At 58.9% G+C, this 57,671-nt stretch carries 48 protein-coding genes and 2 pseudogenes (2 of these 50 cut by a window edge); 21 read left to right on the forward strand and 29 right to left on the reverse strand.

All coding sequences use genetic code 11. The features are described 5' to 3' along the window. Both B348_RS0127670 and msrB read right to left on the reverse strand, forming a co-directional pair. Positions 1-964 carry the 5' portion of a cytochrome c biogenesis protein DipZ gene (locus tag B348_RS0127670; protein WP_017739268.1) on the reverse strand. Its footprint begins 731 nt before the window's first position, so only the first 964 of its 1,695 coding nucleotides appear in the window; its start codon is at positions 962-964; its stop codon lies off the left edge, out of view. Positions 965-996: 32 nt separating this feature from the next. After that, the gene (msrB, locus tag B348_RS0127675; protein ID WP_017739269.1) at positions 997-1,497 is read right to left on the reverse strand and encodes a peptide-methionine (R)-S-oxide reductase MsrB; all 501 of its coding nucleotides are present in this window, start codon (positions 1,495-1,497) and stop codon (positions 997-999) included. Positions 1,498-1,756: 259 nt separating this feature from the next. Here msrB and B348_RS0127680 point away from each other — a divergent pair, with 259 nt between their 5' ends. Together B348_RS0127680 and B348_RS0127685 are read left to right on the forward strand one after the other, a co-directional pair. Beyond that, complete coding sequence (locus B348_RS0127680) at positions 1,757-2,467, forward strand: response regulator transcription factor (RefSeq protein WP_017739270.1); 711 nt, start codon at positions 1,757-1,759, stop codon at positions 2,465-2,467. Then, the gene (locus B348_RS0127685) at positions 2,464-3,930 is read left to right on the forward strand and encodes a HAMP domain-containing sensor histidine kinase (protein ID WP_017739271.1); all 1,467 of its coding nucleotides are present in this window, start codon (positions 2,464-2,466) and stop codon (positions 3,928-3,930) included. The genes B348_RS0127680 and B348_RS0127685 overlap by 4 nt, the downstream gene beginning before the upstream one ends. On the opposite strand, the gene B348_RS0127690 is transcribed toward B348_RS0127685, so the two are convergent. The 3 genes from B348_RS0127690 to B348_RS0127700 form a co-directional block, all read right to left on the reverse strand. After that, positions 3,893-4,825 (reverse strand): alpha/beta fold hydrolase, encoded by a 933-nt coding sequence (locus B348_RS0127690; protein ID WP_017739272.1) that lies wholly within the window; start codon positions 4,823-4,825, stop codon positions 3,893-3,895. The two genes, B348_RS0127685 and B348_RS0127690, sit on opposite strands and share 38 nt — an antisense overlap. 81 nt (positions 4,826-4,906) lie before the next feature. Beyond that, positions 4,907-7,162, reverse strand: a complete 2,256-nt coding sequence (locus tag B348_RS0127695; RefSeq protein ID WP_017739273.1) for an ATP-dependent DNA helicase — start codon at positions 7,160-7,162, stop codon at positions 4,907-4,909. After that, positions 7,159-8,802 (reverse strand): VRR-NUC domain-containing protein, encoded by a 1,644-nt coding sequence (locus tag B348_RS0127700; RefSeq protein ID WP_017739274.1) that lies wholly within the window; start codon positions 8,800-8,802, stop codon positions 7,159-7,161. Before B348_RS0127700 ends, B348_RS0127695 begins: the two co-directional genes overlap by 4 nt. Positions 8,803-8,990: 188 nt before the next feature. Between B348_RS0127700 and B348_RS0127705 the strand changes: the two genes are divergently transcribed. Next, positions 8,991-9,215, forward strand: a complete 225-nt coding sequence (locus B348_RS0127705) for a YgdI/YgdR family lipoprotein (RefSeq protein WP_017739275.1) — start codon at positions 8,991-8,993, stop codon at positions 9,213-9,215. Between the two features lie 150 nt (positions 9,216-9,365). Here the strand turns inward: B348_RS0127705 and B348_RS0127710 are convergent, their stop codons facing one another. The 8 genes from B348_RS0127710 to B348_RS0127745 form a co-directional block, all read right to left on the reverse strand. Beyond that, complete coding sequence (locus B348_RS0127710; protein WP_017739276.1) at positions 9,366-10,778, reverse strand: lipase; 1,413 nt, start codon at positions 10,776-10,778, stop codon at positions 9,366-9,368. Between the two features lie 40 nt (positions 10,779-10,818). Continuing rightward, positions 10,819-12,156 carry a TolC family outer membrane protein gene (locus B348_RS0127715; RefSeq protein WP_017739277.1) on the reverse strand — a complete coding sequence of 446 codons (1,338 nt, stop codon included), beginning with the start codon at positions 12,154-12,156 and terminating at the stop codon, positions 10,819-10,821. A gap of 2 nt (positions 12,157-12,158) precedes the next feature. Further along, complete coding sequence (locus B348_RS0127720) at positions 12,159-13,451, reverse strand: HlyD family type I secretion periplasmic adaptor subunit (protein WP_017739278.1); 1,293 nt, start codon at positions 13,449-13,451, stop codon at positions 12,159-12,161. Next, positions 13,448-15,148: a type I secretion system permease/ATPase gene (locus tag B348_RS0127725; protein WP_017739279.1), complete on the reverse strand. Its 1,701-nt coding sequence runs from the start codon at positions 15,146-15,148 to the stop codon at positions 13,448-13,450. Before B348_RS0127725 ends, B348_RS0127720 begins: the two co-directional genes overlap by 4 nt. Positions 15,149-15,252: 104 nt before the next feature. Then, positions 15,253-15,618 carry an AprI/Inh family metalloprotease inhibitor gene (locus B348_RS0127730; protein ID WP_017739280.1) on the reverse strand — a complete coding sequence of 122 codons (366 nt, stop codon included), beginning with the start codon at positions 15,616-15,618 and terminating at the stop codon, positions 15,253-15,255. Positions 15,619-15,666: 48 nt separating this feature from the next. After that, positions 15,667-17,100 (reverse strand): serralysin family metalloprotease, encoded by a 1,434-nt coding sequence (locus tag B348_RS0127735; RefSeq protein WP_017739281.1) that lies wholly within the window; start codon positions 17,098-17,100, stop codon positions 15,667-15,669. A 366-nt stretch (positions 17,101-17,466) separates the two neighbouring features. Then, entirely contained in the window at positions 17,467-18,570 is a 1,104-nt protein-coding gene (locus tag B348_RS0127740; protein ID WP_017739282.1) for a P1 family peptidase, read from the reverse strand. Between the two features lie 9 nt (positions 18,571-18,579). Continuing rightward, positions 18,580-19,944: an APC family permease gene (locus B348_RS0127745; protein WP_017739283.1), complete on the reverse strand. Its 1,365-nt coding sequence runs from the start codon at positions 19,942-19,944 to the stop codon at positions 18,580-18,582. Between the two features lie 199 nt (positions 19,945-20,143). Between B348_RS0127745 and B348_RS0127750 the strand changes: the two genes are divergently transcribed. Further along, positions 20,144-20,929: a helix-turn-helix transcriptional regulator gene (locus tag B348_RS0127750; protein WP_017739284.1), complete on the forward strand. Its 786-nt coding sequence runs from the start codon at positions 20,144-20,146 to the stop codon at positions 20,927-20,929. 657 nt (positions 20,930-21,586) lie between these two features. Here B348_RS0127750 and B348_RS0127760 read toward each other — a convergent pair. The 5 genes from B348_RS0127760 to B348_RS0127780 all read right to left on the reverse strand — a co-directional run bounded on the left by B348_RS0127760 (position 21,587) and on the right by B348_RS0127780 (position 26,132). Next, a complete protein-coding gene (locus B348_RS0127760) occupies positions 21,587-22,057 on the reverse strand; it encodes a M10 family metallopeptidase C-terminal domain-containing protein (protein ID WP_026137116.1) in 471 nt (156 codons plus the stop codon). A gap of 301 nt (positions 22,058-22,358) precedes the next feature. Next, a complete protein-coding gene (locus B348_RS0127765; RefSeq protein ID WP_017739287.1) occupies positions 22,359-23,438 on the reverse strand; it encodes a polyamine ABC transporter substrate-binding protein in 1,080 nt (359 codons plus the stop codon). Between the two features lie 60 nt (positions 23,439-23,498). Beyond that, positions 23,499-23,840, reverse strand: a complete 342-nt coding sequence (locus B348_RS0127770; RefSeq protein WP_017739288.1) for a cupin domain-containing protein — start codon at positions 23,838-23,840, stop codon at positions 23,499-23,501. 26 nt (positions 23,841-23,866) lie between these two features. Further along, positions 23,867-25,273 carry an FAD-binding oxidoreductase gene (locus B348_RS0127775; protein ID WP_026137117.1) on the reverse strand — a complete coding sequence of 469 codons (1,407 nt, stop codon included), beginning with the start codon at positions 25,271-25,273 and terminating at the stop codon, positions 23,867-23,869. Between the two features lie 49 nt (positions 25,274-25,322). Further along, positions 25,323-26,132, reverse strand: a complete 810-nt coding sequence (locus tag B348_RS0127780; RefSeq protein WP_017739290.1) for an AraC family transcriptional regulator — start codon at positions 26,130-26,132, stop codon at positions 25,323-25,325. 257 nt (positions 26,133-26,389) lie between these two features. On the opposite strand from B348_RS0127780, the gene B348_RS0127785 reads away from it, so the two are divergent. After that, entirely contained in the window at positions 26,390-26,662 is a 273-nt protein-coding gene (locus B348_RS0127785) for a DUF1652 domain-containing protein (RefSeq protein ID WP_017739291.1), read from the forward strand. Positions 26,663-26,800: 138 nt separating this feature from the next. Here the strand turns inward: B348_RS0127785 and B348_RS0127790 are convergent, their stop codons facing one another. Continuing rightward, positions 26,801-29,248, reverse strand: a complete 2,448-nt coding sequence (locus B348_RS0127790) for a UvrD-helicase domain-containing protein (RefSeq protein WP_017739292.1) — start codon at positions 29,246-29,248, stop codon at positions 26,801-26,803. A gap of 219 nt (positions 29,249-29,467) precedes the next feature. Here B348_RS0127790 and B348_RS0127795 point away from each other — a divergent pair, with 219 nt between their 5' ends. Beyond that, a complete protein-coding gene (locus B348_RS0127795) occupies positions 29,468-30,163 on the forward strand; it encodes a pirin family protein (RefSeq protein ID WP_017739293.1) in 696 nt (231 codons plus the stop codon). A 70-nt stretch (positions 30,164-30,233) separates the two neighbouring features. On the opposite strand, the gene pgm is transcribed toward B348_RS0127795, so the two are convergent. The 4 genes from pgm to B348_RS0127815 all read right to left on the reverse strand — a co-directional run bounded on the left by pgm (position 30,234) and on the right by B348_RS0127815 (position 36,597). After that, positions 30,234-31,877, reverse strand: a complete 1,644-nt coding sequence (gene pgm / locus B348_RS0127800; protein ID WP_017739294.1) for a phosphoglucomutase (alpha-D-glucose-1,6-bisphosphate-dependent) — start codon at positions 31,875-31,877, stop codon at positions 30,234-30,236. A gap of 113 nt (positions 31,878-31,990) precedes the next feature. Next, positions 31,991-33,397 carry a PLP-dependent aminotransferase family protein gene (locus tag B348_RS0127805; protein ID WP_017739295.1) on the reverse strand — a complete coding sequence of 469 codons (1,407 nt, stop codon included), beginning with the start codon at positions 33,395-33,397 and terminating at the stop codon, positions 31,991-31,993. Between the two features lie 35 nt (positions 33,398-33,432). Beyond that, complete coding sequence (locus B348_RS0127810) at positions 33,433-34,869, reverse strand: hypothetical protein (RefSeq protein ID WP_017739296.1); 1,437 nt, start codon at positions 34,867-34,869, stop codon at positions 33,433-33,435. A 705-nt stretch (positions 34,870-35,574) separates the two neighbouring features. After that, positions 35,575-36,597 carry a zinc-dependent alcohol dehydrogenase family protein gene (locus tag B348_RS0127815; protein ID WP_017739297.1) on the reverse strand — a complete coding sequence of 341 codons (1,023 nt, stop codon included), beginning with the start codon at positions 36,595-36,597 and terminating at the stop codon, positions 35,575-35,577. Positions 36,598-36,866: 269 nt separating this feature from the next. Here B348_RS0127815 and B348_RS0127820 point away from each other — a divergent pair, with 269 nt between their 5' ends. The 11 genes and pseudogenes from B348_RS0127820 to B348_RS0127865 all read left to right on the forward strand — a co-directional run bounded on the left by B348_RS0127820 (position 36,867) and on the right by B348_RS0127865 (position 45,452). Continuing rightward, entirely contained in the window at positions 36,867-37,781 is a 915-nt protein-coding gene (locus tag B348_RS0127820; RefSeq protein WP_017739298.1) for a LysR family transcriptional regulator, read from the forward strand. Between the two features lie 152 nt (positions 37,782-37,933). After that, positions 37,934-38,359, forward strand: a pseudogene (locus B348_RS0127825) (Arm DNA-binding domain-containing protein); the annotation flags it as partial. Positions 38,360-38,370: 11 nt separating this feature from the next. Next, positions 38,371-39,345: pseudogene (locus B348_RS0127830) on the forward strand (conjugative transfer ATPase); the annotation flags it as partial. A gap of 65 nt (positions 39,346-39,410) precedes the next feature. Then, positions 39,411-39,722 (forward strand): type II toxin-antitoxin system RelB/DinJ family antitoxin, encoded by a 312-nt coding sequence (locus tag B348_RS0127835; RefSeq protein WP_017739301.1) that lies wholly within the window; start codon positions 39,411-39,413, stop codon positions 39,720-39,722. Beyond that, complete coding sequence (locus tag B348_RS0127840; RefSeq protein WP_017739302.1) at positions 39,719-40,021, forward strand: type II toxin-antitoxin system mRNA interferase toxin, RelE/StbE family; 303 nt, start codon at positions 39,719-39,721, stop codon at positions 40,019-40,021. The genes B348_RS0127835 and B348_RS0127840 overlap by 4 nt, the downstream gene beginning before the upstream one ends. Positions 40,022-40,059: 38 nt before the next feature. Then, positions 40,060-40,341, forward strand: a complete 282-nt coding sequence (locus B348_RS1000000131310; protein WP_085986535.1) for a DUF1778 domain-containing protein — start codon at positions 40,060-40,062, stop codon at positions 40,339-40,341. Between the two features lie 505 nt (positions 40,342-40,846). Beyond that, positions 40,847-41,092 carry a DUF6124 family protein gene (locus B348_RS0127845; RefSeq protein WP_017739303.1) on the forward strand — a complete coding sequence of 82 codons (246 nt, stop codon included), beginning with the start codon at positions 40,847-40,849 and terminating at the stop codon, positions 41,090-41,092. Positions 41,093-41,336: 244 nt separating this feature from the next. Continuing rightward, positions 41,337-42,266 carry a TIGR03756 family integrating conjugative element protein gene (locus B348_RS0127850; RefSeq protein ID WP_026137118.1) on the forward strand — a complete coding sequence of 310 codons (930 nt, stop codon included), beginning with the start codon at positions 41,337-41,339 and terminating at the stop codon, positions 42,264-42,266. A gap of 3 nt (positions 42,267-42,269) precedes the next feature. Beyond that, positions 42,270-43,625: an integrating conjugative element protein gene (locus B348_RS0127855; RefSeq protein ID WP_017739305.1), complete on the forward strand. Its 1,356-nt coding sequence runs from the start codon at positions 42,270-42,272 to the stop codon at positions 43,623-43,625. Between the two features lies 1 nt (position 43,626). Beyond that, a complete protein-coding gene (locus B348_RS0127860) occupies positions 43,627-43,950 on the forward strand; it encodes a hypothetical protein (RefSeq protein WP_017739306.1) in 324 nt (107 codons plus the stop codon). Beyond that, on the forward strand, positions 43,947-45,452 hold the full coding sequence (locus B348_RS0127865) for a conjugal transfer protein TraG N-terminal domain-containing protein (RefSeq protein WP_017739307.1): 1,506 nt from the start codon (positions 43,947-43,949) through the stop codon (positions 45,450-45,452). The genes B348_RS0127860 and B348_RS0127865 overlap by 4 nt, the downstream gene beginning before the upstream one ends. A gap of 8 nt (positions 45,453-45,460) precedes the next feature. On the opposite strand, the gene B348_RS1000000130555 is transcribed toward B348_RS0127865, so the two are convergent. Next, positions 45,461-45,832: a DUF3742 family protein gene (locus B348_RS1000000130555; RefSeq protein WP_157356568.1), complete on the reverse strand. Its 372-nt coding sequence runs from the start codon at positions 45,830-45,832 to the stop codon at positions 45,461-45,463. A gap of 218 nt (positions 45,833-46,050) precedes the next feature. Here B348_RS1000000130555 and mobH point away from each other — a divergent pair, with 218 nt between their 5' ends. After that, positions 46,051-47,652: a MobH family relaxase gene (gene mobH / locus B348_RS0127875; RefSeq protein ID WP_026137120.1), complete on the forward strand. Its 1,602-nt coding sequence runs from the start codon at positions 46,051-46,053 to the stop codon at positions 47,650-47,652. A gap of 292 nt (positions 47,653-47,944) precedes the next feature. After that, positions 47,945-48,196 (forward strand): hypothetical protein, encoded by a 252-nt coding sequence (locus tag B348_RS0127880; RefSeq protein WP_017739310.1) that lies wholly within the window; start codon positions 47,945-47,947, stop codon positions 48,194-48,196. 19 nt (positions 48,197-48,215) lie between these two features. Here B348_RS0127880 and B348_RS0127885 read toward each other — a convergent pair whose 3' ends face one another. Both B348_RS0127885 and B348_RS0127890 read right to left on the reverse strand, forming a co-directional pair. Then, on the reverse strand, positions 48,216-49,142 hold the full coding sequence (locus B348_RS0127885) for an ADP-ribosylglycohydrolase family protein (protein WP_017739311.1): 927 nt from the start codon (positions 49,140-49,142) through the stop codon (positions 48,216-48,218). 134 nt (positions 49,143-49,276) lie between these two features. Further along, positions 49,277-49,609 carry a hypothetical protein gene (locus B348_RS0127890; RefSeq protein ID WP_017739312.1) on the reverse strand — a complete coding sequence of 111 codons (333 nt, stop codon included), beginning with the start codon at positions 49,607-49,609 and terminating at the stop codon, positions 49,277-49,279. Positions 49,610-50,157: 548 nt separating this feature from the next. On the opposite strand from B348_RS0127890, the gene B348_RS0127895 reads away from it, so the two are divergent. Next, on the forward strand, positions 50,158-50,988 hold the full coding sequence (locus B348_RS0127895; RefSeq protein ID WP_017739313.1) for a hypothetical protein: 831 nt from the start codon (positions 50,158-50,160) through the stop codon (positions 50,986-50,988). 157 nt (positions 50,989-51,145) lie between these two features. Here B348_RS0127895 and B348_RS0127900 read toward each other — a convergent pair whose 3' ends face one another. Both B348_RS0127900 and B348_RS0127905 read right to left on the reverse strand, forming a co-directional pair. Further along, on the reverse strand, positions 51,146-51,505 hold the full coding sequence (locus B348_RS0127900) for a TonB-dependent receptor (protein WP_017739314.1): 360 nt from the start codon (positions 51,503-51,505) through the stop codon (positions 51,146-51,148). A gap of 20 nt (positions 51,506-51,525) precedes the next feature. Next, the gene (locus B348_RS0127905; protein WP_017739315.1) at positions 51,526-52,263 is read right to left on the reverse strand and encodes a hypothetical protein; all 738 of its coding nucleotides are present in this window, start codon (positions 52,261-52,263) and stop codon (positions 51,526-51,528) included. 301 nt (positions 52,264-52,564) lie between these two features. On the opposite strand from B348_RS0127905, the gene B348_RS0127910 reads away from it, so the two are divergent. Further along, on the forward strand, positions 52,565-53,386 hold the full coding sequence (locus B348_RS0127910; protein WP_017739316.1) for a restriction endonuclease: 822 nt from the start codon (positions 52,565-52,567) through the stop codon (positions 53,384-53,386). Between the two features lie 418 nt (positions 53,387-53,804). On the opposite strand, the gene B348_RS0127915 is transcribed toward B348_RS0127910, so the two are convergent. Then, on the reverse strand, positions 53,805-57,671 hold the 3' portion of the coding sequence (locus B348_RS0127915) for a hypothetical protein (RefSeq protein WP_026137122.1). 150 nt of this gene lie beyond the right edge of the window; the window shows 3,867 of its 4,017 coding nt (coding positions 151-4,017); its start codon lies beyond the right edge, outside the window; it ends in the stop codon at positions 53,805-53,807.

Genomic DNA, 57,671 nt, shown 5'->3' on the forward strand with positions numbered 1-57,671 from the left:
TCACCACCAGGCCCTGGTCGCGGTATTTCTCGGCCCAGGCTTTCACGTACGGCAGCGTGCGCAGGCAGTTGATACACGAGTAGGTCCAGAAATCCACCAGCACCACCTTGCCCTTGAGCGCCTCGGCGCTCAGCGGCGGGCTGTTGAGCCATTGCACGGCGCCGTCCAACGGCGGCAGCGCGCCTTCTATTGGCAGCGTGTCGCTGTGGCTGGCCGCCATCATCATCGCGCCGCCCTGCGGTTTCGCGCTCAGGCGGTCCACCAGGCTTTGCTCCAGGCCACCGGTGGACGCCGTCGACAAGCGCGACAGCACGCCAGTGTCCAGACCCAGCGCAATCGCTGCGACACCCACCAACATCAGCGCACCCAGGCCGCGACGCAGCCACTCACCGGCGCCCAGGGACTTCTTCATCAAGCCAAAGACTTTACCGCCCACCAGCAACGCCAGCGCCAGGGACGTCGCCGCACCGGCGGCGTAGGCCAGCAACAGCAAGGTAGTGCCGATATTGGCGCCCTGCAGCGCGGCGCCGGTCAGCAGCAGGCCCAGGATCGGCCCGGCGCACGGCGCCCAGAGCAAGCCGGTGGCCACGCCGATGAGGAACGAAGCGCCCGCACGCGGCCTGGCGTCGGCCCCGGCGGCTTCCGACAAGCGACTGCCGGCGGCCACCAGCGGCCGCGTCAGGCGTTCCGACAGTTGTGGCAACAGCAGCGTGAGCCCAAACAGCGCCACGCAGAGCAACGCGAGCCAGCGCCCGTATTGATTGACTTGCACCACCCAGCCGCCGCCCACCGCAGCCAGTGTGGCTACCAGGGCAAATGTCACCGCCATCCCCGCCAACAGCGGCAAGCCACTGCGCAAAAACGGCTGCCCGGTGCGAGCGAAGACAAAAGGCAGGACCGGCAGGATGCACGGGCTGACGATGGTCAGCACGCCGCCCAGGTACGCGAGAAGCAGAAGCCACATGGGATAAGACCTTATAAGAAAGAGACATCGGCTTACGCCGCCGTGAACGTCATGGCCGCGCCATTCATGCAATAGCGCAGGCCGGTGGGTTGCGGGCCGTCGTCGAACACGTGCCCTTGGTGGCCGCCGCAACGGCGGCAGTGGATTTCGTTGCGTGCCATGCCGAAAGACCGATCGGTACGGCTGGCCACCGCGTTGTCCAGCGGCTGCCAGAAACTCGGCCAACCGGTATGGCTGTCGAACTTGGTGGTGGACGAAAACAGCGCCAGCGCGCAACCGGCACAGGCAAAGGTGCCGGCGCGGTGTTCGTCGTTGAGCGGGCTGCTGTAAGGGCGCTCGGTGCCCTCCTCGCGCAGCACGGCGTATTGCTCGGCGCTGAGCAAGCTGCGCCATTCGGCGTCGGTGTGGCTGACTTCGAAAGTCTCAGCCGCCTCGGCTTCGCTGACCAGGTTGAGCTGCCTGAGCAAGCCACCGGCGAGGACAGCGACCCCCAGGCCACCGCCGGCCAGCAGGATTTGTCTGCGTGAGTACATAGGTTTCTCCATTCATGGCCCTGTGGCGAGGGAGCTTGCTCCCGCTCGACAGCGCAGCTGGAGCCGGCTTTTGGGGAGCGCTACGCACTCCAGCGGGAGCAAGCTCCCTCGCCACATACAAGCCCTTCCCCAACTGCAATGACGCCATCCTGCCCCCCGGCCGGTCGCCAAATCCTCACGCAGAGTTAAACAATTCGTGATAACTACACTGAGGCAAAAGCCGCACAATGCGCCGACTACAAGCCAAGGTTTCGCTTACATGGATCAGCCCAAACGTGTCCTCGTGGTCGAGGACGATGCCCATATCGCCGACTTGATCTGCCTGCACCTGCGTGACGAGCAGTTTGTCGTGGTGCACAGCGCCGATGGCAACGAGGGCCTGCGCCTGCTGGAGCAAGGCGGCTGGGATGCGCTGATCCTCGACCTGATGCTCCCCGGCGTCGACGGCCTGGAGATCTGCCGGCGCGCCCGCGCCATGACGCGCTACACGCCGATCATCATCACCAGTGCGCGTTCCAGTGAGTTGCACCGCATCCTCGGCCTGGAGCTGGGCGCCGACGATTACCTGGCCAAGCCGTTCTCGATGCCGGAGCTGGTGGCGCGGGTCAAGGCGCTGCTGCGCCGGGTGGACGCCATGGCACGCAACCTGAAGATGGACGCCGGCAGCCTCGACCTCGGCCAGCTGTTTATCAACCCGCTGACCCGCGACGTGACCCTGCAAGGCCAGCGCCTGGACCTCACGCCGCGTGAGTTCGACCTGCTGTATTTCTTTGCGCGCCAGCCGGGCAAGGTGTTTTCGCGCATGGACTTGCTCAACGCCGTGTGGGGCTACAGCCATGAGGGCTATGAACACACGGTGAACACCCACATCAACCGCCTGCGCGCCAAGGTCGAAACCGACCCGGCCAACCCGGCGCGCATCCTCACGGTGTGGGGCCGTGGCTACAAGTTTGCCGAGAGCGCGCCATGAAGCTGACCCTGACCCAGCGCCTGTCGGTGGTGTTTGCCGTGTTGCTGCTGATCTGCAGCAGCACTTCGGCGTGGCTGCAAGTGCGCTCCAACCGCATGCACGAGCTGGAAGTGGTGCAGGGCCTGTCCCGCGACCTCGCCGCGCATATTGCCCGTGACACGCAACTGATGGACGCCGATGGCCTCAAGCCCGAGGCCGTGCGCACGCTGTTCAGCCAGTTGATGCTGGTGAACCCGAGCGTCGAGGTGTACCTGCTCGACATCGACGGCCGCGTGGTCGGCAACGCCGCGCCCAGCGGGCACTTGTTGCGTGACCGCGTTGACCTCGCGCCGGTACGACGCTTCCTCAGCGGCGCCATGCTGCCGATCCTCGGCGATGACCCGCGCAGCGTCGGGGGGCGCAAGGTGTTCAGCGCCGCGCCGCTCAAGGCCAACGGCAAGCAGACCGGTTTCCTGTATGTGGTGCTGCTGGGTGAGGCCCACGACGTGTTCGACGCCAAGGACGCGACCGGCATGGCGTTGAAGATCGCGCTGTGGTCCATCGGCCTGGTGGCGTTGCTGTGCCTGATGGCGGGCCTGATCGCCTTTGCCTGGATCACCCGCCCGTTGCGCCAATTGACCGACAAGGTCGCGCAATTCGATATCAACGGCGCGCCGAAAACCCCGGAGCCCGCCACCGAGCCACTGCACAGCGGTGACGAAATCGCCGTGCTCGACCACGCCTTCGTGCAGATGGAAAACCGCCTCGGTGAACAGTGGCGCGCCCTCACCCACCAGGACCAGGAACGCCGGGACATGGTCGCCAATATTTCCCATGACCTGCGCACCCCGCTGGCGTCGCTGCACGGCTACCTGGAAACCCTGTCCCTCAAGGATGCCAGCCTCAGCCCCGAAGAGCGCCGGCGCTACCTGGGCATCGCCCTGGACCAGAGCCGCAAGGTCGGCGGCCTCGCTCAATCCCTGCTGGAGCTGGTGCGCCTGGAGCACGGCTTTGTGCAGCCGGTGATCGAAGGATTTTCCCTGCCGGACCTGGTGCAGGACGTGTTCCAGAAATTCGAACTGAGCGCCGAAGCCCGTGCGATCAAGCTCACCGCCACCCTGCCGCCGCAGGTGCCGACGGTGCTGGCCGACCTCGGCTTGATCGAGCGCGTGCTCACCAACTTGCTGGACAACGCCCTGCGTCACACGCCGGTCAACGGCGAAGTCGAAGTGATCCTCGCGCCGGGCGCCGACGGTGTCGCGGTGACGGTCAGCGACAGCGGCCCGGGCATTGATCCCGAGTTGCGTGAAGGCTTGTTCCTGCGCGCCTTCACCATTGGCGGTGCGCGCCGCGATGGCGGCCTGGGGCTGCGCATCGTGCACCGCATCCTGCAATTGCACGGGCGCAGCATCCGCTTGGTGGAGCGCCCCGGGCACGGCGCGACGTTTACTTTCTCCCTAGAAAGGCAAGCATCAAGCCGTTGACCTGTGGCCCTTGCTCGTTCTGGATCCAGTGACCGCAGTTGGCCAACACGTGTTGCTCCAGATCGGGCACGGCGTCCGGCATGCGCTTGAGGGTATGGGCTTCAAACACCCCGACCGGATCGCGGTCGCCAATCAGGAAAAGCGTGGGTTGCAGCACCTGCTGGCCGGCCAGGGATTCGGTGCGCTGCCAGTTGCGCGGGAAATTGCGATACCAGTTCAGTGCACCACGAAAGCCCTGTTCGGCGAAGGTGTGCACGTACACATCGAGGTCCGCACGGGTGCACCACGATGGCAATGCGCCGGGGGTGGCAACGCCGTCCAGCAAGCGGGCGTTGGCGGGTTTCTTTTGCAGAAACACATCCTGGTCCTGCATGAACAGGCGCAGGGTGCGTTCGATATCCGCATCCAGCTCCCGCTCGGCAACGCCGGGTTCCTGGAAATACAGGATGTAATTGAAGCGGTCGGCATACAGCTCGCGCATGATTTCAATCACCGGCCGCCGCGCGCGCCCGGCGAACGGCACCGACAACGTGATCAGGCGCGTCACGCGCTCAGGCTCCAGCAACGCCAGGTGCCAGGCCACTACGGCGCCCCAGTCATGGCCGACCATCACCACCTGGGTGTGGCCGAAATGGTCCATGCCCTGCTGGATATCGGCGCACAGGGTCAGCAAGTCGTAATCAGCGATATCGGCGGGTGCACTGGATTGGCCATAACCGCGCATTTGCGGGACAAACACCCGATAACCCGCCGCCACCAGCGCCGGGACCTGAAAACGCCAGGAGTGCCAACACTCCGGGAAGCCGTGCAACAACCAGACCGGCTGCCCATGCTCGGGGCCGGCGATGTGCACGCTCAGCGTAATGCCGTTGACGGGGATCAGTTGCTGGCGCATGGGCGGGCCCTGTGTGAAGGTTTTTACCCAGCGTGGCGGATTGCCGGCGACGGCGCCAGCATCATTGATACCGGGAATGCCTCACTCCACCGCCCACCAGCGTGGCAGCAGTTGCCGCACTCGCGCCTCGCCGAAGCGGTCGTCGATCAACATCACCACGCCCTCGTCCAGCTGGCTGCGGATCACCCGCCCGGCGGCCTGCACGACTTTTTGCAGGCCCGGATACAGGTAGGTGTAGTCGTAGCCCGCGCCAAAGATCGCGGCCATGCGCAGCTTCATCTGCTCGTTGACCGGGTTCAGTTGCGGCAGGCCCAGGGTGGCAATGAACGCACCGATCAACCGCGCGCCGGGCAGGTCGATGCCTTCGCCAAAGGCGCCGCCGAGCACGGCAAAACCGATGCCTTGGCTGTGTTCGGTGAATTGGTCGAGAAACGCCTGGCGCTCGGCCTCGGCCATGCCCCGTGATTGTTGCCACAGCGGGATCTGCGGGTGGCGCTCGGCGAGCAATTGCGCCACCTGTTGCAGGTAATCGAAGCTGGAGAAAAACGCCAGGTAGTTGCCCGGCCGTTGCGCGAACTGAGCGGCGATGAGCGCGACGATGGGCTCCAGCGAGGCTTGGCGGTGCACGAAGCGGGTGGAGATTGCATCGACAATCCGCACCTGCAATTGCGCAGCCTGGAACGGCGATTCCACGTCGATCCACGCCGTGTCCGCCGGCAGCCCGAGCAAGTCGGCGTAGTAATGCCGTGGGCTGAGGGTCGCGGAAAACAGCACGCTGCTGCGGGCGGCAGTCAAGCGCGGGCGAATGAATTCGGCCGGCACCACATTGCGCAGGCACAGGGTTGAGCTGCTGCGCTTGCCATTGAGCTGGCGCTTGCTGATGTCGAAGATGAAGTGTTCGTTGAACAGCTCGGCGACCTTGGCAAATTGCAACGCGTCAAAGTAGAAAGTTTGCAGCTCGCCGCTAAGGGCTTCGGGGTGATCGTTGAAGTAGTCGCCCAGGGCGCTGGTGCACAGGCTCAGGGCTTGCAGGAGTTTTTCCGGGCGGGCGGCATAGGCCTGGTACGGCGCGAGCTGGTCCTTGTGCAGCGCATTCCATTCGCGGTTGAGGCGTTGCAGGGGTTTCTTCAGCGGTTCGGGCGCCGTGTCGCGCAGGGTCTTGAGGCGGTACTGGTCGAGGCTGGCGCTGTACATCGAGCGGGCGCGCTCCACCAGGTTGTGGGCCTCGTCCACCAACACCGCGGCGCGCCACTGGTTGAGTTGGGCGAGGCCGAACAGCATGGCGCCGAAGTCGAAGTAATAGTTGTAGTCGGCAACCACCAGGTCGGCCCAGCGCGCCATTTCCTGGCTCAGGTAATAGGGGCATACGTTGTGGGCCAGGGCGACGTCGCGCAGGCTGCGCTGGTCGAGCAGGCGCACCTGGGCGGCAGCGGCGCGTGCGGCGGGCAGGCGATCGTAGAAGCCCTTGGCCAACGGGCACGAGTCACCGTGGCAGGCTTTGTCCAGGTGTTCGCAGGCTTTGTCGCGGGCCACCAGTTCCAGCACACGCAGGGGCAAGTCGGGGCTGCTGCGGTGCAGCACGCTGGCGGCGTCGAGGGCGAGCTTGCGCCCCGGGGTCTTGGCGGTGAGGAAGAACACCTTGTCCAGTTGCTGCGGGGCCAGGGCTTTGAGCAGCGGGAAGATCGTGCCAATGGTCTTGCCGATGCCGGTGGGCGCCTGGGCCATCAGGCAGCGGCCGGTGGTGACGGCCTTGTACACCGTCTCGGCGAGCGCGCGTTGGCCCGTACGAAAGCCGGCGTGGGGGAAACCCAGGCTTTGCGCCGCGCGGTTGCGGGTGTCGCGATGCTGCATTTCCTGCTCGGCCCAGCCGAGGAACAGCGCGCACTGTTGGTTGAAGAACACTTCCAGGTCACTGGCCGCATAACGCTGGTGCAGTAACGTTTCGCCCTCGCCGACAATGTCGAAATACACCAGCGCCACGTCAATGTCGGCCAGCCCCAGTTTCTGGCACAGCAGCCAGCCGTACACCTTGGCCTGGGCCCAGTGCAGTTGGCGATGGTTGGCGGGCTGGGCGTCGAGGTCGCCGCGGTAGGTCTTCACTTCCTCCAGGCGATTGGCATCCGGGTCATAGCCGTCCGCCCTGCCCCGCACCCTGAGCTGTAGGTAGTCGCCCTCCAGGGCCACTTCGTTCTGGTAGTGCGCACTGCGCCGCGAGGCGACGGTGCGATGGCCGGCAATGCCTTCCTGGGCGCTGGGCGACGGGGTAAAGCGCAGGTCGAGGTCGCCGACCTTGGCCGTGAATTCACACAGCGCCCGCACGGCCACGCTGTAGCTCAAAGCGCAGGCTCCGCCCAGCGCACGTAGCAGACGGTGACCGGCATCTGGTGTTGCGCGCAGAACGCCAGCCAGCGCAGTTGGTTGTCTTGCAGGCGGTCACCGGGGCCCTTGACCTCGATCATGCGGTAGGTGTTTTGTGCGGGCCAGAACTGGATCAGGTCCGGCATACCGGCGCGGTTGGCGCGGATGTCCAGCAGCAGGCGGTCGAACCAATGGCGCAGGTGCGCAGCGGGCAGGCAGGCCAGCGCCTGTTCCAGCAGGTCTGCGCTGAGCAGGTTCCAGAACACGAAGGGGGACTGGATGCCCCATTTGTCCACGTAGCGTTGGCGGATCGTGGTTTTGTAGCGCTCATCGGCCAGTTGTTCGAAACAGGCGTCGAACAAGGCGGCGCGGCGCGCGTGGAAGTCTTCGCTGTGCAAGTCCACCGGCCCGCGTTGGAACGGGTGGAAAAACGAGCCCGGCAGCGGCGCGAAGATCGCGTCCCAGCACAGCAGGCCAAACAGCGAATTGATCAGGCCGTTCTCGACGTAGTGCACCGGCGCCTCTGGCGTGCTCAGGTGCAGCTGCACACAGGTTTCCACCGACTCCAGCGGTTGTGGCAACGCCAGGTCCAGGCGGCTGACCTCTTGCGGCTTGACCTTGGGCAGCGCCGGCTCCCCGAGCTTGCGCCGCAGGCGTGGCAGCACCCGCAGCAGGTGTTGGTGCTCGGCAGGACTTTCCGGCGCCTGTTGCGCCGTACTCGCCAGTTCCATGGCCTGGGCGTAGTCCTCCTGGCGCTCCAGCACACGGATCAGCCGTGCACGGGCGCCGGGATAGGCGCAAGTGCGGTAGATCTGTGCGGCCAGGGCCAACTCGGCGAGGCGCTCGCAATGCTGCCCGAGTTGGAACGCCAGCTTGGCCCGGCGCCGTTCCAGCCAGGGGTTGTCGGTGCTCAGGGTGGCGATGTGCGCCAGTACGTCCGCGACCGGCTCACCGGCCTCGAAGGCTTGCTGGCAACCATGCAGGAACAGAAAGTCCTGCACGTCATCACGGCTGCGCAAACCCCGGGATTCAGCGCAGATCTCCACCTTTTCGTAGGTGTAGATCCCCAGGTCGGCCAGCACGAACTCGGACCAGTCCTGATACAGGTTGCCGAAGAACATCAGGCGCAGGCGATCGCACAGGTCCATCACGCTGAGGCTGTACAGCGTATCGGCCAGTTCCGGGCACCAGGTGGCAAAGCTGCGGCTGTCGGGGAATTGCGCCGCCAAGCCTTCCAGCCAATCGGCCTTGTTGCCCTTGGGGTTGTCGATCCAGGGCTTGAACGCCGCGAGGATTTCGCCTTTTTGCAGCAAGGCGAACAGCTCTGCAAAGCTCAGCAGGCATTGATCGTCGATCCATGTCAGCTGCAACAAAGGTGCGGCCGCTGCACGGGTACAACCGATTTCGAGGTAATTGAGCTTGCCCGCACGAAAATGCACACCCTTGCGCATGACCATGCGCACCAGCAAGGCCTGGGAGGCTTGGGGCAAGCTGTCAAATTGCTGAATGAACTGCGATTCGTCGGGGTCGAGCAAGTCGGCATAGCGTTGCCCCAGCCATTGCAGGACCTGACGGAAGTTTTGCAGGTAATAAAGCGGGTCTTCGAGGGGATTGGCCATGGCGCACGGGGGTCAAATACTGGTTATGCATACAGAGTGCCGCCGCTGGTGGCTTGTTGCAATCGGTAATAGATAAATGGCGCACGCAACTTTTTGTATAAAAGTGATCTGATGGGTGAGCCGATGGCGTAAAATTTGTGCCCCGCAGCCCGTGGCGCGGGACTTTTCAGGGTTGATAGGTAAGGGTTATGAGCATGAAGAATTTGGGTCTGCCACTGGTTGCACTCACTTTTCTGGTATTGGCCGGTTGCGCGACGCAAACGGTGGTGACATTGCAAAATGGCACGCAGTATTTGACCCAGGATTTACCGAAAACCGACACCGCCGATGGCTTCTATGAATTCACGGACATTGCTGGCAAGCGCGTGCGGGTGAAGGCGGCGGATGTGGCCACCGTTATCAAGGAAAAGTAATTCTCTGGCGCGGAGTGCAATTCAAAAATGTGGGAGCTGGCTTGCCTGCGATGGCATCACCTCGATTGAACTGAAAAACCGAGGCGTCTGCATCGCAGGCAAGCCAGCTCCCACACAAGTCAGCTCCCACATTGGGATGGCATTCCAGCTTTAGCTGATCACCATCCCCTCCCCTGACCAGCCGCTCACGCCGACCAGCGTCACCGAATCCGAACCGACACTGATCACCGTATCCCCACCGTACTCACGGTATTCCACACTGCCCTGCACCTCCTTGAACACCAGCTTGTCCGTCGGCTGATAGCCAATCACCCGATCCTGGCCAAACTGCCCGCTGAACAGAAACGTGTTGTGCCCGCTGCTGTCACGGATCGTGTCATTGCCCTGGCCGCCCTCGATAAAATCCGCGCCCTTGCCGCCCTGGATCAGGTCGTTGCCGTCGCTGCCGATGATGAAGGTGTTGCCCTTGTGGGGCTCGGCATTGCGGTTGAGGTCTTGTACCCAGGTTGTTGCACGGGCCGGGTCGGACAGGTTGGCGACGATCACCGTGGAGTCGCGGGTCATCTGCTCGTAGAAACCCGACTCAAGCACACGCGTCAGGCCGTCGCCATAACCGGTCGGCAGATGGGAGATCCAGGTCGGCAGGTTGGCGATGGAAAACGGCAACACATTCCACAGGGTCGAGGCGTAGTGGTCGTTGAAGCTGACGATGTTGTCGGTGGTGGAGGCATGAGGCGTGTCATGCACGCCGAGGGACGACAGGGTGAACGATGAGCCGTCGAGCGCGCGGAACACCGGGTCGTTCTCGTAGCCGATATTGAGCACCTTGTCGCTGCTGCTCTGGGTCGGCGAGGCGTAGGCCACGTAGTTGGCGTCCCTGTAGAAGCCCGACCACTTATTGCCGCTGAGGTCAGCCATGCTGTTGACTGCCAAGCCACCCAGGCTGTGGCCGCTGACCACCACGTCCTTGCCGCTGAGGCCGTGGGCGCCGGCATAGTCGGCCACGTGTTTGAGCAAGGTGCCGAACGCTTCGCCGCTGTAGTTCTTCGCGTAGTCCTTGGGGCCCAGCGCGGCCATCAGGTCGCTGACCAAGTCGCCGATGGAATCGCTAATCAGGCTTTCCCGGGGCCCGGAGGTGCCGCGAAAGCCGATGCCGATTTCCAGCAGCTTGCCGGCGTCATCGTACTTGCCCAGCACCTCGACTTGCGCGCTGGTGTAGCCGGCCTTTTCGCCGAAGAACGTACCACGCGCATCAACCTTGCCGGCGTAACCCAAGGTGCTCGCACTGATGGGCGTCCAACCGGCTTTCTGCACCGCGTCCAGGGCGGCTTTTTCCGAGTCCGGATTCCACGGGATGCCGGGGATTACGCCCTGGGAGTCCGCACCGCCCAGCAGCGCGCTGACCAAGGTCGCCGGCAAGCCCCAGCCCAAACCGTTGTGCTGGTAACCCACGGCAAAGCCGTTATCCAGGTTGTGATAGCTGTACAAGGTAATTGCCATGGCGTCGGCGAACAACGCCTTGGAGCCCTCGGTTCCGAGGTTTTTATAGTCAAAGATACCCATCGTAGTGCCTCTCTTTTGTTGGACTTGTCGAGATAGCGGACTAGCGTGCCGCCGGCCCGAACGCCTCATCCACCTTGGCCAGGTCGGTGTCGCGCAGGTTGCCGGCGTAGTAGTGCAATTTGGTCCAGGCCATCAGGTAGTCGTAACGCGCCTGGGCCAGGTCGCGGCGCGTGCTGTAGAGCTGCTGCTCGGCATTGAGGGCATCGAGGTTGACGCGCTCGCCGCCGAGGATGCTTTGTTTGGTCGACACCACCAGCGCTTCAGCCGACGTCAACGCCTTCTGATACGCGCGCAACTTGCTCACCCCCGACAGGCACGCGCTGAACTGGCGGCGCAGTTCGATCAGGGTTTCGCGGGTCTTGCCCTCCAGCTCGTACTCGGCCTGCTCCATGGCCCGGCTGGCCTGGCGGGTGGAGGCGGAAATACCGCCACCGGCATACAACGGCAGGCTGACTTCGACGCCGATGGTGTTGGTGTCGTAACGCTGGTTGTAGGTGTTGCCACTGTCGGACTCCTGCTGGCGCGAGCTGGCGTACGCGGTGACTTTCGGCAGATGCCCGGCGCGGTTGCGCTCCACTTCATACCGCGCCACTTCCAGGGCCTGGCGCTGGGACGCCAGTGTCGGGTTGTTGCTGATCGCCAGTTCATGCCAGGTGTCGTAGTTGGCCGGGGTCAAGGTGAAGGCAGCAAAGCCCTGGTTCAGTGGCGCCAGGTCATCGATGTTGACGCTTGGCACGCCAATCAACGCGCCCAGTTCCCGTAGCGATGCATCCTGCTCATCCAGCGCCTGGATCTCTTCGGCGGTGGCTAGCTCATAACGGGATTCGGCTTCGAGAATGTCCGTGCGCGTGCCCTCGCCCTGTTGGAACAAGTGGCGGTTCTGCTGGAACTGCTGCTCGAACGCCTTCTTCTTGGCGCGGGCAATGTCGATCTGGTCCTGTGCGAACAACGCCTGGGTGTAGTAGGACAACACCCGCACCAGCAACGCCTGACTCTTGTCGCGAAAGCTTTCATCGGCAAACAGCGCCTGGGCCACGCCCTTGCGGTAGTTGGCGTAGGCTTCGTAGTCGAACAACGGCTGTTGCAGGCTGAAGGTGGAGCCGTAGCTGTTGTAGTTGCGGTCATCGTGATAGGTGCCGCCACGGCCGTCGGGCAAGGTGGCCTGGGAGTTGTTGCGGCCCTTGTTGTAGTTGTAGGACAGCTTGGGCAGCAGGCCGGCGCGGCCGATGGTGCGGTTTTCCAGGCCGGCGTCGCGCTCCTTGATCGCGCCAAGGAACACCGGATCGTTGCGCAAGGCTTGTTCGTACACGTCGAACGGGCCCATGGCGGCGTGGGCACTGGTACAGCTCAACAGCAAGGCGATAAACACCGGTTTCATGCTTATTCCTCGGTCAGCGCGGAGCCGGCGCGATCCAGCAGCGGCTTGAACAGATAATTGAGCAACGAACGCTCGCCGGTGCGCACAAACATCTCGGCGGGCATGCCGGGCTTGATCACCAGGCCGTGGAGTTTCTCCAGCGCGATGTCGCTGACCGTGGTGCGCAGCACGTAGTACGGCGCGCCGGTCTTTTCATCGAGCATCTGGTCGGCCGAGATCAGGCTGACCTGCCCCGGCACCCGTGGCGTGCGGCTCTGGTTGAAGGCGGTGAAGAGGATGTCCACCGGCAGTTGGGTGCCGACCTTGTCCACCAGATGCACGGGCAGGCGCCCTTCGACTTCCAGGCGCGTGCCCTGGGGCACGATTTCCAGCAGGGTTTCTCCGGCGCGCACCACCGCGCCCACCGTGTGCACGCTGAGGTTGACCGCAATGCCGTCGGCCGGCGCGTTGATCTGGCTGTGTTGCAGGTCGAAGCCGGCCGAAGTCAGTTGCTGTTCCAGGGTCAGGCTGCGCAGTTGTGCATCGGCCAGTTGGCTGCGCACTTCCTTCTGGTATTCCTCGCTGTGCTGCTGAAGTTTCAGACGCGATTCGAGGATGCCCTGCTCCACTCGCCCGCTTTCGCCGGTGTTCTGCGCCAGGTCCTGCTGCACCTGGGACAGTTGGCGCTGGTACTCCAGCAGGCGGTTGCGCGGGATGTAGCCGTTGTCGGCCAACGGTTGCAGGTTGCCCAGTTGATCGCGCAGGGATTGGGCCTGGGCCGTGAGGTCGCTGCGCGCCCGGCGCATGCCGCCGAGTTGCGCGGTGGCGCCGTCGATGTTCGCGCGGATCCCGGCCTGTTCACGGGCAAAGGCTTCGCGGCGGCTGCTGAACAGTTGGCGTTGGCCTTCCAGGACCAGGGCCAGGGCCGGGTCGGCATCGCCGCTCAGCTCAGCGGGAAAGGTGATGGCGGCGCGGTTGTCACGCTCGCTCTGCCAGCGCGCCACACTGGCCCAGGCCATGCGGTACTGCGCTTGCAGCGATTGCACGTCGGCCTGGTGCTGGGTCTGGTCGAGGCGAAACAGCGGCTGGCCCTGTTTAACGGCTTCGCCTTCACGCACCAGAATCCCGCTGACCACGCCCGGGCTGAGGGTTTGCACGGCCTTGCGCTTGCCCGACACCACCACCGTGCCTTGCACCGGAATGCCTTGGTCCAGCGGCGCCAGGCTGGCCCAGAGGAAAAATCCACCGGCACCGAGCACGGTCAGCAGCCAGCCCATGCGCACAAAAAAACGCGCGTCGTGTTCTACGTGAGTCATGCTGGCATCCTCTGTTGAGGCGGTTGTTCGCGCTGCCCGGACAAGGCCCGCAGCACTTCCTGGCTGGGGCCGAACACTTGCAACTGGCCCTCGTTGAGCACCAGCAGCTTGTCGGCCTGGGCCAACGCCGCCGAACGATGGGTGACCAGCACCACGCTGCTGCCCTGGGCTTTCATCTGCGCGATGGCGCTGGCCAGCGCGGCTTCGCCCTGGGTATCGAGGTTCGAGTTGGGCTCATCCAGCACGATCAACCGGGGCCCGCCGTACAGCGCGCGGGCCAGGGCCACCCGTTGTTTCTGCCCGCCAGACAAGCCGCCGCCGTTGTCACCCAGCAGCGTGTCGTAGCCTTGGGGCAGGCGCAGGATCAGCTCATGCACCCCGGCTTGCTGCGCGGCCTGCACCACAAGCTGCGGGTCGGCCTCGCGAAACCGCGCGATGTTGTCGGCGATGCTGCCGCTGAACAGTTCGATGTCCTGGGGCAGGTAGCCGATGTGCGGGCCGAGGTCGTCGCGGTCCCAGCGATGGATATCCGCACCGTCCAGGCGCACGGTGCCGGCCAGGGTCGGCCATACGCCCACCAGCACGCGGGCCAGGGTGGATTTACCCGAGCCCGAGGCGCCGAGCACACCGAGCACCTCACCCGCGCCGAGGTCGAAACTGACGTGATGCAGGGTCGTCACCCGCCGCCCCGGTGGGCCTGCGCTGACCTGCTCGAAACTGACCTGGCCCTTGGGCGCCGGCAATTTCATCGGCTCGACGGCTTCGGGGCTCTCGCGCAGCAACGCGTCCAGACGCTGATAGGCCAATTTGGCCGAACTCCACTGTTTCCACACCGCAATCAATTGATCGATGGGGCTGAGCACGCGGCCCATCAGGATCGAACCGGCAATCATCATGCCGGCGGTCATCTCGCCTTTGATCACCAGCAGCGCGCCCAGGCCCAGCACCAGGGATTGCAGGCACAGCCGCAGGGATTTGCTCAGGGCGGTGATTACCGAGCCGGTGTCGCTGGCCCGGTTCTGCAAGCCGAGAAACTGCGAATGCACGGCAAACCACCGCTGACGCAAGGCACCGAGCATGCCCATGGCCTGGATGGTCTCGGCATTGTGCAAATGGCTGGTGGCCAGTTGGGTGGATTGCTGCGAGTAACCGCTGGCTTCGCCCAAGGGTTTTTTCGTCAGGTATTCGTTGAGGCACGCCAGGCCGATCAGCAGCAGTGCGCCGGCCGTGGCCAGCACGCCGAGCCAGACGTTGAACAGGAAGATCACCAGCAGGTAGATGGGAAACCACGGCGCATCAAAAAACGCGAACAGCGCCGGCCCGGTGATGAACTGGCGGATATGGGTCAAATCCCCCAGCGACTGCCCGGCATGCCCCTGGCCGCGCTGCAGGTTGCGTTCGAACGCGGCCTTGTAGACGCGCAGGTTGAAACGCCGCTCCAACTGGCTGCCGATGCGGATCACGATAAAGCTGCGAATCGCCTCCAGCGTGCCAATAAACACAAAGAAACCGACGACCATCAGCGTCAACATCACCAGGGTGGTTTCATTCTGGGAGGACAGCACGCGGTCATACACTTGCAGCATGTAGATCGACGGCACCAGCATCAGCAGGTTAATCAATGCCGTGAAACAGCCAACGCTGAGCAAGACACTCTTGTATTCGCCCAGCGCTTTGAATAAAGGCGGCGTGGCCATAGCTTGCGATCTTCCTTGAACCAAATAGCGCGCAATAGTTACCCGCACCCCGAATAACGGAGCGAGCAACTAATAAAATCAAGTTATAGGCTTATAACCGACAACTAAGGCATGCGTTGCAATATCACTTCCGCACCGGAGAGTGTGCGACCTTTATATTCACCGTTTTTCTGCCGATTCAAATGGGTAATGCCCGTGCCGTCGGCATTCATCAGCCAGATGCCGTCCGGCGTCGGCAGCCAGGTCTTGGGGGTGTCGCCCAGCCACTGCTCGGCGCACACGACGTCGCCACGCACGGCGTTGGGTGCCAACAGGTCCAGGGCACACACGTGGTCCTGCTGGTGCAGTTGCCAGTGCCCGGCCAGTTGGGCGCTGCTGGGTAAAACGAGGCTACTCGCCATAACGGGGGCTCCTGCCGAGATGAACATGACCTGCACCACGCAGGCGATAAAGTGGGTAAAACGCTGCATCTTCACGCTCCATCGGGAAACGCGGCGCCGAAACGCCGCGCTGCTACATCACACCACGATGTCGCCGACGGCGGCCTGGCCCACGGTGGTGACGAGGAAATCCGCCACGCCGTGCCCAGAGAAGTCTACCGCCAAGGTGCCCAGGTTGGTGCCTGAGGCGTAGGTCAATACTGCGTCACCGGCGTGCCCGGTGAACGCATTGACGAACGTCAGGCCTGCGCCTTTGGTGATGCCACTGAGGTCGATCTTGTCCGAACCGGAGGTGAAGTCAAAGATCTTGTCCGCCGCCCCAGGCTTGGAATCGGAACTGGCACCGAACACAAAGGTGTCGTTGCCCGCGCCGCCCCACAGTTGGTCGGCCCCGCCGCCGCCGTAGATGATGTCGTTGCCAGCACCGCCCTTGATCAGGTTGGCCGCGTTGTTGCCGATGATCAGGTCGTTGCCGGCGCCACCGAAGGCATTCTCCACGGTGACGCCCTTGGCGATGGACACGTTGCCCACCAGGCCGCCAACGTCGGAGAACGAGGCTTCATTGAGGTTGATCTTCTGGTTTTGGGTAAAACCGGAGAAGTCCAGGGTGTCGTTGCCACCGCCGTCCCACACCGAGAACACCAGCTTGTCGGCATTGGACGTGGCGCTGAGGAAGTCGCGCCCGGTGTTGGAGTTGAACCCGTACGTGGTGTCGCCGGCACGGGTGTTGTAGTTGGCGCCGTAGAGCTTCTGGATCGCGGCAATGTCATCGATCAGCGGCCCGGACGCGTAGGCTTCGACCCCGCCTTTACTGAAGTTCTGGTGGGTGTTGCTTTCGCTCCAGTAGCTCATGACGCTGTAGCCGCGCGTGTCCTGTCCATAGGACGCGTCGTTGTAGGTCGGTGCGCCTTCGCCGGCGTTGTAGTCGCCGGGGTGGGCCAGACCCAGGGTGTGGCCGATTTCGTGGGTCAGGGTCTGCCGGCCATAGTTGTTCAGGTCCGGGGTCTTGTTCGGCGTGTAGCTGCTGTTGGTCAGGTACCACGAGGTGCCGTCGTAGCCTGCGCCGGTGCCGGGCAGGTAAGCGAACGCCGCCGCGCCGTCCTGGCCGCCGCTGTAGTTGCCGAAGGTCATGTGGGCGTCGCCGCCGCTGGCCTTCTCGGTGAAGGTGACGTTCGCCACATCCGCCCAGGACTGCATGGCCAGCGCGGCCTGTGCTTTCTGTTGGGCGCTGAACTGGCTGAAGCCCGAGATGCCATGTTTGTTCATGGTGCTGGACGACGCCGAGGTCAGGAAGGTGTAGGTCAGATCGATCTTGCCGTTGCCGTCAACGTCCCGGTAGGCCGCGCCGTCGCGCAGCAGCTGGGTGGCGGCCTGGTCGACGGTGTAGGACGGTTTGCCATTGACCGTGAGGTTGCCACCACGGTCATACAGATGGCTGAAGCTATCGATTTGCGAGTAAGCGGTGCTGGCTTGCGCCGCCGACACGATAGCCTTGTCTTTAACTTTTGACATAAACGTACTTCCTTGTTTGCAAGTGCATCAGTCTTTGATCGATAGGAACCCCGCGGGCGAGATCGTCCTATCACTCGCCTCTTTTGAAGGCGTAAGAAAACTGACACAACTTGAAATCTTTCGTCTACATCTTTTCCTGCAGGTAAAACAGGCAAACAATTTGCGCAAAGAAGTTGCGTGCCGTATTTGTTGGGCGGACTTGGTTTTGTCCGACAAAAAACAACACCCCCTTATTTAAATATTAAATAGCGCTAAAGCCGCGCAACTTGCGCGGCAGCATTAGTTAATGGATCCAATATATTGACAGGGTGTCATTCGCGACATTAAACGGCCACTAGTTACACTAATAATTGCAGTTGCCCCCTATTACCGGGACACACTCCAGCCGGTTTTATGCAATGCCGCCAACAGCGTGTCGCCATGCAGGCCCGGGACGCGCACGCCGTCGTCGGTGTCCATGTCTTCGCCGGCGAGGATCGCGTTGATGATCGCCTCCTCCACCGCTTCTGCCGCTGCGCTGAACAAAGGCGAGATATGGTCGTTGTTGACCATCTGCAACGCGCTGCTCAATGGCAGGCCTTTACGCCCGTAATCGGCCGCCGGCAAATCCTGGTTGCCGGTGGCAAAGGCCAGGAACAGGTCGCCGCTGGAGTCCTCGGTGCCGCCGCCCGTGCGGGCGATGCCGATGGACGCGCGCTGCGCCAGGCGCGTGCATTGGTGCGGCAACAACGGTGCGTCGGTGGCGATGATCACCACGATGGAGCCCATGCCCGGGGTGCCCCGCTCGGCGAATGGCGAAGGAATGTCCAGCAGCTGGCGGCCCACCGGGTAGCCATCGACCCGCAGCTCCTGGCGCTTGCCGTGGTTGGCCTGCACCAGCACGCCGACGGTCCAGCCGCCCTGCTCCGCCGACAAGCACCGCGACGCGGTGCCGATGCCGCCCTTGAACTCATGGCAGATCATCCCGGTGCCGCCGCCCACGGCGCCTTCCTGCACCGGGCCGGATTCGGCGCTCTCCAGCGCTTCGCGCACATGCTCAGGCCCGACGTGCTGGCCCCAGATATCGTTGAGCAGGCCGTCGTAGGTCTCCATCACCACCGGCATGCACCAATACACCGCCGGGTCCGCCAGGCGCTCGCGCTCCAGGGCGATCAGGGTGTCGCGCACCATGCCGATGCTGTGGGTGTTGGTGATGGCCAGCGGCGTGGTCAGCAACCCCGCTTCGCTGATCCACTCAAGGCCCGTGGCATCGCCGTTGCCATTGAGCACGTGATACCCGGCAAAACACGGCTGTTGCCGCGCCTCGCCGGCGCGTGGCTGCACCACGCTGACGCCGGTGCGCACCTGTTTGCCATGGATGCGGGTCTTGAGCGTGCTGTGGCCGACCCGCACGCCCGGTACGTCGGTGATGGCATTCAGCGCGCCGGGGGTGCCCAGCCCCAAGGTGATACCCAGTTCACGTGCTCGCATAACCACTCCTTACAATTTCTGGTAAGCCGGACTCGACCGGCCACTGATGCAATAGAAAATCACCGACACCGCCAGCAAGCCGGCGATGATCATCACGTCGCGCACGGAGGCCGCAGCCACCAGGGTCGCCAGCAGATACCCGGCACCCAGTACCGCCAGCAAGGCCGGCAATGGCCACAGCGGCATGCGATACGGATGCTCGCGATCGCGCAGCCACACCCGGCTCATCAAGGCGCTCAACGCCACCACCAGGTACACCAGCATGATCAACAATACGGTGAACGAAGTGAGGTCAGCGAGGTTGGAGCTGAAACTGAGCAGCGCCGAAGGCACCGCCAGGAACAGCGTCGCCAGCCACGGCGAATCCCAGCGCGGGTGAATACGCGTAAACAGGGTATTGATACGTGGCGTCCACAGCGCGTCACGGCCACTGCTGAACACCACGCGGCCGATCTGGATGACGATGGCGACGATGGCATTGAACACCGACAGAAAAATCCCCGCACTGACCAGCCGCGACAGGGTTTCATTGCCATGGCTGGTCAGCAGGTAACCGATGGGGTCCGGGCTGCTGATCATCGCACTCAGGGACGGTGCGCCGATCAACAGCGCGGTGATGGGCACCAGTTCGATTACCACCACCAACCCCAGCGACCACAACACCGCCTTGTGCACGCCCTTGCCGCCGCACTTCATGTCTTCGGCCAGCAACACCGCCGGGCCGTAGCCATTGAACGAGAACAGGCCAATCCCCACCGCACCGATCACCAAGGCCCATGGCGCCAGGTGCAACACGCCGTTTTCGACGATCTGCGGCTGGAACAGCACGCTGACCGGCTGCACAGGGTTGCCGAAACCGAGAAACACGATCACCAGCAATGCGGCGATTTCCAACAACAGGCAGGTGCCGGTGATCCAGGCGTTGAGCTTGATATTGAGGATGGCCAGGGCGTAACTGCACACCACAATGACGAGGGCGACGGTTTGTGAGTCGAATTTTGTGCCCAGCGCGTTGTTCAGGTACGTCGCCGCGCCGGTGGCCAATACCGGCGGGATAAACAGCAGCATCACCAACACCGTCAAGAACGTCGCATAACCGGCCATGCCGCCGAACACCCGCTTGGCGTACACATATTCGCCGCCCGCGCTGTTGTGGGCGCGGCCCAGTTCGGCGTAGCAAAAGGCAAACATCAACGCGAGCAACCCGGCCATCACAAACGCCAGGAACACGCCGCTGCCGGCCTGTTGGATGGCAAACGGCGCGATGACAAACACGGAACTGGCGGGCGTAACGGCGGAAACCGGGATGGCCACCACATCGAACACACTCAGCGTGGGTTTAAGCACGCCGTCTGGCGCGGGAGAAGCACTCATATCGTTATCCTCTGCTGTTGTTTTTGGTGTGAGGCAGAAACGAAAAATGAAGCCTTGTCGGGATATGTTTCCCGTTGAATGAAAACGACGTTATCCCCTGGGCCGCTGCCAGCCAATTCCCCTATTGGAGTACTCCCCTTGACGTCGCCCGGCAAAAGCCGAAATCTTGGCCGATCTTTTTTCCACGGGAGCCTGCGCTATGAGCCTGTTCAGGGAAATCGGCCTGCACGCGGGCCTGGGCCGCACGGTCGCGCACATCGGCACCGAGCGGTTCTGGAAACAGCTGGTGCTGTTGCTGCAACAATGCCTGCCATTCGATAACGCGTTGGCGATCTTCTACCCCACCGATGGCCCACCCCTGGCGCTGGAGGAATACGACGCGCAACCCACCAGCAAACCTGCGTCGATGCTGGTCTACCTCAATGGTTTGTATCTGCTCGACCCGTTTTTCCAAGCCTGCCGCGAGGGTTTCAGCAGCGGTGTGTACCGCCTGGAGGAAGTGGCGCCGGACCATTTTCGCCAGAGTGAGTACTTCCTCAACTACTTCCACGACAACGTGCTGGAAGACGAGGTGCAGTTCATTCTGCAAGTGCCGGGGGCCGGGACCTTGTCTCTGTCATTGGGCATGCAGCGGCGGTTCAGCGATGAAGAGACGGGACTGCTGACGATGGTGGCCGCCTGGGTGTTGCCGCTGATGCAGCAGCATTGGCAACAAAGCACCCAACGCGCACCGGCCATGGACAGCCAGATCCGCGATGCGTTGAGCCACTTCGGTTGCGGCGTGCTCTCGGAGCGCGAACTGGAAATCGCCCGCCTGGTACTGCGCGGGTTCTCGTCCAAGGCCATGGCCGAGCGCCTGAATATTTCGCCGGACACCGTGAAGGTGCACCGGCGACATTTGTACGCGAAGCTGGATATCTCGTCACAGCCGGAGTTGTTTTCGTTGTTTATCCAGTCGTTGGGGCATGATCTGGAACACCCATGATCGCGGTATAGAAGCCACCAGCCGACAGAGCCAGTGGCACTCTTTCGGTAGGTGGCAGCCTTCACAAGGCTTAACGCGACACGTTGTACTGCGCATCAATTTCTACATTTCCCGCGAAAAAATGCATGTGACCCGAAACCGCCTTCGTCTTGGGGTTATTCAAGACGGTGATAGACCCCGACTGAACAAAGTGGAGGCAGTCGCCAGGGGTAAGAATTACCGCACGGTCAAACGGAGGCTGCCCCACATGGTAGGTGCCATCGGGTGGACTTGTCCTCAAGAATGTCACGAGAACCCCCGTTGCATTAGCTGGGTCTTGCGGTTGCGAATGGTATTGCTCACCTGCAAATTCGAAACGTACAGAGTCCTCAAATATCACGACGTCCGCTGAGAATGGCCTGCTCTCATTGCCCTCTTTCACTGTGCCCGTTATGTAGTCGGCTGCTTGCTTACCCTGCGCCGGTTTCAGGTGCGTCCACGCTGGATTTCCCATATCTGTTTCCCCTTGGTTTGTTTGAGTGCTGCGCCTGTATTGAATCAGCACGCAACGCAAAAAAAACCTGTCAGAAATGACACCTTAAAACCGGCGGTTTTGATCGCCAAATAAGCTATAGTCGATGTCGCGGGGCATGATCTGGAAAGTCCTTGAACCCACCCTTAGTTATCACCATAGAACTTTATATGCTCAGGCAGCAACTTTACGTTGTCGACGCGAATAGAAAATAGCGGCCCCTCAGGCGTCAGTTTCATCGTCAGCGTGCTGACACCAAACGGGTTGTGGGTGATTTGCACATCCCCGACTTCCTTCGGCGCTTCATCTTGAATATGTATAGCGGTTATACCGTTTTCCTTGAGTGCTTCGGACAGGTCAATCTCGTCTTGTTTCGGATTGAAGTTGAAGATCGTATCCGGGTCATCACTCAGAGAATCGCTGGCCTTTTCATACTTGAACGTATTGGCGCCTTTTGCGCCCACCAGCTGGTCACCAGCGCCGCCGCCAATAAGGACCGAGTCCTGGCCGGGGTTGGCTTCCAGCCGCTCACGATCGTCAGTGCCCCGCAGCACGGGAAGGCTGTTTTCAGGGTGAGTCCAATTATTGGCTGGCGGAAGACTTTGTACTGAGGACATAGTGTTACCTTTCGAAAAATGTGTAGGTTAGAGGAGACAGATGTTGCGTAGAGAAACTTCTCACGGCAAAGACATCGATTTCCACCCGGCCTTCTTAACAACCTATTTCCAGAAAGTTACAACATCCCCGAGAGACAAAATCAAATATATTCCCACAAATGCGCAAAGCCACTAAGTGCCGACCTTTGACTGTCCAACGCATAAAATTGCAACATGTTTTTCATGACATGATTGCTGGCCACTTCCTGTTAGCCAGCAACATTTTGCTGCAACAAAATACGGTCAATTTGGCATAGCGCTCTTAACGCCCCATTCGGATGGTGTTCCACACCCGCGTCCGAATCCGGTCGATATTCAACGGCATCGCCTCCAACGCAAACAACTTGCCCATCATTTCTTCGCTCGGGTAGATCTTGGTATCGGCCTTGATCTCAGGCTCCACCAGGCTGTCAGCCGCACTGTTGCCGTTGGCGTAGTGCACCGAGTTGGTGATGTCGGCCATCACCTTGGGCTCCAGCAGGTAGTTCATGAACGCATAACCAGCCTTCTCATCCGGGGCGTCGGCGGGCATGGCCACCATGTCAAACCAGATGGCGGCGCCTTCCTTGGGGATCTGGTAGCCGATCTTCACGCCGTTCTTGGCTTCCTTGGCGCGGCTTTCAGCCTGCAGCACGTCGCCGGAGAAACCGACGGCCACGCAGATATCGCCGTTGGCCAGGTCGCCGGTGTATTTCGAGGAGTGAAAGTAAGCCACGTAGGGCCGTACTTTCATCAGCAGCGCTTCGGCTTTTTTGTAGTCCTCGGGGTTCTTGCTGTGCGGCGGCAAGCCGAGGTAGTTGAGGGCAATCGGCAGCAATTCCGGGCCGTTGTCGAGGATGGCCACGCCACATTTGCTGAGTTTCTCCATGTACTCGGGCTTGAAGATCAGGTCCCAGGAGTCCACCGGGGCGTTGTCGCCCAACACGGCCTTGACCTTGTCGATGTTGTAGCCGATGCCGGTGCTGCCCCACAGGTACGGGAAACCGTGGGCATTGCCCGGGTCGTTGTTTTCCAGGGCCTTGAGCAGCACCGGGTTGAGGTTTTTCCAGTTGGGCAACTGACTCTTGTCGAGTTTTTTCAAGGCGCCGCCCTGGATCTGCCGTGCCATGAAGTGGTTGGATGGAAACACCACGTCATACCCGGAGTTGCCCGTCATCAGCTTGCCGTCGAGGGTTTCGTTGCTGTCATACACGTCGTAGCTGAAACCGATTCCGGTCTGTTTCTGGAAGTTCTTGGTGGTGTCCGGCGCGATGTAGCTGGACCAGTTGTAGATCTTCACCGTCTCGGCGGCCTGGCTGATAGAGGCCACCAACATCAAGGGCAACAGGGCAATGGCTTTCATGGTTCGATTTCCTGGCGGTTTTAGGGCTGTTTTTATGGCAGGGGATCAAGGATCAAAGCGTTACAGAATCAATACGTAGGTCTTGCGCACGGTGTCCTGGATATCCCAGATACCGGTGCTGTTGGCCGGCAACATCAGTGCATCGCCAGCTTCTATGTGGACGACGTCGCCGTTGTCGGGGGTGAAGGTGCAGCGACCCTGGATGAAATGGCAAAACTCCTGGGATTTGATCTGCCGCCGCCAGCGACCCGGGGTGCATTCCCAGATGCCGGTTTCGACGCCGTCGTTGCGTTCGACGCTCAGAGTCGAGGCCACGGCGATGGGCTCGCCCAGGGGCACGGCCACTGGCGACGAGTCCGGCAGGTGGGCGTTCAGCGTGTCTTTGAATTGAGTGATGCTCATGGGTTTTCCCGTGTGAGTGGAACGGTTTAGTGCATGAAACCTTCCATGAAACCCGCCACGCCGCTCGCCAACGTGCGGCGCCAAGGGGCGCTGTTGGGGTTGGCCAGCACCTGGTCTTCATGGACAAAACTGCGAATGATCGCGTTGTAACCCAGCCAGCGGCACGGCTCGGGCTCCCAGGCCTTGAGCGCGTCGAGGCCACGCTCGCGGATCACCCAGGGTTGCTGGACCAGCGGCGTGTCGTGGCCGAGGATCAGGTCGGCCAGGGTGCGCCCGCCCAGGTGGGTGGCGCCGACGCCCTCCCCGCCATAACCACCGGACAGCGCGATGCCGGTCTTGTGGTCGCAGAGCATGTGCGGTCGGAAATTGCGCGACATGCCGAGGTTGCCGCCCCAGGAATGGGTAATCCGCACGTTCTTGAGCTGTGGGAAAAGCTCACCAAACAGGTAGCGACGCAGCTCCACCTCGCTGTCAGTCAAGTCGAAGTTGTGGCGCAGTTTGCCGGCGAACTGATAGCCGCCACGGGCGCCGAACACCAGGCGATTGTCGGCCGTACGCTGGCCATAGGTGACCTGGCGGCTGCTTTCGCCAAACGCCTGGCCGTGGCTCAAGCCGATTTCGTCCCAGGTGCTGGCGGGCAGCGGCTCGGTGGCGACGATCAGGCTTTGCACCGGCAATTGATAACGCCCCAGGGGCGGCAAGGTATTGGCATAACCCTCGACGGCCGGCACCACCCAGGCAGCGCGCACGCCGGCCTTGGCCGTGCGCACGCTGCCGGATTGCCAGTGGGTGACCGGGCTGTTTTCGTAAATCTGCACGCCCATGCGTTCAACCACCCGCGCCAGGCCGCGCACCAGCTTGGCCGGGTTGATCGTCGCAACGTGGGGTGCATAGATACCCCCATAGGGCTTGGCAATGCGGATCTGTTCGGCGAGTTGCTGTGGGCCAAGCCAGCGGTAGTCGGACTCCGTGAGGCCCTGGGCGTAGAGTTTGTCCAGATAACGGCGCAGGCTGCCTTCCTGCTCGGGGTAACGCGCGGCGCAGTACAGGGCGCCGCCTTTACGGTAATCGCAGTCGATGCCTTCGCGGGCCAGGACCTGGGCGACTTCATCCGGGATGGCGTGCAACAGGTCAAAAGCAGCGCGCCGTGCTGCGGGCGCCAGGCCTGCCAGCAAACGATCTTCGCCCAGCAGGTTGCCCATCAGCCAGCCGCCGTTGCGGCCGGACGCGCCAAAGCCGGCGGTTTGCGCCTCGATAATGGCGATATTCAGCTCAGGCGCCTGGCGTTTCAGGTAGTACGCGGTCCACAGCCCGGTGTAGCCGGCGCCGATGATGGCCACATTGACGTCCAGGTCGTGCTCCAGGGATGGCCGCGCCACCAGCGGGTCGTCCAGCTGGTCCATCCATAAACTGATCTTGCGCCATGCTGGCATGCCCGCTTCCCCTACCTCGTTTCGATAGGGCTGATCCTAGAGCGCGGTGCTAAGGCATGTCTTGCGCGCGTGCACGCAGGGAAATTTGTTTGACGTAGGCCTTGGGTGACTGGCCCGTGTGCTGGCGAAATGCACTGTAGAACGCCGACAACGAATTGAAACCGGCGGCGAACGCGAGGTCATCGACCTTGATGGGGGGCGTGGCGCTGTCCAGTGCCGCGAGCAGATGCTGGAGCCGCGCCTGGTTGACGTAGCGGTAGAAGCTTTGCCCCAGCACCTGGTTCAGCAGGTAGGAGATCTGATTCCTGCTGTAGCCGCATTCCTTGGACACCCGCTGTAGATCCAGCTCGGGGTCCAGATAGGGTTGCTTGCGCTCGAAGTATTGCTGCAAGTCATTGGCCATATGCCCCAGTTGCTGGGGCGACAAACCCAGGCGACTGACCGTGGGGCGCATCGCCTGGGCGGGCTGTTCGTGCACCAGGGACGCGTATTCATTGACCCGCCAGATCAACCCATCGCGCACCGTGATCGCTTCACTGGTGCGAAATGACACCAGGCCATGGCCACCGCGCAAGGTGATGCGGTATTGGATAAAGGCCGTGTCGCCATCGGCGCGGATGCGGTCGGTGTGTTCAATCGCCTCGTCCGCCGCACGCGGCATGCTGGCTTGCAGGTACTCGCGCAGCTCGGGGTAACGGATGACACGGTTCTGGAAGAAATCGTGGTACTGGATGTCCGGGTGGTAGTAGGACATCACCCCATCAAGGTCGCGATGCCGCCAGCACAAGTGATGGCGCAGCACCCATTCGCGGGTGGCTTGAGTCTGCGGAGAGTCATCGTCTGCGGCGATGTTTGGCATGGGCGGCTCTGCGGCGGGTAAACCGTGGAGATTGCCGGCTTTTGCAGGTGCCGACAATGGCCAATTGGCGATTTTGACTAATGGCATATTGCCCAGCAACTAGTAGGACATGACCCACGTCAAACTTCAGGAAAACAACCGCCGAACGGAGCGCAAATAGTCACCTTGCGTCTGCGAGCGAATGCTATTTTTAAGCTCTTCACGGCCACGACCAATGACGGTCCTGGTTCCCTGCCGCGAGCAAAAGGAAGCGCTCAATGAACAAGGTAGGCAACATGAACAAAGTGACATTCCCCAACGCCTGCCAGCTGATGCGCTGGCATTTCCATCCAATCGGCTTCGAGGGCAGCATGGACGCGCCCGGCAGTATGGTGGCCCGCCTGTTCGACCGCGCCAGCGGCGAGACGTTGATCGCCATTGCCGGCATTCCCTGCGCCACGGTGATGAATGCCGCGGATGTGGAGCGGATTATCGAGGCGGTGGAGGATGAGCTGGAGTCGTTTGTGCCACCGCAGTCCTTGCGGGCCTGACCTCAACCTATCAGGCGACGAGAATCCAATGTGGGAGCGGGTTTGCCCGCGATAGCAGTGTGTCAGTCACCGAATATGGCAACTGATACACCGCTATCGCGGGCAAGCCCGCTCCCACAGTTTTTTTGTGGTGGCGGGTTAAGCGCGCTGGTCGTCAAAAAACGCTTTCTTGCCGTCCACCCGCTCCGACGCCTTGGGCACATTCACCGCCTGCCCTTCAGACTTTTCCACATACCAATAGCAATGGCTCACGGCGCGGGTAATGCCCACATACGCCAGGCGCAACACTTCATCCTTTTGCGCAGTGTCATACGGCTCGCTGTCACCGTCCTTACCCAGCCCCGCCATGCGGTAGACCTGGTTCTTGTAAGGCGAGCTGGTGACATGCTGGCAATCACCAAGCAGAAACACCGCATCCGCCTGTAGGCCCTTGGCACTGTGATAGGTCAGTTGCTTGAGTCTACGCGCGTGGGACGGCAAGCTAGAATCCACATTAACTACTGACTGAATATGCTCTTGAATCAATAACTTATCGCTACTTTTTCGATACAGCATCAGCACCGTTTCGCCGCGCTGGTAGTGTTCCAGCAACTGCCGCCCCAGCGCTGCCTCATCGCGCGCCAGCACCTTGACCGGCACCAGCGCCTTGGGTGCGCCACTGGCCTTGGCCTTTTTGCCGGGAATCGCGGGCGCGGCGCGCACGATATGCTCGGCCGCGTCGATGATGTGCTGGTGGCTGCGGTAGTTCTCACCGAGCATCACGCGGGTGGTTGCAGGCGACGGGAATTCCTTGTTGAACTCCATGAAGTACTTCGGCGAGCTGCCGCGCCAGCCGTAGATCGATTGCCAGTCGTCGCCCACACACAACAGCGAAGAGCGCTGCGCCCCGCGCCCGACGTGCATGGCCGGGCCGCGACTGCGGATCTCCCGCAGGCTGGCGCGAAGCCACGAGACGATCTGCGGCGACACATCCTGGAATTCGTCGATCATCAGGTGGGACAGCGGCCGCAGCAGTGGATCGCTGAGCAGCTTGAGGTTTTCCGGTGTGTTCTCGCCAAACAGCGAGAACATGCGGTTGTAGGTCATGATCGGCGGCGACTGGTCAAGCAGGTGATCTTCCAGGGCCTTCCAGAAAATGCTCAGGGCCTCGAAGAAAAATCGGTCCGGGTCGTCCTTGGCAAAGCTCATTTGGCCGACCGCCGTGAGCACATCCAGCCCGAGGTTCTCGATAAACCCGGCAGCCACCACAAAGCAGTCCAGCAGCGGCGCTGAAGCCAGCTCGCCCTTGACCTTGTAATCAAAGCCCGGCCCGGCGCTGGCATCACCGGCGAGGCTGCTTAAAAGACGCTTGGACGATTCGTAATTGTATAACCATATCAATGGTTTACGACAGAAAGCTTGAAACAGGGTGCGCTTGACTGCCCACTCCGCGCGTACCGACAACTTTGCATTGGGCCGGCTGATCTGGGCGTTTTCGCGGGAGTCGAAGCCCAGCACCACCCACGCATCCAAATCAGGGATATAGCCGTGGCAATGGAACTGCGCGCCATTGATCTCCACGGTCTGGCGGTTCGGCTCGATGCCCTTGATCGGCCAGGCGCCTGCACGAAACCACAGGTCTTCGACCAGGTCGCAGAGCTCTTCGTCGCGCTTGGCCGCCAGCTCGGTCACCGCTATGCGTTTTTGCACGTCAGGATGATCCCGCTCCAGCTCCTTGAGCTGCAACCCATGCCGGGCCAGCGGCGCGATCAGCTCGCGGAATCGCGGGTGCTGGCCATGCAGTCGGTGATAGCAGGCGTTCATCTGCTGGCGTTGGGCGTCGTTGATACGCAGGTCAAACGGGTTACTGTCGGCGTCTTCAACGCCGGCACTGAGATTCTCGAACGCCTGCAGGCGTTCAAAGCCCGGCAGGCTGCGCACCATCGGCAGGATGCGCGAGTGAAAGGTGCGCACCACCGCCTGGGCCTCTTTGACGCCAAGGGGTTGGCCCCACAGGCTGAGAATCTCCATGAGCTTGTGGATGAAGTCTTTGCGCGACTCACGGGTGAAGGTCACCACGGTCATCGAACTCAGCTCGAACCCCAGATAATGAGTAAGCAGCAGGATACGCAGTACCAGCGAGGTGGATTTGCCCGCCCCCGCACCCGCAATCACCGAGGTGGACGGCGTATCGCTGAAAATCATCTTCCATTGCGCCGCACTCGGCTGGGCATGGGCCGACAGCAGCCGCGCGACATCTGCCTTCATGCGCTTCTTCAATTCGGCAGTCAGCGGCAGGCGCCAATCGTCGAACAGGCTGTCGTCAACGCCGGGCGCACGGTGCTCATCGGGGCGAAAGTCTCGAATCAGCAGGACTTGCCGGCCTTCTTCGATGCCATCGGCCTTGCCTTCGCGGTAGCCATACTCGACACCCGCCTCGTGCCCGCTGCGAAAACCATCCGCCTGCCCATGCAACCAGGAAAACCGGTGCTGGGCGCGCAAGCGCGTCAAGCCATGGCCAAACAGGCGCGCGGCGAGGCGCTTGAACAGGGGCATGTCTGCCAGTGGGCGCAGTTCTGGGGGCAAATCAGGGGTGTGTTGCGGCACGCGGACTCCAGCGATGAGGTTGGTTTTGGCGAATGCACCATGGTCGCCGGAATTGGCCCGCAGTTCCAGCCAATTGCTTTGCGGTCATGCAGTTAGGCGATGAAGTGAAAGTCAAAACCCCAACAAATGATCTGCTTTATCGATAGGAATCAGGCAGTTTTTACGCTTTTTATCGATCATGCCCTGCTGGATCATAGGCGCCATCCACAGGAGACGATCATGCTTGAACTTCGACCTTTCAACACGCTGGGCGGCGCCCACCACGGCTGGCTTGACGCCCATCACCACTTTTCGTTTGCCGAATACCATGACCCCCAGCGCATGCACTGGGGCAACCTGCGGGTGTGGAACGACGACATCATCGCGCCCGGCACAGGTTTCCCGCAGCACCCACACCGTGACATGGAAATCATCACCTATGTGCGCGAAGGCGCCATCAGCCATGCCGACAACCTCGGCAACAAAGGCCGTACCGAAGCGGGTGACGTGCAGGTGATGAGCGCGGGCACCGGGATCGCCCACAGCGAATACAACCTGGAGGCGACGCCGACCAAGATTTTCCAGATCTGGATCATCCCGAATGAAGCCGGGCTGCCACCGTCGTGGGGCGCCAAGCCGTTTCCGCAAGAGGGCCGCGACGGGTTTGTGACCTTGGCCAGCGGCAAGGCCGGAGACAATCAAAGCCTGCGCATTCGTGCAGATGCACGCTTGGTGGCGGCCAATCTGAAGGCCGGGGAAAGCGCGGAATACCGGCTGGACAGCGGACGGCGTGCCTACTTGGTACCGGCGACGGGTGTGATTGAAATCAATGGCTTGCGCGCACAAGCTCGGGATGGTGTTGCGGTTGAGGATGAGGCGGTGTTGGGGGTGACTGCAATTGAGGACAGTGAAATCGTGTTGGTCGATCTGGCCTGATACAAAAAAGTGTGGGAGCGGGCTTGCCCGCTCCCACATTTGATTGTCCCCACATTTTAGGGCTGTGGCGTTACTCGGAAATAGCGCCGTCCACCAGCACCTGGGCCTCTTCCACCAACTGCTTGAGGTGATCCTCGCCAATAAAGCTCTCGGCGTAGATCTTGTAGATATCCTCGGTGCCCGATGGCCGTGCCGCGAACCAGCCGTTTTCAGTCATGACTTTCAAACCGCCAATCGCCTGGTTGTTGCCCGGCGCATGGCTGAGGATCTGCTGGATGCTTTCCCCGGCCAGTTGCGTGGACGTGACCTGCTCCGGCGAGAGCTTGCCCAACAGGGCTTTCTGCGCCGGGGTGGCCTTGGCGTCGACGCGGATGGCGAACGGTTCGCCCAGGGCATCGGTCAGGCCGCGGTAGATCTGGCTCGGGTCCTGGCCTTTGCGCGAGGTCATTTCCGCCGCCAGCAGGGCCGGGATCAGGCCGTCCTTGTCGGTGCTCCAGACGCTGCCGTCCTTGCGCAGGAACGATGCGCCGGCACTTTCTTCACCGCCAAAGCCCAGCGAGCCTTCGAACAAGCCATCGGCAAACCACTTGAAGCCCACCGGCACTTCATACAGGCGACGGCCAATGCGCGCGGCCACACGGTCGATCAAGCCGCTGCTGACCACGGTCTTGCCCACCGCCGCATCGGTGCGCCAGTCGGGACGGTTCTGGAACAGGTAGTCGATGGACACCGCCAGGTAGTTGTTCGGCGCCAACAGGCCGCCGGACGGTGTGACGATGCCATGGCGGTCGTGGTCCGGGTCGCAGGCGAAAGCCACGTCGAAACGTTCCTTGAGGCCGATCAACCCTTGCATGGCGTAGCTGGACGAAGGGTCCATGCGGATCTGGCCGTCCCAGTCCACGCTCATGAAGCGGAAAGTGGAATCCACTTCGGTGTTCACCACGTCCAGGTTCAGGCGGTAGTGCTCGGCAATCGCCGACCAGTAGCGCACCCCTGCTCCGCCCAGCGGGTCCACGCCCAGGCGCAGATCGGCGCTGCGGATGGCGTCCATGTCGATCACGTTGATCAGGTCAGCGACGTAGCTGTTGAGGTAGTCATGGCGATGGGTGGTGTCTGCCTTCAGCGCCTGGGCGTGGGTAATGCGCTTGACCCCGGCCAGCTTATTGGCCAGCAGTTCGTTGGCCTTGGCTTCGATCCACTTGGTCACGTGGGTATCGGCCGGGCCGCCGTTGGGCGGGTTGTACTTGTAGCCACCACTTTGCGGCGGATTGTGGGACGGCGTGATGACAATGCCGTCAGCCAGGCCACTGGTACGGCCACGGTTGTAGCAGATGATGGCGTGGGAAATGGCCGGCGTCGGCGTGTATTCGTCGCCTTCGGCCAGCATCACGTGGACGCCGTTGGCGGCGAGCACTTCCAACGCGCTGGCGCCGGCCGGCGTCGAGAGCGCATGGGTATCGAGGCCGACGAACAACGGGCCGTTGATGCCCTGTGCTTCACGGTACAGGCAAATGGCCTGGCTGATGGCGAGCACGTGCCATTCGTTGAAGCTCAGCTCGAAGGAGCTGCCACGGTGCCCGGAGGTGCCAAAAGCCACGCGCTGGGTGGAGATCGCTGCATCAGGCTGGCCGGTGTAATAGGCCGTGACCAGTCGCGGGATATCCACCAGCAACTGGGCTGGCGCCGGCTTGCCCGCAAAAGGACTGATTGTCATGCATAAACCTCAGAAAGAAGGATTCGGAAAAAATGGCAGTTTACTGGGAGTTGGACTGCCGCGCGACGGTATCTATCCCACAGGCAAAGTAGAAATTTCGCACATTCGTCCGCTTAACCGACCTGCGCCTGAAGCAATGCGTCGGCCAATACGTCCAAGGCCACGTCCAGGTTCGGATGCCCATTGAATGCATGGCTTACGCGCACATGCTGCTGGTGCAGCCCACTGAGGCTGAACAATTCTCCCGGTGCAATCACCACTTGATGGGCGACCATGCGCTGGAACACCTGGCGCATGTCCACCGAGGCCACCGATTGCAGCCAAAAACTCGCCCCGGCGACCGGCCTTCGGTAGGTCACACGCCCCTCCAGGCGCGCGCCCAGGCGCTGATCCATGGCATCGGCCTGTTCCTGCAGGCGCTGGCGCAACACGCGCAGGTGCTGGTCAAGACGCCCGCTTTGGTACAGCCGCGCGATGGCGCGCTGGCGGATCGACGACAGGCGGAATGAGCGCAACAGGAACTGACGTTGCAGTTCGCTGCTCAAGTGGCGCGACAGCACGTAGCCAAATGGTGCCTCTGCGCCGAGCATTTTTTCGAACGACGAAAACACCACCAGCCGCTCGGGGTTGACCAGGTTGCGCAGTGCTGGCGGGCGCGGGCCGAAGGTCAATTCGCCAAAGGTGTCATTCTCCAGCAGCCAGCAGCCGTGCTGGTCCAGCAGGTGCGCCACATGCAAGCGCTCCGGCATGGACAGGGCAACCCCCGACGGCAGGCTGACCACGGATGACAGCAGTACCACGTGCACCGGTTCGTCGCGCAACAGGCGTTCGAACGTCGTCAGGTCCAGGCTGCCGTCAGCCCTCCAGGGCAGCTCGATCACACGCACACCCGCGGCCTGCAACAAGCGCAAGATCAACCAGTCGCAGGGCGACTCGACAATCAACGTGGTGCCCTTGAGGCCCAGGACATCAATCAGGATTTCCAGCACGCCCTGCAGGTCCGCGCCGATATACACCTCATCGGCCTGCCAGCAACGGGTAGGCGATGAGGTGTAACGGGCCGCCAGCGCCGCCCGCAATTCCCAGACACCACAGGGCTGGGACCACGGTTGCAGGTGACGCGGGTAACGGCGTACCAGTTGACGCTCCAACATCAGCAAGCTGCCATCCAGCGTTGCCAGCAACGCCGGCTCATCGCCACTGAGCACCACCATTCGTGGACGACGCGCCGCGGCATACAGGCGCTCCAGCAGGTCGCCCGCCGATGCCATCAGCGGGTTGCCCGCCACCGGCCAGGCAAAATAGCCCGATTTGGCCACGGAATAGACCCGGCCCTCCTTCTCCAGGAGCGAATAGGCGTATTGGATGGTCGAGATAGACACGTTCAAGCGTGTCGACAGTTGCCGCAGGGACGGCAGCCTCACCGGTGTTTCGAGGCTGACTTCGTTGATCAGGCTGATCATGTAGCGGTAAACCGCCTGATAGGCAAAGTCCGCCTGCCGCTCACCGCGCAAGTTCATTGCCGCGCACCCCGGCTGCCGCGCCAATACACGCCTTAGCGCCCGGACAGCTGAAAACTGCGCACATCAGCGCGGTTCAACGACTGGAGGCTGCGCTGACTGCTTACGCCGGTGCTGTGATCGATCGATTGGGGGCGCTTGCGGTACAGGTGCTGCAGCAACGGCAGTGGAAGCCCGCTCGTATCGATTGCCCACTGTTGCAGAACCTCCGTCGCCGACTTGCCTTGCAACACCTTGTGCAGCTCCGGCAATGCGACCAGCATGCCGGGATGGCATTGGCGCAGGTAGCTTTCCAGCCGTTCGCCATGGTGAATGAAGGGTGAGTACAGCAGGCACGTCAGTTGCCCTTCTTCCAGGCCGAAGAATTCCTGGGCGTAAGTCGCCGCCAGTACTCGTCCATCCCGGCTGCTGGCCCCCGCAATCAAGTGCTCGGGAATTTGCCGGCGAAACATGTAGCCTTGGGCGTGGCGCACAAATCCTTCAACGCCGTCCTCGTAAGAAAGCTCGCGCAGGCACTGCGCCTGCAATCCACACAGATGAGCCATCAGCAGCGGGTTGGGAAAGTCTGGATGGCTGAAGTGGAAGCCGAGGGGGTCCGGTCTGTGGGCCAGAAACTCCGTGACGAGCGACGTCGAACCGGGGTCCACCTCGCTAAGCAAATCAGCTATACCGATATACGCCAGATGGCGGTGACCGCCCCGCCCCGGGCTCTCGCTGGCCACGTATTGCTCGCCAAAAAGGTCGCGATAACACCCCACGCTCCATTCTTCCATGCGTGCAAACAGCCCGTTGAGCGATAGGGGCTTGCCCGGCGGCATGGCGACCCCGGCCAACAGGGCTTTCTTTTTTAGCCAGGCCAGGTATTGGCCCTGCTTGCGCGGTGAATCACCGCTGACCAACGCGTGCACGCCGCCATTCCAGGTGGTGACACGCTGGTAGAAGTCGCCCAGGGACAGGTAGGTGTCATTGCAGAGCGTGGCGCGAACATCCCCGGAGGTCAGGTGCCCGACCATCAGCATCGCGCGCTGGCTGACTTCCCGCCCTGTGCTTGATGCCGGCCGCTGGTGATTGAAGGGCTGAACCTCCTGGTTTTCCACCATGAGCAGTTCCACCCGCGGGTCGTCATGGAAAAACAGCGCGCTGTACCCCTGATGCAAGGTATCGAGTGTGGTTTGCGTCATGCCTGCGTGACGCAAGGTTGCAACCCGCAGATTGAAGGTCTTGGGCGCACGGCCGGCAATCGACAATTGCGCGGCACGCAGCAGCGCCAATGTATAACTGCTCACTTCGCCGCCGCCATGGGCAACCAGCACCTTGTAATTTCCCACTTGTTCCATTCCGCCTGCCGCGACCACGATTCGCTGGATCAGCAATTGAAGTGCGGTGCGTTCTACGCGCGAAAAGTGCCCAATCAAACGCTGCAGAACTTGCTGATAAACATAGTTCATGGCTTGTTCGTGAATTGCGCTCATAGTTCTACTACCCAAGTTGGAATATCAGTTTCAAGCAAATGCTTATCGACACTTGCCCGACCCATTACATCTATAGAATTGACGTGTATTGCTCGGCGTGATGACAAATGAACACTAGCACCTCGCAACAAAAGCATTGCGAACGGACCGCCGTACAATTGAGCTCCTGGCAGGCTACGAAGCAGGCCTTGCACCGGGCTGCAAGCGGGGCGCCGCCAAGCCCAGGAACGCTCCGACAACTTCCTACAGTTTTTTAACTAGATAAAAAGAGAAACGTCCGACGTATATTAATCAGTGGACTTATCGATTCCCTTGCAAGCCCTGTTCTTTCAGTAACAGGCCTTCGGGCGCACAGGGCAACAAACCCCTTAGTGCGAGCAGCGCACAGCGCCAATGCCAGATAGTCAATCATTGCTCAATCCTTGAGATGACAGTGAAGGCACAATTATCGGCACTCGATCCATGATTAACAGATACAGAAAGTCGCCTGAAACCAGCGCAGATGAAAACGCGACAAGACTTTCTTTTCGCCCATACGACAACGCCGCACTGAAATTCAGTGCGGCGTCAGGGACAAAGGTATTATTTGCGGGGCTTGGCGCCCGAGCAGCGGCTCAACCGTCTAACGGGTTAAGCCCTGCCAAATGGCGCATTTGCCCCATTCATTTGGATGCATGCGCATTCATTTGCGAATACTCCTACAGATCAAACAGCTTCAACCTGCAACGCAACGCGTTCCCGACATGGGCATTCATCCATGTAGCGGTGCGCTTCAACGAACTGGCTGAACGCAAACACCGTGGTCTTCAGCGGTACCAGCACGCGGTCGGCGGTCAGTTGGTTGATATCACGCAACGCGCGCTGCAACGCCACTTGGTCCTGGGTGATGCCCAACTCCGGCTTGCCGGTGAAATTGCCGATACAGTGCACAAAGAACTGAATGTTCTTCTGGAACGCTGCACATGCCGGGAATGGCGTCTGGTTGCCACCTTGCAGCCCATACAGCACCAGGCTGCCACGCGGGGCCAGCACATCGCCAAGCAACGACATCTGCGGGCCACCCAAACCATCGAACACCACGTCGACGCCACGGTTGTCGGTGAACTTGTTGATCTGCATGAGCAGGTCCTGCTCTTCGGTGACGATGACCTTTTCCGCGCCGAGGGACAGCAGATACTCACGTTCTGCGCTGTCCTTGGTGGCGGCAATCACTCGCACACCCAGGGCCTTGCCCAGTTGCACAAAGGACGGGCCAGCACAGTGGCTCGCGTCCGTCACCAGGGCAAACTGGCCGGGTTTGACCCGCGCCAGGTCCACATAGGCGAAATAGGCGATCAGCAGCGGGGTGTAATGCACACTGGCTTCGATCGGGCTCAAGACGTCCGGGTAACGGGTCAGGGCCGAACGGGGCAAGACGATCAGCTCGCCATACACCGGGTAATCATTAGGGCTCTCGGCCGGAAAACTGGCGACTTTATCGCCCACTGCCAAGTCATCCACGCCTTCGCCCAGGGCCACGACCACCCCGGCCATCTCATGGCCAAGGCCGGACGGCAGGCGCGCATGGGAAGACGCCAGGTTCTGGCGCCACAGGATGTCGTACCAACTGATGCCGATCGCTTCGACACGCACCTGCACTTCGCCCGGTGCGGGCTGCGCGGCTACATGCTCTTCGCACTTGAGCACCTCGGCCGGACCAAACTTGTGAAAACGGATCGTGCGGGACATCGCAAACCTCGTCAAAGTAACCTCTAATGCCATGAACTCTATCTGGGCTTTCCCGGTAAGACCACAGGTCACCATTAATAGTCGACATGCCTGTCATTGATTCCGCTCCCGAGGAAAAGACCCCGGCTAACGTAGGAAAACTCAATTAGCCGGTGCAGAGTACCAGCCTTTCCCCGTAAGATTCATACCGGTCATGCTTTTCCAAGCGAATCCAAGGGGTTCTTTCATGGCCGCTCTCGTCAAGCTCGCTGACTCATCCAGGACACAAGATGAACCGTAACGACCTGCGTCGTGTCGACCTTAACCTCTTGATTGTATTCGAAACCTTGATGCATGAACGCAGCGTGACCCGCGCCGCCGAGAAACTCTTCCTCGGCCAGCCGGCGATCAGCGCCGCATTGTCGCGCCTGCGCGGGCTGTTCGATGACCCGCTGTTCGTGCGCACCGGCCGCAGCATGGAACCGTCCGCCCGCGCCGTGGAAATCTTCGCCCTGCTCTCCCCGGCCCTGGACTCGATTTCCACCGCCGTCAGCCGTGCAGCCGACTTCGACCCGGCCACCAGCACCGCCGTATTCCGTATCGGCCTGTCCGACGACGTTGAATTCGCCCTGCTGCCCCAGCTGCTCAAACGCCTGCGCGCCGAAGCGCCCGGCATCGTGCTGGTGGTGCGCCGCGTCAACTACATCCTAATGCCCGGTCTGCTGGCCTCCGGCGAAATCTCCATCGGCGTCAGCTACACCGCCGACCTGCCGGCCAACGCCAAGCGCAAGCTGCTGCGCCGCAGCGTGCCCAAACTGCTGCGCGCCGACAGCGTGCCGGGCAGCCTGAGCCTCGACGACTTCTGCGCCCGCCCCCATGCCCTGGTGTCATTTGCCGGTGACTTGAGCGGGTTTATCGACGAGGAACTGGAAAAACTCGACCGCAAACGCCACGTGGTACTGGCCGTACCGCAGTTCAACGGCCTCGGCACGTTGCTCGCGGGCACGGATATTGTCGCCATCGTGCCGGACTATGCCGCCGAGGCACTGACGGCTGCGGGTGGTTTGCGCGCGGAAGAACCGCCGCTGCCGGTGCGCTCGTTCGAGCTGCATATGGCGTGGCGTGGGTCACAGGATAATGACCCGGGGGAGCGGTGGTTGCGGTCGCGGATTCAGATGTTCTTCGGGGACCCCGATAGTTTGTAACTGAACTCCACAGAATTCCAAAAATCTTTTTATAACAAGCAGTTATACGCTTAGCAAGTCCACTGCCGTTTATCTAAATCCACTGAGTTCCGGAGCAGGTGGGGGCATAATTGGGGGCAAATTTCGGTTCCTTAAAAAGGATGCCCCCACCGATGCCCTCAGAAAATGCAGTCGTTTTCAAACGAAAACTCAGCGACGCCTTCATCCGCACGCTGACCGAACCCGGCAAGCACGCCGACGGCGAAGTACCTGGCCTCTATTTGGAGGTGAGGCCGTCGAGCAAGGCTGGAAAAAACCCTTCTAAGTTCTGGCGGTTGAAATATCGGCTGCACGGCAAGGAGAACCGTTTCTCGATCGGTGCCTATCCCGACATCGGACTGAAAGATGCGCGCGATATTGCCCGCGGTGCACGCCGTGACGTGGCCAACCACATCGCCCCCCTCAAGGCCAAGACTGCCAAGATCGAAGCACAGCTACTCAACGAAGAGCGCACCTTCGCTTACGTCGCCGAGCAATGGCTGGCATTCAAGTCCGCCGATCTGGTGACCAAATCCATCGCAGGGTTTCGCGGTGCGCTGACGACCCGCAAGATGAAAAACGTGATGTGCTCGGCGAGCTGGAGATCACTGCACGCCTGATGATCACTGGCGGCGAAGACAAGGAAGAACAACGCCTGACTCGCGCCGACCGTAGCCTGATCCGCCAGAGCATCCTCGACGCCGCCCGCCTCTGCACCCAGCAACACCGCACAGTGCTGACCGAAGATGTGCGCAATGCGCTGCGCGCCGCCGGCCATGACCTGGCCTTGCCTGAATCCCGGCGTATACGCCTGCTGGAAATGGCCGATGCCATGGACCTGTTCTGCCAAGGCAGCGACGGTGCCCTGTTCAACTGCGCCGGCACGCCTTGGCCTGAGGCTGACGTCACCTTGGTCGACCTGGCCACCTATGCCCGCGAGGGGTACAGCGCACAGCTTTCGATCGCGTATATCTCGCTGATCAACGCGGTCAACAACCTGGCCGAGCGCGACCAAATGCTCGGCCGGCCGATAATCAACGTGACCGACGAAGCTCACATCATCACCAAAAACCCGCTGCTGGCGCCTTATGTGGTCAAGATCACCAAGATGTGGCGCAAGCTCGGCGCCTGGTTCTGGATGGCCACGCAGAACCTGGATGACCTGCCCAAGGCAGCCGAACCGATGCTGAACATGATCGAGTGGTGGATCTGCCTGTCGATGCCGCCCGACGAGGTGGAAAAGATCGCCCGTTTTCGCGCACTGACATCGGCAGAGAAAGCCCTGATGCGTTCGGCGCGCAAGGAGGCCGGCAAGTTCTCCGAGGGGGTGATTTTGTCCAAGTCGATGGAGGTGCTGTTTCGTGCTGTGCCACCGAGTTTGAATCTGGCCATGGCGATGACTGAGCCGGAGGAGAAGCATCAACGGCATCAGTTGATGCAGGCGCGGGGGATCAGTGAGTTGGAGGCGGCGTTTGAGATGGCGGCGGATTTGGATCGGTGTCGGGGGATTGAGCCAATGGTCATTGATCTGCCAGGAACGGATTAACGGCCATGGAAATTGTCATGCAACTGAATTACATTCATTGCACGCTCTTTGGAGGTATCCCTGTCATGGCCAGTAACGCGCTTATTCAAACCCGTATCGATCCGGACGTTAAAGACCGTGCCACGGCGGTGTTGAACAACTTGGGGCTGACCGTCTCGGATGCTGTACGTATCTTGCTCACCCGCGTGGCGAATGAGGGCGCCCTACCCTTTGGATTCGTCGCCGACCCTGCGACCTATGACGCCTGGTTCCGCGCCAAGGTGCAGGAAGCCCTGGACGATCCGCGCCCTGCAATCCCTGCGGAAGACGTCGAGGCTCATTTCGCCAAACGCCGTGCCAATGCCCAGCGCAAGCTGTCGGAAGGTGGTGAGGCGTGAAGCTGGAGTGGTCGCCTTGGGCGCTGAAGGATCGCGATGCGATCTTCGATTTTATCGAACAGGACAACCCGCGCGCCGCCATCGAGATAGATATTCGCATTGAGGATCAGACACAACGTCTGGCCCATTTCCCCGAAAGTGGTCGAGTTGGCCGTTGCGCAGGCACACGGGAATTGGTGATTGGTCGCACCCCTTATATCGCGGCTTACAGAATCCATGATAATCGTGTGCGTATTTTGCGAGTGCTGCATGAGGCGCAGAGTTGGCCGGAGGATCTACCCACGCTGATTGGGCGATGAATCAGTTTCCCAGCTAGCAAACCGACCAGGCAACCGCAATGATGGATAAATCACGCTCACACAGCTTACGAATTCAACTGCGTATTTCGTCCCAGCAAAGCCTTGTTCTAGGCAGAGCGGCCAAGTTGGCCAACAAATCGTTGCACAATTTTATTCTGGACAGCGCCTGTCAGGTCGCAACCGACACTTTGCTCTGCCCGCGACTGCGGCGACATGATGGCGATCAGGCTCAAAGCTTTATCGCCTTGCTCGACCGCGCACCTCAAGACAACCCTGGCCTTCAGGATTTAATGGAGCGCACGGTTCCCTGGAGCCGTTGAGGCTAGTTGTTCGGTCGTACTGCATAACTGGCGTCGTCGTTGATGGTAGCCAATAATCAAATTTCTTGATTACACAAACCGCTGCCCACTCTAGGCCTGACGTTGACTTATATAGACTCGGGAATAGGCTATCTCGCGTCACAACATTGTTGTGAGCGGGTGTCGCAACCTGAAATCGCACGAAGGCGCGGTTCAGCGCCATAGACAGTGGTCGACGCTTCATCAGGCCGGCTGCTGTCCCTCTATGGCAGGCCGTGCGGGGCAGGCTTCGGCTTGGCCGGTTTTCCTTCGTGTGCCGGTTTGCGACCCTCGTACGGTCTGCCACCTTTCGCCCGTGTCGCAACGGCAGGGGGTGGTTCCTTAACGACACGATGGAGATAAGGAGAATGGCCTATCCCCCTTTTACGCCCGGGCACCGCCCTTCGAGCGTTCCAAGCAATACCAGCGCACTCCGTAGCCACCTCGCAAATGGACTTCGAAGGGGAACGCTGATGGAGGCCCTGTCATGAACGATGACCTTGCCTCGAACGGAAAACCGTCTAGCGTTTTCAACGTACGCAGCGGACTAAGCTCCGAAGTCGCCTTGGCCAATGCCAGTGAGCTGCTGGCTTCGGCTGTCAGCATGGGTTACCAAGGTGCGTTTGAGTTAGCGGACACCCAGCGTGATAAAGCGCTGGGAATACTACAACTCGTAGAAATGGCACAGCTTCTGGTAGATCAGGCTCTGGAGCAGCAATGCCCGACAGCATGAGCGTATGACGCACCAGCAAATGGCCGCTGCGATAATTTCGTAGCGGCCTTTTTAGTGCCTCAGACATCACCGAGAAATTTCCCACGCAAAATTCGGAACACATCAAATTCGTCGAAAGATCATCCGCAATGAGAAAGACCAGTCGCGTCACCGAATAAGGGCATCAATGCAATCGCTTACCTCTGCGCCAACGCCCCTGTAACACGCTCAACTGTCTACCGATCGTTCAACCGGTAGCCACCCAATGCATCACCTCCCCGCCCCACTCCGTCACGCGCTAAGCCTTGCCTTGCTGATCACCACCGGCAATGCGGCAGCCATCGACAGCGCCACGCTAGCCAACTCTTGCCTCTCCGCAAACTGCTTGGACTACCGCATTGTGGGTGTTCGCTACTGGCTACGCTGCACGCCCTATGGCTGCAAGGTCAAAAACTCAGCCAAGGTGCGCCACTACGTGCCGGATGCCGTGGTTTCCAGTTATGCCGAAACCGGCGCCAACCCATGGCGTGAAGTCGCGCTGATGAGCCCGCCGAATTCTGCGGCGCAAGATGGTGGCGACAGTACGGCCAATCAGGTCAATGAGAACGCGTTGCTCAAGTTCAAGAATGCGGATGTCATCGGCCACCCCGGCACGCTGCTGTTCAACCGGTTTGCCAGCCAGTTTGGCTACAGCTGCAACGGCGCAGGCAAGCCGTTTGTGCCCTACGTTCTGAGCAGCTTTGACTTCCTGGCATGGCGCTACAACATTCCCGAGCTTCTGTATCCGGAGGCGCTAATTCCAGGCATGCGCGAGGTGGGCATCCTGGGCGACCTTTGGGGCAGCGTGTATCCGCGTGGTGGCTTTCTGTACCAGGCCGATGATTACAAAACCGCAGCCGTGGCCGCCCAGCGTGCGGGGGATGTGGTCACTCGCAGTGGCCAACCCCATGTCTATCAGCCATTGCTGAGCAAGGCCTCGCCCGGCTACTGGCCAGCCGGGGCCTTAAACGAGAACGATGCCAATAGCGGCAAATGGCAGCACCTGCAACCGAGTATGAGCACGAGCTGCAGCGTATTCCCTAACACTGAAACACTGCCCCAAGCCGAGGATGGCGCCTACGTCTGGGCGCTGTGGCGGCCCTACAGTTGCTGCAAACGTCAGGGGCAGACGTTCCTCGGCAGCACGGGGAACTGACCCATGACAAAGCTTCCTACCCTCGCCCTGCTTGCCCTCGGGTTGCTCTGCTCGCCCATCCACGCCAATGACCAAAGCATTGGCGCCAGCGGCAGTGTGATCGGTGATGACGTGCTCTACAGCATCGGCGGTGGCCGCGCAGTGCCGATGGGTCCGGGTGCCAATATGTACAGCCTCGGCGTCGGCATGGGCTGGCGCAGCAACATGATCTGCGGCGATATGAACCTGCAAACCACACTGCAAAACCAATTGAACGGTATCACCAACGGTTTTCAGTCGATCATGAGCAACGTCATACAGAACGCCACTAGCGCGGTAGCGTCGCTGCCGGCGTTGATTATTCAGCGCGCCAATCCCGGGCTTTACAACCTTCTAAGCAATGGCATTTTGCAGGCACGCCTGGACTTTGATCGGTCCAAATCCACCTGCCGGGCTATTGCCAACCGCATGGCAGATATCGCCGGTGGCCAGTCGGGGTGGGAACAGTTGGCCGAAGGGATGGCGCTTAAGGAAGCATCCAGCAAAACCGATGCAGTGGCCGCAATCGAGCAGACCGAGGCCAAGCGTGGCAACCGTGGTGTGCCCTGGGTGGGTGGCGAGCAAGCCGGTGGCAGCGGGCAAATGCCGATCAAGGTGGTCGGCGATGTCACTCGTGCCGGTTACAACCTGCTGAACGGACGCAACGTGACGGACAGTTCTGCAATCCCAAGCGCGACTTGTGGCGCCCGCTTGAGTTGTCAAAGCTGGCCGTCACCGCAAGCCGCTGCCGACTGGGCAAACCGCGTTCTGGGCGAGCAGGTCCAGCGCACCTGCGACGGTTGCAGCAAGACCGACAGCACCCCCGGCACCGGGCTCACGCCGCTGATCCAGGAAGAGTACGACATCAAGCTCAAAGCCCTAGAAGACCTGCTCAGCAAACGCCTGCCAACCACCCACGCCAACCTCCAAGCTGCGGGCAGCAATGCATTGCCGGTGACGCGTGGATTGATTGAGGCGCTGCGTGAAGAACCCGATCAGGATTTGTTGAGCAAACGCCTGGCGTCCGAAGTGGCTCTGTCGAGCGTGTTGGAAAAAGCACTGTTGCTACAACGTACGCTGCTGACTGGCCGGCAGGAACCCAATGTGGCGGCCAATGAACTGGCGCAACAAGCCGTGGCTCAAGAAAGCGACTTGCTGACGTTGGAAATCCAGAACCTGAAAACCGAGCTGGAGTTGCGACGTTCCCTGGCCGCCAATGCCGCCAGTGAAATCCTGCGGCGTAATGCGCTGCGGATTGAAGGTTCGCGCGGTGTGTATCAGGGCGATCCAGAGCGCAATCGCATTGAACAGATTGAACGGCCCGCTGAGGAGGGTCGCTAGCATGCGCCTGTCCATTGGTGCACGGCTTATGGTTTGGGGGCTGGGATTGGCCGCTTTCGGACTGCTGATCAACCTGCTCGCCAGCGCGGTACTGGGAGACTTCATCACTTGGCATAACTGGTTACGCGACCACGCCAATGGCCTGTTCCTATGGCGTCTAAGTTTGTACGCAACGCTGGTTTACGCCTGGTGGCGTATGCGCAATCGCCTGCTGCAACGCGAACCGCAAGTCGCCAGCAGACTCCAGCGTACCGAAGTGGCTGCCATTGCCGCGCTGACGTTACTGGAGGCTGCCAACGCCGTTTCCGGACGGGGGGCAGCATGAACCTGACCACCACGGACTATCTGGAGTATTACCTGACCCTGGTGGGCTGGATAATCAACAACGGCCTGTGGCAGGTGCTGGTTGCCAGCGGCGTGTTCGCCCTGCCCTTTCTCGCGATCATCCTGCAAGAGTGGCTGCGCGCTCGCGGCGAAGGTGCCGATGAGGGCAATGAGGGCGTGCTGTCAGCGATGCGCATTGAAAACCGCGTATGGGTGGCCATCGTGGTGATCATGTTCGCCGGCATCCCGGTTGTGCCGGTGGATCTGAGCACCCTGCAATTCGACGAAAGCCGCTCCGAACAATGCCAGGTGCGCGTCGCCGCGCCCACAGAGACCGGCTGGGATAGCGCATTCACTACCCTCAATAATCAAAGCGCAGAAGTACCGGTATGGTGGTTCTTCCTGCACTCTTTATCCAAAGCCGTGACCGGCGCAGCGGTAGCCTCAATCCCCTGTGGAGTTGACCTGCGCCAGATGCGCATGGCCATCGATGGTAGCCGCATCGATGATCCTCTGCTGGCGCAAGAAGTCGCCGATTTCACCCGCGACTGCTACGCCCGTGCCCGTGCGCGGCTGTTTATGGACCGACCGCAATTGGATGACGGACAGATGAATGATGTGAGCTGGATTGGCTCGCGTTACTTCGTCGACAACCCCAATTTTTATGAGCGCTATCGGTCAAGCAAACCACGCAGCGCATGGCCCTACGACGCCACACGCGACGCGGGCTTGGCGCAAGTCCCCGAGGGTGGTGGCTATCCGGGCTGCCGGCAATGGTGGACGGATACCGACCAGGGCCTGCGTGCAAGGCTGTTGCAGCAGGTGGACGCGGACGTGCTTACACGACTGGCGCGCTGGGCAGGCTTCCTGTCTCGGGTGCAAGTGGATGATGCAGTGATTCGTGCGGTGGCGGCACCGCGTCAGCAAACGATGAACCAGGGGCAGGTTTATAACGACTATGGCGGCCAGGTTGAGAAGAGCATCTCCAATATCATCACCCGTGCTACTGCGGACCTTGGGTTGACGGTGGGATCGCTGGGGTTCTTCCCGGCAATGGATGTGCTGCGTCAGGCCCTGCCGATGGTGTTGTCGTTGTTGAAGATGGCGCTGGTGATCTGCGTGCCGCTGGTGCTGGTGATTGGCACCTATGATTTGAAGACGTTGGTCACGGTTAGCTGCGTGCAGTTTGCGCTGTTTTTTGTGGATTTCTGGTTTCAGTTGGCGCGGTGGATCGACAGCACGATTTTGGATGCGCTCTATGGTGGTGGTGCGCCGCAGAGTAATTTCAATGTGCTGTTTGGGTTGAATAATTCGTTTGGGGATATGTTGTTGAATTATGTGATGGCGATGATGTTCATTGTGCTTCCAAGTCTTTGGGTAGCGAGTTTAACCTGGGCCGGCCTACACGTCGGCAGCGTGCTACGTGGCTTAAGCGACGCAACAACCGAAGCAAAAAGTGCTGGCCGAAGCGGCGGCGAGATGATTAGCAAAAGGCTGACCTAGAGATTGAGCTATAGGTCTTCGCCGTCTTCAAAAAGTCGACCGAAGTCTGTACGAACGCCCTTCTCATAAAAGCCAAACCCCTCATCGCCGTAACGCCATTCGGCTTCTGATGCTTGATAAGAAAAATCGCTTCGAGCAACACCCCGCCCTATCAGCCACAAGCCAATGCAGATCATCGCGAGCACGATGGAAAAACTCAGCAGCAGAACCAACGCGCTCAGGCGCAGACACCAGGCAATGATCCGGGCGCCTTTTGCATGAATTCCGAACCCTACAAGCCACAGACGCAACCGCTGCTCCTGCTGCATCAGGCTTCGATAGGCTCGTCCAAGCCAGCGCCCCGCCCGTTCAGCATTACTGATTTTCGAATGATCACCCATTGCATTCACCTCCACGAAATGGGCCTTCCAGCACTCCAATTTGAGAAAGAGCAAGTGCAATGGATACCACAGTTTTTCCAGAAAATGGACACCGCTTATCAGCATAAACACCCATAAACGGCTGCTGCAAAAGGCTAAACGGAAGGGTTAATTAATGGCAAAGGCCCTGCCCGAAAAACGCAAACGGTGCCTTCGCCACCCATACCCTGGAGAACACCATGTTCCAGTGGTTTCACCCTCAAAAAAGGAGACCCTCGCCGGCAAATCCCGCAGAACCGAAAACACCTGTGGGCTGGCACCCTGTGCAATCGGGGAAGGCATTACTCGCCCCGCCCCATCGCCAAACACTGATGGAACAGATCTGGCAGCGCACCGCCGTCTCACCCGCACAGTTCACCACGCTGTACCGCGCGCCGCTGGAACGATATGCCGCACTGGTGCAATTACTCCCCGCCTCCGAGAGCCATCACCACGCCTACCCAGGCGGTCTACTGGACCATGGTCTGGAAATCGTGATCTGCGCCTTGAAGTTGCGCCAATCCCATTTGCTCCCACCCGGCAGTTCACCGGAAATCCAGACCCAACAAGCCGAAGCTTGGACCGCCGGCATCGCCTACGCCGCGCTGCTGCACGATATCGGCAAACTTGTGACTGACGTGGATGTTGAAGATCAATCCGGACAACGCTGGCACCCGTGGCACGGCCCCCTGCAACACCCCTATCGCTTTCGCCACAAACCCCACCGGCAATATCGCTTGCACGGCGTCAGCAGCGGCCTACTGGCAGCCCAAGTGCTCGGACGCGAGCCAATGGACTGGCTTTGCGAGTACCCAGAGCTTTGGGCGGCGTTGCTTCACGCACTGGCAGGCCAATATGAGCAGGCGGGCATACTAGGAGACATCGTGGTCCGCGCCGACCAGGCCTCTGTTGCCCGCGCCCTCGGTGGCGATCCCTCCGTAGCACTTGCAGCGCCCCGCCACGCACTCCAGCGCAAGCTACTCGATGGCTTGCGCTACCTGGCGCACGAAGTGCTCAAACTAAACCAGCCCGAAGCCTCGGACGGCTGGCTCACCGACAATGCCTTGTGGCTGGTCAGCAAAACCGCTTCGGACAAACTGCGTGCCCACCTGCTGTCCCAGGGCATCAGCGGCATCCCCGAACGCAATACCACTCTGTTCAATATTCTTCAGGAGTACGGCCTGGTACTCGAAAACGCCGAAGGCAAAGCCATCTGGCGTGCCACGGTGCACAGTGAGAGCGGATGGGCACAGAGCTTCACCCTGCTCAAACTCGCACCGTCACTGATCTGGCAATCCGAGAACAGACCACTGCCCTTCACCGGGACCGTGGTTGTTGAAATTGAAGTGGTAGCAGAAGAAGCCACGGACGAGGCACCGCTAGCTGAAAAAGCACATGACAGCACCCCGCTCGGGCGGCGGTTTATGGATTGGCTTCAGCAACATATCCAGAACCGCACACTGCGCATCAATGAAGCCAAAGCACTGGTTCACACGGTCGAAAACACATTGTTCTTGGTCACCCCAGGCCTGTTCCAGCGCTATGCCCAGGAACACCCTGATCTTGCTCAATCAGCGAAACAAGAACAGCTTGAGGATTGGGAGCTCGTGCAAAAAAGCTTTGAGCGGATGAAGAAACACCGCAAGCAACCCAACGACTTGAACATCTGGACTTGCATTGTCCATGGACCGCGTAAATCCAGTCGGCTTTATGGCTACCTGCTGGCCAACACCTGGGAGCTACCGGAAGAGTTGAAGCTGAATAATCCCTACCTGCAACTCATAACGGACGAGTCCGTGTAGGAGCCTACCCACACAACTCCCAGAAGAATCCGTAGACACGCGTTGGCGCTTTCTGAATTGACCGATTGCCGCCTCACTTTCACATTGGCTGGCGTGTCCGGCTGATCTATTCAGCCACATGCCAGCAGCCAGGATCTTCAGGCTGCGCTGCGGTTTTGCGCAGAGATCCAGCCCATGATCGCCCGCTTCCGATAGCGCGATCAGTCGACGTCAAGTCGATGGAAGCCGTTTATCTCCCCAACCCCGACGGGCCTTCCCGGACGGGGTCGGCCTTTGCTATTTTGGAGGTCATATGAAACTCGAAATTGCTCTGTATCAGGCGTTGTCCTCAATCAACGTCCCCGAGGAAAAGATCAATGCGGTAATCGAAGCGATGGAGTCAGACTTGAATACGTATCTCGCTACCAAAGTTGATATCGCCAATCTGCACAATCAGTTGCAGTCAGAAATTTCTCGCTTGGAAATAAAGCTGACGATGCGAATGGGCGTCATGTTGTCGGCCGCCGTTGGTATTCTGATGGCGTTCATGAAACTGATGCAGTAATCGTCGAAGCGTTCTTGCTCTACGGGGAGCCTTCCGTCAGCGGATGGCTCACCCGCATCAACTCATCCGCAACTACCTGAATGTGTTCGCGCATCCACAGCTTGGCCAACCAGTCCTCTGGAATACCCTGTACACCGTAATAGGCACCCGTCACCTGGCCGACAATCGCTGCAGTGGTATCCGCATCATCCCCCAAGTTCGTAGCCGCCAATACGGCCTCGGCAAAGCTGTCGGTATGGTGAAAACACCACAGCGCAGCTTCCAGTGAAGCCACTGCATAGCCGGAACCGACAATGTCAGCGCGTTTCTTTTCCCGGTATAGCCCCTGAGCAATGGCAATCACTTTGGGCTCCGTAAGGCTTAAACTCTGCACCTGCAACATCTGTGCTTTCGGCGTACCACGCAGCGCATTGGCAATGATCTCCGATAACACCAGGCAGCACTCAACAGCCTCTTGAGCGGCGTGAGTTGTACGGGAGCTGTCGGCTGAAAAAGCGCGAATCCGGTCAGCATCGGGGTAATAAAACAGCACGACCGGGGCCAGGCGCATCATTGAACCGTTGCCGGCCGAGTAGCGATCCGTGGATCCGGCAAAGGGATCGCCATTTCTTTGAAAATCAACCAATGCCTGGCGCACCGTCAGGCCAATATCGAAGCATTCGCCGGTAGAGCTCAAGTAACCCGACGTCCACCAGTTCAGATAGCGCTCCATCTGATCGGGAGCGTCAAAACCACCTTTGTGCAGCAAGCTCTCCGCCAAGCAAAGCGCCATGGATGTATCGTCGGTCCACTGCCCAGGCTGAAGATTAAAAGGCCCTCCGCCAGTCATGTCCGTGATCGGAGCAAAGGACTCGCGCGGCATAAACTCGACAGTTGTTCCGACGGCATCGCCACAGGCCAGGCCAAGTAGGCAGCCACGAAAACGATCCGACAGAGAGATAGGCATTTGTGATGTGCTCATAGACAGATCTAGGTCACACCACTATTCCAGTTCCGCCCCGCTCGGTCTGTAGGACGCGACTGACTACGTTGTGCGATGCGCGTAATCGCTGCGGCGCCCTTGAGAAATAAATATCGCCACTACATTGACTTGACCGAAACCACTTCGACAAAGCGAAACTTTTTCCTGGCTGCCTTCGTGGCTTCTTGCTCGGCAACAAGGGAACTGAGCGTATCTGCTTCATGTACCATTTCGTGCATCTTGCCTTCAAACTCATTCCCAACTCGTAGTGTCACTCTGAGCCTGGGCGTGAAGCCTTTTGATACTTTGTTTTTCTTCACAACCTTTACCGGCGTCATAACCGCCAGTTCCGCGACGGTTTCCTGCACGGTTGTGGTCAATGCCTGCGCAGGAGGCTCGGGTTCGCCGAATAGCGCCCGACGCATCTCTTCTTCTGTCAAATCCGATTTCATACTATTTCTCAGGGGGTATTCAAGAAGGATCAGGCTGAATGAGCCAGCATGGCGCATTTTAGGCCCAGCCGGATACTTTAGCTGTGCGCACGCAGACGTCTGTTGCCTATATTCGTAGGCAGCTTTCGGCCAATAGCGGACATCCACCTAGAGCCAAGAATAACAGATACACAAGAAAAAACGGGATGTGCGTGCTTGAATTAGACCGATGCAGATTGGTAGAACTACATCGCCCTCCCATACTAGGGCTTGCAAAATTATGAATAGCGACAGGCAGCGTTTAAAGTTTCCACTTCTGACTTCCGTAGCCTTGAATCACCGGAAAGTGAAAGCAGAGGCCTTTCATATTTTCTCTCTGTTCGATCCACTTACCGAAGGCACTATCTTTGGGGTAAGCTGACAGGTAAAGCCTTGAGCCGGTAACACTTAATCCTGTTATAAGTCTTTATCTGGCATACCTAAAATTAATTGAAAGATAACATACTCAACAAGAGCGAGAACGCAACAACATCTAGCGCGACACTGACCCCCTATAAAGGAGATTTTTCTTGAGCGAAAAAATATTAATTTGCGCATATTGCGGGCCAACAGATAGAAAGTTAACCCGTGAGCACATCATTCCTCACTTTATTTATGATTATTATGAAAGAAACAATTACAAAATATCAGGCTGGAATGAGTTTGCAAAAAAAACTGTAGGCGGCCAATTTACAATTAAAGATGTTTGCGAGAGATGCAATCATGTACTGCTTGGCAAACTCGATAGCCATGCAAGCCAGTTTCTTCGCCAGCACGGAATACTAACTGACGTATTTTTACAAAAAAACATCGAGCTAGTCTACGACTACGATATATTACTAAGGTGGATATTAAAACTCTCGTTTAACGCAATGCGCATAGACGGGTTGCACTCGCATATTTTTTCGACCTCGATAAATTATATCCTTCATTCCGACCCAGCTGGAATGCGCGGCTTTGAGGTAGTTGTTCAGCTTTTGTCACCAGCTCAGCATTCGGCTGAGGAAGTTATTAGATTGCAAAAAATCGGAATTCCAATGTCCCCATGTGGGAAGACAAATCCGCTCATCGCTCGCGTTGGAAAGGTCCACATCGCGGGCTCGAAGGGTGGATTCATAACTAGAACAGTTATAATCGGTGCGTTAGTATTTTACCTTTTCATTTATGACGACAGCAATCAAACCCAAGCCTTTCGAAATCAAGTCTTGAAGGTTTTCATAAATGAGTTAAAAACGGGAGTCATTCTGCAAAGGGATTCAACTTCGATGCGGCTCAGCGCCGGAGAGGCGACGTGGATCGAATCTTACGGGCCTGCATTATTAAGAGCAAAAATATATGAAGATAGCAAGTCTACTAAATAAGATAACCAGGCATAGTAGCAGCAGAAATCGATTTGTCCTGGCACACTCTAGCCTGTCATTTTTTGACCGGCTTCAGTCGCTGCTGACTGGCTGCACCGGGTCGAAAACGGTAAATCGCGAACAACTGCTACGCCCCATTGGCCGGGATGCTAGTTCGTTAGAAGCGATAATCTACACGCAGGCTGGCGCTGCGAGGCGCCCCGGGGTAGTTGGAGTTATCACTACCCGCCTTGGCAGAAACTAAATACTCACGGTTAAAGAGGTTATCGACATTCAGCGTCACGTCGTAGTGCTCGTTTCGATATACGCCAGCCAATTCAGCCGTCGTGTACGAATCAAGCGACACCTTGTTGTTCGTTGAAGTAAAGCGCTCACCCTCATACCGTCCTACACCTGCGACATTGAAGCCTCCGTCCAGCTCCTTCTTTAGCCAGACACTCGCGCTGATCTTGGGGGGCAGGGGGCTCGTGTTTCCTACAATTGATTCGAACGGCGAATCAATCATTTCGCCATTCATACGGTTCAGCCTTCAAGTCGTTACACGTCAATTACCGCGGCGATGTCCTCGCGGGGAATGGTTTGTCCGGTGCCCTTGAAGGTGTGGGTGAGGTGACATTCTCCGTCATCCGAAAGCAGGTAGGCCCAAAGTGACGCACAGTAGTCCTCGATGTCAGTCGTTTCCCCTTTGAACTTGACTACGACAGGCTTCAGTCGCTCTTCTATAACACTGCGCAGGTCGACAAATCCGCCGCTTCCGCAAAAGCTGCTAGACCATAGATCTTGGACTGCCTCTGGTACGCGGTATCGGATGCCGCTTTCACTGTGGCTTGCAGCAGTGAAGGTGTTCCACGCGTAAGGGCCCGTGCCCGCAGCTGTAGACCCTTCATACTCGCTGCGAAGCTTCACAATACCCTCAGCCCGCTGTTTTGCAGTTGGTCGTTTTTCGGGGGGTACCCACTCCATGATCTTATCCAAGAAGCGCCCCACGCCTTGGGAAGAACCCAACAACCCCTCGGCAAACCACGAGTCGCACCCCGCATAACTCGTCGAGTGGTAGTAATACGCGTGGGTGATGTCATCGCGCGGGTAGGCTTTTAGCAGGTGCCAAACAACCCCATGGAACTCCGGTCGCTTAATTTCAGAGTACACCTGTGCGATTTCCAGGACTGCCGGGGCTAGAAGCACTCGTTCGATCTCATCGGTAGAAACAGCGTAGATCTCAGCAAGAGAGCTAATGGCGTCGTGTCTGTTGTCACAGCTCGGGATAAAACTCATCTCAGGCTCCCAGCCTTACCTTTGCGATAGGGCCGGGAGGATATCAGGTTGGATATCGCCGGATAAGTCCCGCAAACCGACCTTCAAGCGTCGAGCGGTCCTCCAGCTCGTACTCCATGAAACCTCCCTTGGATTGAATGTGGCCAGTGCAGCAGTCGCTTCTAAGCACATCGCCAGGATCAATCTCCGCTGGCAGCTGACCAATTGCGTTACTTGAGGTCTGAGCTGTAGCTAGCCTGTGGACGTCGCCTTTGTGAAGAAGTAGTCTCTCACGCCGCGAACTGCAACGGGAGACGCAGCTGTGATCGACGATCCGCTACCACAAGACTGGCGGGACCTTCAAAGTGGTGTGCAACGAATTTTCCGCAATGTTGGCTTAACCGCAGAGGTTGAGGTTGATCTCGATACGCCGCGGGGATCCGTAAATGTGGACGTGCTGGCTGTGGACGTTCGAAGTGTCGACAAGATCAAGTACATCGTTGAATGCAAGAATTGGGGAAGCGCCATTCCACAGGCCGTGGTGCACTCGTTCACTACTGTAATGCATGAAACGGGGGCAAACATCGGCTTCATCATCTCGAAGTATGGTCTCCAAAAGGGCGCCCAGCGCTACACGCAAAATACCAACATCGTCGGTATGACGTACCTAGAGTTCCAGCAGCGTTATTTTGAGGCGTGGTGGCCCCGGTATTTCTGCCCACTCATCGGCGATACGGCTGATACCCCCCTCCAGTACGTAGAGCCGTGTAATGGCGTTCGAGATCGCGCTTACGATGCCTTGTGCCCGGAACAGAAGGAAAAGTTTGATCTCCTGTACGCGCTGCACGCTGTCCCAGTGATGTCATTGTCTATGTTTAATTATCGAGCCATGTCGCCAGTTTTGGGGGCGGACGTCTTACTAGGTTTGCCTAAAGATCTGGATGACTTTAAGAGCAGGGTGCTGAAGCTGATTACTCCTCACGTTAGGTGGCATTGCGATACGTTTCGCGGTCTTTTGGACGTCATCCTCAAGTACCTCAAAGACGTGGAAACCGCATTCGACGAGGTTTTTGGAGGGTCGATTTTTGAACCAAGGGCGCCCATCATCGGTGTGACACTCGATGGGCCACTTGGGGATGGATAGCTGAAGTCCCATTCACTGGGAAATTGCACCTGACTTGACCAAGCGTTTGCATCGTACTTGACCACTCAAGGCACGCAGTAATGGAGAGCTATAAAGCGATGTGGGCGGCAAAACCTGAGGCGTGCCATCAATGATGAAAATCCAGCCCCAGGTTATGAGTGCTGACGTCTTATTGAACTCTTTCACCAACTGCTCACCGACAGCTTTGGGTCGATTACAGCCCTTCGTGACAGGCAGAAATCGGCCAAAAGCGGACAGTGATATAAAAACAAATCTGTCCCCTTTTCGGTCCCTTTTCGGAAAGAAAATGGCCGAGGTTGTCGGATATAATTGACAACCTCCGTCATGCGGAGTGGTGTTTTTCGTGTCTCCTAGGACTGCTGCATATAGTCTTCAGCTCCGCGTTCCAAGCATAATTTTAGGACCCGGAAACGTCCAAGACGAACACATCAATTAGCCCAACTAGCTCTGGCGGGAGCGTCTGTTCGATGCTGGTCTTCAGTTCCGGAGCGGAGTTTATGGTTGTATTTTTTTTGTTTGCGACCAGTTCATCGCCGCCAAACCAGATCACAAGATAAATTCCCTGGTGCTCTGCGTCCGGGTGGATGGAATATCGGTCATACAATTGCGCAGATGCGGCTGTGTATAGTTCTTTATGCCACTGACCTTTTACCTCAACCACAAGCAACCTTCTTTTCCCACCAATGATCTTGGTCGCAGTGAAATCGGTGCGGTTTTCACTTTTCATCTGATGCTCAGAAGTTATTACGATGCCTAATGGTTCGAGTCTGAGACTTAGACGCTCAGCAATGACCTCGGTGGCCTTGACTTCGCCCAAACGCTTACCACCATTGTAAAAACGGTCAGCTGGATTGAACTCTCCACCGTCTATAGCTTTCTGAAAATCTTGAAATTCTTGGAGGACGAGTTTGCGTAAGCCCTCGACGTTCACAACAGTATCGCGATCCAGCAGTTCGATGATTTCTTGAGGAGAAGGCGGTTCGAAATCTCTCAGCGCTTGTTGTCTGACTTTACTGGCTAATAAGCTCTTAAGGTCGTTGCGCATATCTATAAAACGCGCATCGCCCAAAAGACGATTTAAGACAAGGATGGCCTCGCTAGCATCATCTGAGTGTATCAACCAGACTATATCGGTCAAAAAACGATATGCGACCTCCTCGCTAGGACTCCCCGTTCCCCAGTGGCTCGGCAGATGAACTTTAGGCCATTTATCGATAAAAGCGTCGAGAATCGCCGCCACTTTATTTGCCGTAAGTACTGGCCAATGAGAATTTTCGCCGCGATTGAAACGTCCGGAACGAACATTAAGTGAAAATACTGTATCCCTATCAGATTTGAGCCAATTCCAATATGTGCCACAGGTATCTTTTATAAAATAAAATGCTCGAACGAGCCAGAAGATGCGCTTTCTCTCTACGTATTCATCATCTGTGGGCTCCGGCCAGTCGGACATTATATTTTCGCAACGCTCTGCGATTATTTTTTGAAGATCACTACGATCACCAAACTGAGCCGCAATCTCAAAAAGCTTTTCAAAAGTGCCAATATCTAACTCAGAGAAGCGCGCAAGCCACTCTATTGAAAGCTCCGCCCGTAGATGGCTGAAAATCTCGTCATCGCTTAAAAGCCATATATCCGGGTTGCAGCAGCCTTTCTGTGCCAACTGAGGCTCTAGGTACTGACGGAGATAGTGCTCTGCACTCGATGAGTCTGCAAAAATAAGACGATCAATTTCAGATTTTAGAGCGTTGCGTTCTTCTTCGAGCACTGAACTGTAGGATCGATCAATACTGGTCCGTAGCGCGGTCAATAACCGCAAATCAACACTATCCAAATTACCATCCACACGCATGATCTCTAGGCAAGCTGCTAGTAGGACCATTTCTGCATGCAATATTCCCCCTGAACACTGTAACTGTGCAAATTCTAATAGATCGGGAATTTTCAGCGCGATAAAATCTATACAGTTTCTGAGGGCAGTACAAACTAATGCCGCGTCTCCAACTCGTTCCTCAATCCGATCGGGATTCATAAGAACCAATTCTGCAAAGTAGACAAGGCATTGCCAATCGGCACCGCTTTCTATTAGCTCTCGATTGGCCTGGTAATACTGAATATTCGCTGCACGTCTCTCGTTTCGTTGCCGCTGACGGCGTTTCGCTTTGCGATTCTGGCGCGGCAGTCGAGTGTTCTTTGCCAATTGCGAGTAAGCTCTGTTAGATCGTACCCATTCAACCATAAATTCAGGCTTTTCTAAAGACTGTTCGCGCATGCGTCTTCTTAAGTAGTTTGATCCTACTTCTGTTTTGTAGCGATAGCGTTGATGTGTGGCGATAAAATTAGCCCAAAGTTTGGGGTTTTCGAGTTCAAATGCGAGATTCACTATAAACTCGTAATCTTTAGATTGGAATTGAAGACCTGAGTGAGCATAGAACTCAAATTTTTCTACTCTGGTCTTAAAAATTCTCTCTCTATCAGTAATCGTTTTGAAAACGTGAGCCATAATCCCTTGGCGCAAATTATGGTCGCTTTGAAGTATTTTTACAGAAGTACTACCGCTCGCTGCTTGTTGATGATGGTAATTTAAATTTTCGAGCCAGCCCCATACTTTCTCAGGATCAAATGGCGCAGACGCTAATTCAAAATACCTATCTAACATTAGCCCAATAATCTTGCATATACCATCTCGGCAGTAGCAAGCGTAACGCTTTTTACCGCAAACGCAGGTCACTCCTTTAGATAATTCATCCAATAGAGGATTGATCAAATTTAAATCTAAGCTGCCTACAAGTTTTTTGATAAAGTAGCGAGTACCAACTGTCCGTTCTAAACGTTCTTCAGATGCAGGATATAGTTCCGTACAGGTGCGAAAAAAATTCGACAAGTGAGAAATATCAAATCTTTCAGGACCTACGATTGTTATGATGTCCGCCACAACCTTAAGCGAAGTTTCGCTAGCCTCAGCAACCAGAATCGATACATCGGCGTGATGATCATGTCCGATCAAATCGAGTAGACATCTGTTGGCCAAAAATCGAGTGCGTTCGCTCTGGCTTGCGTCCAATACGAGCTGACGTAATTCATTTGTCAAATGCGTAATCGCTGGTGATCCCGCCAAAAGTTCGAGGATCAGATCACGTAAGTGCCCATCGTTTCCAGATGCAAGGAGAGGCTTGATTTCCTTCATGACGTCTTGGGTGAAGAAACCTGCAGCACTGAACCGACGCCAAGAATCTCCCCTTCGGAAATACGGATCTCTCTTTTCCACATCTTTTAAGCGCCTTATGAGCAGGCGCTTTGAGGACTGTTCAAGTTGAGAAGGATCGCCGTTCGCTAGTACTGCATAGGGGTCAAGTTCGATTGCTGATTCCTGAATATACTTGTTGCCTAACGCGGCCAACCAACCCAGCAGCCCTCGTAGTTCGTCCCGTACAATGGTGTTTGGAGCGATTATGGGTAGGCATTTATGGATCGTAAGATGGTCCGTCGGATCAGCTATTCGCTTGGCTAGGTAATACGCAGCACAGTATTCAGCGACGATCTTGTGAACCGGTCGATGCTGATCTGCGCTGTCTCCGGGCTTGAAAAGTCTAGTCGCGAGGATGCCTTCAGCTGCGGTGGTGTTTTCGAACATTGACGCTAGTAGTGGATAAATACGGTCTGCTGTCGCTTCGCTCGTTCCTATACCATCTGCACCTGAAAGCAAAAGCTTGGCGAATACCTCAGACGACAGGTCAACCTTTTGTGCGATCGAAAGGGTAAGGCCGGTCTTCGCCACGGTGGCATTCGCCTCCTTTGCTAGGCGCTCGACCGCTTGGGAAAAAATGCTTCGCTTGTCTGTGAAATGTCTGCCACTTTCGATGTAAGCGTCTGCGAACATCTTTAAGAACTGGGGATTGGGTAGTAGTGCTTCTAAATCAAATCGAGTGACTTCCGCTTGGAATGTTGCGAAATCCTCACCCGGCACATGGTGATGAAAAATTTCCCGCTGTTCTTCTTCCTCAAACTCGACCAGCTTCACTAGGAGCGGTGAGCATCCGAAGTACTCTTCGAATGCGCTTGTGGCTGCGGTCCCCCATTCGCTGGATCGGCTAGAGATGATCACGTGCGTTGGCTTTGCTTTACTTGCATTCGCCAGGAGGTCGTGAATACCGGTTTGATCGATTTTAGCTAACTCGTCAAACGCGTCGATCACGAGCGGAGAGTTATCAGCGCCTGGGCCTATACGTTTGAATTTGTTCGCTGTCACGCTAGAAGTGCCCAG

The organism is Pseudomonas sp. CBZ-4, from assembly GCF_000346755.1.
Lineage (GTDB): Bacteria > Pseudomonadota > Gammaproteobacteria > Pseudomonadales > Pseudomonadaceae > Aquipseudomonas.

What these genes read in the sequence shown, in the direction of transcription:
- B348_RS0127890 (WP_017739312.1), bottom strand. Translation starts at nt 49,609, where the DNA reads ATGAAATCGGATTTGACAGAAGAAGAGATGCGTCGGGCGCTATTCGGC.
- B348_RS0127820 (WP_017739298.1), top strand. Translation starts at nt 36,867, where the DNA reads ATGAACCGTAACGACCTGCGTCGTGTCGACCTTAACCTCTTGATTGTA.
- B348_RS0127775 (WP_026137117.1), bottom strand. Translation starts at nt 25,273, where the DNA reads ATGCCAGCATGGCGCAAGATCAGTTTATGGATGGACCAGCTGGACGAC.
- B348_RS0127900 (WP_017739314.1), bottom strand. Translation starts at nt 51,505, where the DNA reads ATGAATGGCGAAATGATTGATTCGCCGTTCGAATCAATTGTAGGAAAC.
- B348_RS0127905 (WP_017739315.1), bottom strand. Translation starts at nt 52,263, where the DNA reads ATGAGTTTTATCCCGAGCTGTGACAACAGACACGACGCCATTAGCTCT.
- B348_RS1000000130555 (WP_157356568.1), bottom strand. Translation starts at nt 45,832, where the DNA reads ATGGGTGATCATTCGAAAATCAGTAATGCTGAACGGGCGGGGCGCTGG.
- B348_RS0127740 (WP_017739282.1), bottom strand. Translation starts at nt 18,570, where the DNA reads ATGCGAGCACGTGAACTGGGTATCACCTTGGGGCTGGGCACCCCCGGC.
- B348_RS0127815 (WP_017739297.1), bottom strand. Translation starts at nt 36,597, where the DNA reads ATGTCCCGCACGATCCGTTTTCACAAGTTTGGTCCGGCCGAGGTGCTC.
- B348_RS1000000131310 (WP_085986535.1), top strand. Translation starts at nt 40,060, where the DNA reads ATGATGGATAAATCACGCTCACACAGCTTACGAATTCAACTGCGTATT.
- msrB (WP_017739269.1), bottom strand. Translation starts at nt 1,497, where the DNA reads ATGTACTCACGCAGACAAATCCTGCTGGCCGGCGGTGGCCTGGGGGTC.
- B348_RS0127805 (WP_017739295.1), bottom strand. Translation starts at nt 33,397, where the DNA reads ATGAACTTGCGCGGTGAGCGGCAGGCGGACTTTGCCTATCAGGCGGTT.
- mobH (WP_026137120.1), top strand. Translation starts at nt 46,051, where the DNA reads ATGTTCCAGTGGTTTCACCCTCAAAAAAGGAGACCCTCGCCGGCAAAT.
- B348_RS0127710 (WP_017739276.1), bottom strand. Translation starts at nt 10,778, where the DNA reads ATGGGTATCTTTGACTATAAAAACCTCGGAACCGAGGGCTCCAAGGCG.
- B348_RS0127700 (WP_017739274.1), bottom strand. Translation starts at nt 8,802, where the DNA reads ATGGCCAATCCCCTCGAAGACCCGCTTTATTACCTGCAAAACTTCCGT.
- B348_RS0127760 (WP_026137116.1), bottom strand. Translation starts at nt 22,057, where the DNA reads ATGTCCTCAGTACAAAGTCTTCCGCCAGCCAATAATTGGACTCACCCT.
- B348_RS0127750 (WP_017739284.1), top strand. Translation starts at nt 20,144, where the DNA reads ATGAGCCTGTTCAGGGAAATCGGCCTGCACGCGGGCCTGGGCCGCACG.
- B348_RS0127860 (WP_017739306.1), top strand. Translation starts at nt 43,627, where the DNA reads ATGCGCCTGTCCATTGGTGCACGGCTTATGGTTTGGGGGCTGGGATTG.
- B348_RS0127705 (WP_017739275.1), top strand. Translation starts at nt 8,991, where the DNA reads ATGAGCATGAAGAATTTGGGTCTGCCACTGGTTGCACTCACTTTTCTG.
- B348_RS0127885 (WP_017739311.1), bottom strand. Translation starts at nt 49,142, where the DNA reads ATGCCTATCTCTCTGTCGGATCGTTTTCGTGGCTGCCTACTTGGCCTG.
- B348_RS0127850 (WP_026137118.1), top strand. Translation starts at nt 41,337, where the DNA reads ATGCATCACCTCCCCGCCCCACTCCGTCACGCGCTAAGCCTTGCCTTG.
- B348_RS0127730 (WP_017739280.1), bottom strand. Translation starts at nt 15,618, where the DNA reads ATGCAGCGTTTTACCCACTTTATCGCCTGCGTGGTGCAGGTCATGTTC.
- B348_RS0127685 (WP_017739271.1), top strand. Translation starts at nt 2,464, where the DNA reads ATGAAGCTGACCCTGACCCAGCGCCTGTCGGTGGTGTTTGCCGTGTTG.
- B348_RS0127720 (WP_017739278.1), bottom strand. Translation starts at nt 13,451, where the DNA reads ATGACTCACGTAGAACACGACGCGCGTTTTTTTGTGCGCATGGGCTGG.
- B348_RS0127690 (WP_017739272.1), bottom strand. Translation starts at nt 4,825, where the DNA reads ATGCGCCAGCAACTGATCCCCGTCAACGGCATTACGCTGAGCGTGCAC.
- B348_RS0127835 (WP_017739301.1), top strand. Translation starts at nt 39,411, where the DNA reads ATGGCCAGTAACGCGCTTATTCAAACCCGTATCGATCCGGACGTTAAA.
- B348_RS0127715 (WP_017739277.1), bottom strand. Translation starts at nt 12,156, where the DNA reads ATGAAACCGGTGTTTATCGCCTTGCTGTTGAGCTGTACCAGTGCCCAC.
- B348_RS0127880 (WP_017739310.1), top strand. Translation starts at nt 47,945, where the DNA reads ATGAAACTCGAAATTGCTCTGTATCAGGCGTTGTCCTCAATCAACGTC.
- B348_RS0127865 (WP_017739307.1), top strand. Translation starts at nt 43,947, where the DNA reads ATGAACCTGACCACCACGGACTATCTGGAGTATTACCTGACCCTGGTG.
- B348_RS0127855 (WP_017739305.1), top strand. Translation starts at nt 42,270, where the DNA reads ATGACAAAGCTTCCTACCCTCGCCCTGCTTGCCCTCGGGTTGCTCTGC.
- B348_RS0127845 (WP_017739303.1), top strand. Translation starts at nt 40,847, where the DNA reads ATGAACGATGACCTTGCCTCGAACGGAAAACCGTCTAGCGTTTTCAAC.
- B348_RS0127725 (WP_017739279.1), bottom strand. Translation starts at nt 15,148, where the DNA reads ATGGCCACGCCGCCTTTATTCAAAGCGCTGGGCGAATACAAGAGTGTC.
- B348_RS0127795 (WP_017739293.1), top strand. Translation starts at nt 29,468, where the DNA reads ATGCTTGAACTTCGACCTTTCAACACGCTGGGCGGCGCCCACCACGGC.
- B348_RS0127810 (WP_017739296.1), bottom strand. Translation starts at nt 34,869, where the DNA reads ATGAGCGCAATTCACGAACAAGCCATGAACTATGTTTATCAGCAAGTT.
- B348_RS0127785 (WP_017739291.1), top strand. Translation starts at nt 26,390, where the DNA reads ATGAACAAGGTAGGCAACATGAACAAAGTGACATTCCCCAACGCCTGC.
- B348_RS0127745 (WP_017739283.1), bottom strand. Translation starts at nt 19,944, where the DNA reads ATGAGTGCTTCTCCCGCGCCAGACGGCGTGCTTAAACCCACGCTGAGT.
- B348_RS0127765 (WP_017739287.1), bottom strand. Translation starts at nt 23,438, where the DNA reads ATGAAAGCCATTGCCCTGTTGCCCTTGATGTTGGTGGCCTCTATCAGC.
- B348_RS0127780 (WP_017739290.1), bottom strand. Translation starts at nt 26,132, where the DNA reads ATGCCAAACATCGCCGCAGACGATGACTCTCCGCAGACTCAAGCCACC.
- B348_RS0127680 (WP_017739270.1), top strand. Translation starts at nt 1,757, where the DNA reads ATGGATCAGCCCAAACGTGTCCTCGTGGTCGAGGACGATGCCCATATC.
- B348_RS0127735 (WP_017739281.1), bottom strand. Translation starts at nt 17,100, where the DNA reads ATGTCAAAAGTTAAAGACAAGGCTATCGTGTCGGCGGCGCAAGCCAGC.
- B348_RS0127770 (WP_017739288.1), bottom strand. Translation starts at nt 23,840, where the DNA reads ATGAGCATCACTCAATTCAAAGACACGCTGAACGCCCACCTGCCGGAC.
- pgm (WP_017739294.1), bottom strand. Translation starts at nt 31,877, where the DNA reads ATGACAATCAGTCCTTTTGCGGGCAAGCCGGCGCCAGCCCAGTTGCTG.